Genomic DNA, 57,360 nt, shown 5'->3' with positions numbered 1-57,360 from the left:
TGTGGGACAGGCGGCTTCCATGGCGGCAGTGCTCCTCGCGGCCGGTGCAAAGGGAAAAAGGTACGCACTCCCGAACGCTCGAATAATGATACATCAGCCGCTCGGTGGTGCTGAGGGACCCGCCAAGGATGTGGAGATCATCACGAGGGAGCTTCTAAGAATAAAAGATCTTCTCAACAGAATTCTGAGTAAACACACGGGACAACCGATTGAAAAGATAGAAAAAGACACAGACAGAGATTTCTTCATGAGTGCAGAAGAAGCGAAAGAGTACGGGATAGTCGATAAAGTCGTCAGCACAAGAGAGTAAGGGCACCGGAAGGTGCCCTATTCTTCTGTCAATTTTTCGTTCAGAAGGTTTACGATCTTTTCTGCCCTTCCCGAGACTTCTCTTCTCAGTATTTCTTCAGGTTCGATTCTGTACACGTTGTAGTACTCCCTTGTGAGATCTAAGTCGACGTCTATCTTTGCCCCTTCTAAGGAAAAACCCGCGTAGAACCCACGTGCTATTGAATACGAATAGACGGAAGCGTCAAGATTGTAATCGGCGCTGAGTCTTCTTCCAAGAGGTCCCGCCGCGACGCTCAGTGATCCTCCCAGGGTGATGTTTCCTTCGGCGAAGGCATCGACATTTTCCATGATGACGGCTATGAGAGAAACTGATTGAAATCCTATCTGCGGACCGAAGCTCAATCCGTACATTTTCACAAACAGAGGGCCGTACCAGGTGTTCGTCTCTGGGTCTCTTTTCAAAAGCACTCCCTGGCCGTACTGCCCTCCCAGTACCCAGCCGAGTTTCAGGTATTTGGGCACGATGAATATGCCCCTGGCCCTCTCGAGAAGTGAGAGAAACGCACCGCTGTCCGGTTGATCGAGAAACTCTTTCAGTGCGAGGAACGATTCATCGATTATATCAAGCGCACTTGCGAAAGAAAACAGCGAAGATGTGAGGATCGTTAAAGCAACGAGGAATTGTTTCACCTCATCACCTCCTCAGATCATCTGGAAGTACTTCTGAAGCATTTCACTGAAGAAGTCGAGGATTTTCTGCGCCATCCAGCCGCTCAGAAACAGGATCGTGAGAAACAGCACAATTATTCTTGGAGCGAACATCAGCGTCTGCTCATGGATTTGAGTGACGGCCTGAAAGATGCTGATCACAAGCCCCACGATGAGACTCACAACGAGGGGTGGTACGATGATCTCCAGCAGAAGACTTATTCCGCTTTTCATTATATCCAGAAAGACCTCAATGGTCACGGCAAATCACCTCGCAAAACTCTTTATCAGCCCTTCTACAAGCAGATCCCAGCCGTTTGCCATGACGAAAATGAGAATTTTGAACGGCAGAGAAACGAAAACCGGAGGTATCATGATCATTCCCATCGCTAACAGTATGCTGGCCACTATCATGTCTATCACTATGAAAGGCACGTAAAGAACAACTCCCATTTTGAAGGCAACTTCCAGTTCTCCCAGAACAAAGGCTGGTATCAGAACGGCATTCGGTGCTTCTTCGATTTTTGCGATTTCAATGCCGGAGTTTTTCGCGAGCATGAAAACGTTATCCTCGTTGTGGTGATTCTTCAGTTCGTTGATCATGAACTCTCTTATACGGGTGTTTACCCGTTGAAACATCTCCTGATAGCCTGTTTCTTTGTTCAAATACGGCGTTATGGCATTGTTGTAGATATCGTTCCAGACGGGCTGCATGATGAGAAATGTGAGAAAAAGGGCAAGACCTATCATAACCTGGTTAGGAGGAGTTTGACGCGTTCCAAGAGCGTTTCTGAAGAGTGAAAAGACAACGATTATGCGTGTGAATGAGGTGAAGAGAACGAGGATGGAGGGTGCAAGTGCCAGAACGGTGAGTACGAGAAGGATCTCGAGAGTAACGACGAGGTCCTCTGGTTCTTCGGCAGGTCTTACACCTATGGATATCGAAGGAAAAGGTATTTCCTGAGAAAAATACAAAAGGGGAAGAAAGATCAAAAGAATCAGAAGAAGCTTTCTCATTTAATTTTTCTCCCCAGCTTTTTGAAGAACATACTGGAAAAAGATTTTTCTTCGTAGTCCTCCAGTTTCTTTATGACGGTGGCACCGGAATCTGTTACCAAAATGACGAGATATTCATCGATTACCCTGACAATGGCGATGAAAGTTTTCCTATCCAGGTAGTGTCTCTCCAGAACGGAAATGCTGGATCCCTTTTGAATGAAGGTTCCCCGCTTCACAAAATAGTAAACCAGAAGAAGAAAGAAGAGAACTATTCCGAAAGCCAGAAGAAACTGCAGAATCCCACTCATGGGATTTCACTTCGAAACCTTGTTGAGAGCCTCTACCACCCTGGAAGGCTGGAAGGGTTTCACAATGAAGTCTTTCGCTCCAGCTTTTATAGCTTCTATGACCATTGCCTGCTGTCCCATGGCACTGCAGACGATGATCTTTGCGTTGGGGTCGATCTTCATGATCTCTTTGATCGCATCGATACCGTTCATCTCCGGCATGGTGATGTCCATCGTGACGATGTCCGGTTTGAGTTCCTTGTATTTTTCAACGGCTTCACGACCGTTTGTTGCTTCCCCTGCAACTTCGTATCCCGCTTTTGTGATGATATCTTTCAACATCATCCTCATGAACGCTGCATCATCGACTATCAAAACTCTCTTTCCCATCTTTTACACACCCTCCTTAACGGTTATTTCTTCGATTATCTTGTCGATATCCAGATAGATGATGAGCCTTCCGTCGGTTTTTACAAGACCCTTTGATTTTTTACCGAATTTATCGGACACATTTGTCAAATCGAGCTGATTCTCGGTTATTCTCAGGACTCCCAGGACTCTATCAACAAGAAATCCCACTTCTACATCCTTCGTTCTGGCGACAATTATACTCTTCATCTTTTGCTCGTCGAATGAAATACCCAGAATCTTCGCAAGGTTCACCACAGGAATGATTCTTCCTCTTAGATTGATCACACCCTCTACGAAGTGTCTTGATTTTGGCACAGGTGTTATATCGGATTTCTCAATCACCATTTCTATGTTGTCGACATCAAAAGCCAGTGCCTGTTCATCTATTTCGAAAGATAGAACTTCGAACTCTTTCAAAGCATCCGCCAATGTTTTCACCCCCGTTATACAATGCCGGAGACGTTGATTATCAGCGCTATACTACCATCACCGAGAATAGCTGCTCCGCTGAATTCCTTCACCTCAGAGAACACCTTTCCAAGAGATTTTATCACGATATCGTCCTGACCGAGAAGATCGTCTACGACGATACCGTACTTCCTGTTTCCTACCCTCACAATAACCGCTTCCATCTCCTCCAGTTCTTCTTTGTGCTCTATTTGAAGCACTTCCCACAGACGGTAAACGGGTATCACTTCTCCTCTTATGACTATCACATCTCTGTCCTGAACTCTTTGAATATCCTCTTTTGAAATGCTGAGTATTGTGTCTATGTTCGCTATCGGAATCGCGTAGACGAGATTGTTGACTTTGACGAGGAGCGCCTGAATGATGGCCAGAGTGAGCGGTAGTCTTATCGTAACTTTTGTTCCTTTATCTTTCTCGCTTTCTATGCTTATGCTACCATTCAAAGATTCCACCACATTTTTCACGACATCCATCCCCACACCTCTTCCGGACACTTCGGAGACTTTTTCCTTTGTGGAAAATCCCGGAACGAAGAGGAAGTTCAGAATCTCCTGATCAGAAAGGGTAGCGGCCTTTGATTCATCTATGAGTCCCTTTTCTATGGCTTTTCTGATGATCTTTTCCTTGTCTATACCCCTTCCGTCATCTTCGACTTCTATTACCACGTTGTTTCCCTCGTGACGTGCCGAGAGAATGAGTGTTCCAATGGGGGGTTTTCCTTTGGCTATTCGTTCTTCTTTGGGTTCTATACCGTGGTCGATGGCGTTTCTCAGGAGATGGAGCAGGGGTTCGCCAATTTCTTCAACGAACGTTCTGTCGAGCTCTGTGTCTTCTCCTCTCATGATGAAATTCACTTCTTTGTTCATCTTTTTGGCAAGGTCTCTCACCATTCGAGGGAATCTGTTGAAAACAAAGGAGATGGGAACCATTCTGATCTTCATCACAACATTCTGAAGGTCTAAGGTGATCCTGCTGAGATGAGACAAACTCTCATCCAGTTCTTTTATGTTGTATTTTTTGAGCGTTTCCAGTATTCTACTTCTTGCGATGACCAGTTCTCCCATCAAGTCCATCAAATTGTCCAGTTTCTCTATATCTACCCTGACTGTTTGCGAAATAACCTTTTTTCTTTCGGCCTTTTCCTCAGTTTTTTCAGTTTTCTCTTCTTTCTCGGTTCTTTTCTCAGCCCCTGATTCTTCGGTAACGGCGGTTACTTCCTTTATTATTACCTTTTCTATATCGGCAATGCTCGACAGAGCTTCAGAGAGTTTCTCCAGATCCACAGGGGAGATTACGAAGAGCTCCACTTCGTTTTCGAATTTCTCTTCTTCTATCTCTTCAACTGAAGGAACCGTTCTCACAACCTCACACTTCAGTTCCTCGAGCTTGTGGAAAACAAGGTAAATCCTGGCGGATTTCAACTGCGTTCCTTCTTTGAGAATCACTTTAATATAGAACGTTTTAAAACCCTTGTTTCTCGCTTCCTGAAGAACGTGGGCAACTTCTTCAGGAAGAACTACGACTTCTTCATTGCTTGTTGATTCTCCTTTGTGTTCTTCCTCACCCTTTGTTTCCGTTTCATTTTTGATTTCTGAAGGCTTCTCTTTTCCCGATGATGCAAAGCTTTTTATGGTGTCGGAGAACACGTCTATGTTTTCTCCGATGTCGTCACTTCCCTCGGAGACGATCTTATCAACCATTCTGGTTATCAAATCGACCCCCGCGAAGATCTTATCGAGGAGATCGGAAGTTATCTTTATCTCGCTGTTTCTGGCTTTATCGAGGATGTTTTCTAAGGTATGGCAGAGCTTCGCCATACTGGAAAACCCCATTGTACCTGCCATTCCTTTCAGGGTATGAAGAGCCCTGAACGCTTCGTTTATGAGTTCCATATCTTCGGGATTTTTCTCCAATTCGAGGAGGGTATCGTTCAGATTTTGAAGGTATTCTTTTGTCTCATCGACAAACACTCCGAGATATTCTTCCATCATACTCTTTCACGCCCCTTCAAGTATTTTCTGAGGTTTTCCAGGGCCATCATAGCGGATCTGGTTCTTATCATGTTTCGATCGCCTGTAAAATTATACCTCATAGTAATGTGTTCATGTTCAAAGATATCTATGAAAACTGTACCTACGGGTTTCTCCGGAGTACCACCTGATGGGCCTGCTATTCCGGAGATAGAGACGCAGATATCTGCACCGGTGAGTTTTTTTAGCCCCTCCGTCATCTCCTGTACACATTCTTCGCTCACCGCACCGTGTTTTTTGAGAGTGTCCTCTCTAACACCGAGGATGTGTTTTTTCAGATCGTTGCTGTAGGCTACCACACCTCCTATGAAAACCTCTGAAGCCCCCGGCACGTTCACCACCAAAGATGAGAGCATGCCACCCGTGCAGGATTCTGCAACGGCGAGCGTTTTTTTCCTGTCTTTCAGGAGTCTAACCACGACTTCTTCCATCTTTTCGTCGTTTACACCGTAGAGGTGTTCGCCAGTCTTATCGAGAATCTTTTTCACCATCTCGTCCAGATATTCTTTGTTCTTCATATGGGTGGTCAATCTGAGTCGTACTCCTTCTACATGATCGGCCATGGTGGCTACTTCCACTATGTTCTGGGAGTAAAGAATATCTTTCAAAAGATCTTCGAGAACGGCTTCGGGAATGCTGTAGTATTTCAAAACAACCTGATACAGGGCATCTGGAGTTCTCAATCGATCTTTCAGTGCGTTGAACATGGGGATCAGCTCTCTGGGAGGTCCCGGCAGGAGAATCACGATTTTCCCATCCACAGTGAGGAGTTGTCCTGGAGCACTTCCCACAGGGTTGTCCAGAACTTCGGCACCGTCTATTACTAAAGCCTGTCTTTCAATGTTCTGCGGTATTTCAGAATGGTATTTTTTTATCTTCTCTTTTATCTTCGAGAGGAGTTCTTCATTGAGTTTGAGACTCCTGTTCAGCACTTTTGCGACTGCATCCCGGGTGAGATCGTCCTGTGTGGGGCCGAGTCCTCCTGTGAGGATGAGTAGATCGACCTTGAGAAGGAGGGTTTTCACTTCTTCTGAGATGGAGATCAAATCATCTCCTACCGTTGATACCTTGACAACTCTATATCCCAGATTCTTCAATTCCTGGCAGAGAAACTGTGCGTTTTTGTTGAGTATCAAACCTTCCAGCAGTTCACTTCCGATAGTGATGATCGCTGCTTTCTTCATACGATCCCTCCTCAGTGATATGATAACACACAGGGGGATGTTATGAGAGAAAAGCTCTTTTGGATTCTTAAAAAGTACGGTGTGAGCGATCACATCGCGAAGGCTTTTCTGGAAATACCCCGTGAGGAGTTCCTGACGAAGTCCTACCCACTCTCTTACGTTTACGAGGATATCGTTCTGGTTTCCTACGATGATGGAGAAGAATACAGCACTTCCAGTCAGCCCTCTTTGATGGCGCTGTTTATGGAGTGGGTGGGTCTGGACAAAGGAATGAGAGTCCTCGAAATAGGCGGAGGAACGGGTTACAACGCTGCCGTGATGAGCAGAGTTGTGGGTGAGAAAGGCCTTGTGGTCTCCGTGGAATATTCGAGGAAAATCTGCGAGATCGCGAAAAGGAACGTGGAACGCCTTGGAATAGAGAACGTTATTTTTGTCTGTGGCGATGGATACTACGGTGTTCCGGAGTTTTCCCCGTACGATGTTATTTTTGTAACAGTTGGTGTGGATGAAGTGCCGGAGACGTGGTTCACTCAGCTCAAGGAAGGTGGGAGGGTTATAGTACCTATCAATTTGAAACTTTCAAGAAGACAGCCCGCTTTCCTGTTCAAAAAAAAGGATCCGTATCTTGTGGGAAACTACAAACTGGAAACCAGGTTCATAACGGCAGGGGGCAATCTCGGAAATCTTCTCGAGAGGAACAGAAAGCTTTTGAGAGAATTTCCATTCAACAGAGAGATCTTACTCGTACGTTCTCATATCTTCGTGGAGCTGGTGGATCTCCTCACCAGGAGACTCACAGAGATTGATGGAACGTTCTACTACGCTGGGCCAAACGGCGTGGTAGAGTTTCTCGATGACAGGATGAGAATCTACGGGGACGCTCCAGAGATAGAGAACCTTTTAACTCAGTGGGAAAGCTGCGGCTACAGGAGCTTCGAGTATCTCATGCTTCATGTGGGTTACAACGCTTTTTCACATATATCCTGTTCTATTTGACCGTCTCTTATTCTTATAACCCGGTCCGCTTTCTCTGCTATTCTTTCATCGTGAGTCACGACCACCAGTGTGGAATTCTCCTTCATTTCCATCAGAAGATCTATGATCATTCTCCCCGTCTCGTTGTCCAGAGCACCGGTGGGTTCATCTGCCCATATGACTTTTGGATTGTGGACGATGGCCCTCGCGATGGCGACACGCTGTTTTTCCCCTCCGGAGAGTTCTTCGGGGAACCTGTCGCACTTGTGAGCCAGCCCCACTTTCCTCAAGATTTCGAAGGCTCGTTCTCTTGCCTCTTTTCTGTTCACACCCAGAATGAGCAGAGGTAGTTCCACATTTTCAATGGCGGTGAGGACAGGAACGAGATTGAAGAACTGGAACACAAACCCCATGTTTTCCGCTCTGAACCTCGTTCTTTCCTCTTCTGAGAGCGTGTACAGGTCTGTTCCATGGATTATCACAGTTCCCCTTGTAGGGCGATCCACACCAGAAAGACAATTCAGAAGCGTTGTCTTTCCAGAACCGGAGGGGCCCAGTATCACAACAAACTCTCCCGTGTTTATTCTTAGATTTATACCCTTCAAGGCTGTTACTTTCTCTTTCCCATTGTATTCCTTCCACAGATTGTGAACCTCGATCAAAGCCTTCACTCTCCTTCCTTCATGGCTTCGAGTGGTGAGAGTTTTGACATCATGAGGCTCGGTATCACCATAACGGCTGAAGCAAGGGCGATCACTGTGAGGAGCGAAAGAAGGATAGAAGCTGTTGGTACGGAAACCATGAAAGTTCCGAGGCTTTCAGACATCGCTTCTGAAACGAAATACCCCATGAGAACACCTGAGACGGTACCTATGAGTATTCCTCCGAAGAGGAAGAAAAGGTGTTCTATCAGGAAAGAAGCTACCAGCTGGTTTATTTTCATCCCCACGGCACGGAGTGTTCCCATTATCTTTATCCTGGAAAAATACGATTTCAGAACGAAGAGTAAGAGCCCGGAGGAGGCGGATAAGAATCCAAACAGGAAAATGAACTTTATCACGCTGACGAGCCCCTCTATTCCGCCGTAGAGTTTTTTGAATTCTTCATCCAAGAAGAAAGGATAGGCAAACTTTGAAAGGTAAAACTGCTTCACGCTGGAAGCACTGCTCTCTTCAACTCTTCCAAGAAGCAGCGATAAGGGTTTTACATCGCTGGGGGCGTTTGAGATTGGTGCAATCATGTCGATCGGAACCAGATAATCGTTTTTGTTGTAGATCCCCGCTACTTTAAACTTAACTTCTTTTCTTCCACCAAGTGGAAGGATGGACTTCAGAGTACCTGTTATTTCTTCAAGATCAACGGGATCTCCTATCAAGGCGGTATCAGAGGCTTCCAGAGATCTCGCAGATCCCCGGAGAAGCTTCAGCGTTGAGTTTCTAAAGAACGATTCATCGACGAAAGCGATCATTTTTTCTCCTCTTTCCGTTTTCAAAGTGCAGAGGTAAACTCTGGAAGGATCTTTCAGTTCCTCGTGGACGGGAAGAGATGTTTTCGCCAACAAGGACCTGAATGGATTTTCCAGAACCAGAAAGTTGTATCCAAAGAGTCCTCCTTTCACCTTTTCTTGAACGAATCGGTCCGCACTGGCCGATAGTATATTGAAGACAGTGACGGAGAAAATCAGGAAAGCGAAGGTCAGGGAAACTGTGATTCCTTTCTTTGGAAAGCGCTGGACGTAGGACAATCCTATCAGTAGGGAAAGATTTCCCCTGGACATGAGGTTGTTGAAAACGTTTTTTGAAAGAAGAACCATCGAAAAAACCAGAAGAGTCACACCAAAGAAAATGGCGGACCCTTTGTTCAGAGATGAAAAGATGAAGGCTTTCTCACTTTGAAGGTTCAAACTGGAAAAGAATCCCATACCGAGATTCAAAGTACCGAGAGCCATCATGATGAATGGATTTCTGAGTTTGATGGCGATGATCAGTGACAGAAAAACCACAGAAAACACCCGAAGTTCGGAGAAGAAAAGAACGAAGCTCAAAAGCACAGCAAAGATCACGAGTTTCCAGGAGACATCCAGCTGTTCTCCCATTTCTCTGTAAACGGGCGGTTTTCCAGTTATTTCTCTCGCTTTCAGAAAGAAAAGGAACATCGGGAAAAGAACCCCGAGTCCAAGGGAAAGAAGGAGCGTTCTGATCGAAAGGTGAAATCCTATTTTATCAATGTGGAAAAACGAAGATGAGATCACATCGACGACTTCCTGAAAACGGCTCAAAAGAAACTTTCCGACGAAAATTCCGATCAACACACCCGCTGATGCCGACATCAAAGAGTACATGAATCCTTCCAGAAGCAGTATTCCCCACTCTTCTTTTCTTCTGAGCCCTATCTTTCTCAGAGTCACGAGTGTGGAGCTCCTGTCTCTTATCACGTCCTCACAGAACATGTAAAAAACCAGGAAACCAACGAAGATCGAAATACCGGAAAAGGCGAGTGTTACGTAAGCAAGGGACTTGTTAATCGGAGATTTGAGAAAGCTGTACTTTATATTCCTCACCCTAAGATTTGTTTCTATGGTTGTTTCTTCGTGCTTTTCAACCGGAAGATCGTAGTGAAGGTAACACTTCGTGGGAAAAACTCCGTCAAAATCTTTCACGTTGATGAAAACAGTTCCCGAGAGGCTCGCCGATTCGCCTTTGAAATTCAAAAAACCTTTCTCACCGATTTTTACAACGGTGAATTCCTTACTCCCCGATGAAAAAAGCAGTGTGATTCTGTCTCCCACCTTCAGGTTCATCAGTTCTGCGATGGACTTTCCAACTATGGCCTCTCCTGGATTCAAAGTCAGTGACTCGCCAACGAAATCTGAGAGGTATTCCGGTTCTGTGGCTATCACGAGAACGTCCAGAGTGTTGTTCAACCTGGCACTACCTTCTGAGACTGGAAGAACACCTTTCACCTGTTTTTTCAGGTTTTCTATTTCAGAATCGTCGATTTTTGAGGTTGCGAAGGAGAAAAAGAGAAAGGAAGGGCTTTTTGGCTCCGCCACGGCATCTGCGTTGCCGAAGTTTTCTTCTATCCTTTCCCATTTCCACACGTTTATCGAATCCGAAAGAGAAAGCGCTCCCGTTACCAGCGACAGGCTGATTGCCAATCCTAAGATCACAACGAGGGAGATCTTCAAATTTTTTGTGAAGTTTCTCAGAGCGATTTTCAGAATCACAGATGTTCCCTCCACAAATGTTAGAATTTTCTTCGGAGGTGTCGCTTTTGGATTCAGTAAAAAACATTCTTCTCGAGTACGGACTGAGATTTCAAGAACCGCAGATAGAAAAGGTAGATAAGTACATCGAGGAACTCCTGAGAGTTCCCTACAATCTCACTGCTCACAGGGATTTAGACTCTGCTGTCCATAAAAATGTTGTAGAAATTCTACTTCCTTTGAAAGAAGAACTGAAAGGGACACTCCTGGACGTGGGATCAGGCAATGGTGTCCCAGGGCTTATTTTAGCGATCTTTTTTCCGAAACTCAAGGTGGTACTTCTGGATTCAAGAGAAAAGTCGGTGAATTTTCTCAGAGGAGTGATAGAAAAGCTGGATCTGGAAAATGTCTCTGTTGTCAAAGAAAGGGCAGAGAACTTCTCTAAAGAGAGGCGAGAGGAATTCGATTACGTCACAGCCAGAGCCGTGGCACGATTGAACATTCTGGTGGAGATCTGCGCTCCAGCACTGAAAACTGGTGGGAAACTTCTTTTCTACAAAGGGCCTTCGTACAGAGAGGAACTGAAAGAGGCGCAGAGAGCCATGAAGGAGCTGAAGGTGGAGCTCGAAGAGGTACGAGAGTATTCTCTAAAAACCGGTGAAAGAAGGGCGCTACTGATACTCAGAAAATACGAGAGTTCTCCTGAAAAATATCCAAGGAGGGTGGGTGTACCATTCAAGAGACCTTTGTTGTGATTGAAAAAGGTGTTTTCCCTGGTGCGTTGAACATGGCCATCGACAGTCTGATGACGGAGTGGTCCGCAAAGATGAACGCGGTGTTGTTCAGGCTCTACGGTTGGGAAAGGCCCACTGTTTCTCTGGGTCGTTTTCAAAAGAAAGACGGAATAAACGTTCCTGATTGGATAGATGTTGTGAGAAGACCTTCTGGAGGCAGGGCTCTGCTCCATCACCGCGAGATAACCTATTGTCTTGCGGTTCCCAGAAGAATGGATGCCGGTAAGCTTTCTGTTCTGGAATTTCACAGACTGGTACACAGTTTGATAAGGGACGCTCTAGTAAAAGTCGGGGTGCCCGCTGAGTTGTCAAGCGAAAGACGGGGGAACACGGCGCTTTGTTTTGATGCTCCGTCGAGGTACGAGATCGTTATCAACGGTGTCAAAGTGGTGGGAAGTGCCCAGTTCAGAACGGCCGAGTCCATCGTTGAACATGGATCCATAGTTTTGAAGCAGGATATCGATCTTCTGAAAACCATCTTTGGCGAGGACGTTCCTCCTTTGAAGGGCATCCTGGATCTCTACGATGTTGATGTGAAGGCTCTGGAAGAAAGAATCTTAGCGCAGTTTGAGAAGGTTTTCGGTACTTCGAGGAAGATACAGCTGGACGGCAGCATGTTGAAAGAAGCGAGGGAAAGAACCCCTCTTTATGAGGTGAGGAGGAGATAGTTTGGGGAAGCTGATCATAGTGGGAACACCTATAGGGAACCTCGAAGATATCACCATCAGGGCTTTGAAGACGCTCAGGGAGGTTGATCTGATACTCGCAGAGGATACCAGAAGGACCGTGGTTCTTCTCAACAAATACAGAATAAAAAAACCTCTTCTTTCGTTCAACGAGAGAAATTCGAAGAAAAGAATAAAAGAAGTTTTGCCGCTTCTCAAAGAGGAGAAGAAAATAGCCCTTGTCAGCGACGCGGGGATGCCGGTGATCTCCGATCCAGGATACAATCTTGTAGAAAGGTGCTGGAAAGAGGGTATAGAGGTGGATATCGTTCCGGGACCTAGTGCTCTGACGAGTGCCGTCGCGGTGAGCGGATTTCCAGGTTCGAAATTCATCTTCGAGGGTTTTCTGCCGCGTGGAAAAAATAGAAGAAGACTCCTCAAATCCTTGAAGAAAGAAAACAGAGTGATTGTGTTCTTCGAGTCACCGGAAAGGTTACTCTCAACTCTGAGAGATATTCTGGAGATAATTGGGGATCGAGAAGTGTTCATCGCAAGAGAAATGACGAAGCTTCATCAGGAATTCTTCAGAGGAAAGGTGAGCGAGGCCATTTCTCACTTTGAAAAGAAGAAACCTCTCGGTGAGATTACAGTGGTGCTATCTGGGAAGGAGTGAGAACGTGAAGCAACCTTTTGAAAGAATTCTCAGAGAGATCTGTTTCATGGTGAAGGTGGAAGGCAGAAAGGTGTTGAGAGACTTCGGCATAACACCGGCTCAGTTCGACATTCTTCAGAAGATCTATTTCGAAGGTCCCAAACGTCCAGGAGAACTCAGTATTCTGCTGGGAGTTGCGAAGAGCACGGTGACCGGTCTGGTGAAAAGACTTGAGGCGGACGGTTATCTGACGCGCACTCCAGACCCCGCGGACCGGAGAGCCTACTTTCTGGTTATAACGAGAAAAGGAGAGGAGGTCATAGAAAAGGTCATCGAACGAAGGGAGAATTTCATCGAGAAGATCACAAGCGATCTTGGTAAAGAAAAATCCTCAAAGATACTCGACTATCTGAAGGAGTTGAAGGGCGTTATGGAGAGAAATTTTTCCAAACAATAAACCGGCCGTTCACGGGGTGTTTTCAAGGATGTTTTAAGGTTGAAGAGGGAGGTGAAGTCTTTGAGAAAGATCCTTGTTCTTGGGTTGGTAGTGATAAGCATTCTCCTGCTTTCACAGAATATAAAGGATTTAGAACCAGACTCTCCGTTTTTCGAAGCCGTGAACTACGTGGTGAAAGCAGGCATCATGGAGCTCGATGACAAGGGGAACTTCAGGGGAGCGCTCCTCGTGACTCGATACGACGTGGCGCAGTACATCTACAGACTGGTCATGAGATTCGAACTTGAAAAACTCAAAGAAAAGCTCCCGCTGCTCGATGAGCTCGATATTGTAAAAGCAGCCACAATCGCTCTCGATGAACGAACTTCCAATCTGGAAAAGAACTACAATTCTTTGAACTCTCGTGTCGATTCTGCTGTACTCGAAATTACCTCCGCGGCGAGTGAAGTTTCAGAGTTGAAGACAAAGATCGATTCTCTGGAAGAAGCGTTCAACAATTTATCGCTGGCTTTCACCAGCTTCAAGCAGGAAACAGCTGGAATAGATTCGGAGATACTGAGGAGAATAGACGTTGTGGAAAAAAACCTCAAGAAGCTTGAAGAGAGTTCACAACAGAATACCTCGAGACTGACTCTTCTGGAAAAGAATCTGGAAAACGTGTCAAAAGAGATGACCTCTCTTGAAGGAGCAATCACTCAGCTCAGTTCAGACACGCGCAACCTTCTCACCTGGAAACAGGACGCGGGCGAGGATATCCTCATGCTGAAGGGAAGAACAGGAAGTCTTTCAGAAGAGTTGAACCAGCTTCGCAAAGAATTGGACTCACTCTCCTCGGATGTGGTGAATCTGAAAAACGAAATGAACCAGAAGGTTTCTGCCGTTTCCAGCAGAGTCTCCGCTCAGGAGGAAAAGGTCTCTGATCTGGAAAAGAGTATCCTTCAGATAACAGCAAAATTTCAGATGCTGGAGTCCAGCGTGGAAAACCTGAAAAGCGATCTGGAAAACCTGAATAAACGTTTCTCCGGACTGGAAGAATCCGTCGCTGAAGATCAGCAAAACAGAACGACAATGGAGAGTGAAATCCAGGATCTGAAAAAGCAGGTAAGCGACCTTTCAAAGAAGATCGAAAGGCTCTCTTCGGACTTGACAGCACTTTCCCAGAGGGTGGAAGAAAAAGAGAAATCTTCGCTCCAGATGGATACCAGTACGCTGATGGTGATCGGTGCCGGTGCTCTTGCCCTTCTTCTGGGAATCATTCTTCTTGCGGGGCGATGAGCGTGACAAAGGGAATAGCGTTCGCAGCGGGAGGAGTCAAAGGGGCGGCTCACGTTGCTTTACTGGAAAGATCTGGAGACGTGTTCGATGTGGTCACCGGATCATCGATAGGAGCCGTTGTAGGAGGTCTGTACGCGCTCTACGGAGAGCCCGCTTTGGTGAAAGACATCACCTTTTCTCTCATGAAGAAACACTTCGAAGACCTGAAAAAGACGGAATCGGAGAACACCTGGAGAGGATTGTTTCAGCGCTCTCTTTTCAAGGCGGACCTGCTGTTTTCTGTTCTCAAAGAGGCTTTTGGTAGAAAGAAATTTTCTGACTGCAAGAAGACGCTCGGTGTTGTGGTCTTCGATACAGAAAACATGGATTCTCTCCTTGTGACAGAAGGATTTCTAATAGATGCCGTCGTGGCGAGCAGTTCTGTGCCGGGATATTTCGAGCCGATCTGGATAGGAGGGACTCCCTCTCTGGATGGTGGGGTTCTTGCACCCACACCGGTTTCTCAGGCGCGGGAACTCGGAGCAGACTTCGTCGTAGCTTCCGCTTTCAACAGAGAGAGAAAAGACGGATTTAAGAATCATTTCGAGATGTTCTTTGTGATGGACAGGTGGAAGGAGATACTCCTGGAAAGGGAAGAACTTTCAAAAGCGGATTTTGTGGTGATGCACGATGTGAACGAGCCCTGGAACGCCTTTGATAAGTACGAAGAAATCTACAGAAAAGCACTTAAAAATCTAAGGGGAGTGATTTTACCCTGGTAATTTCGTTCGGTGGAGACAGCGGTGCTTATCTGGGAGTCATAGGGGTGCTGAAATTTTTAAAAGATTCGAAAGTCGATTTCACGGTGAGGTGCTGTGGAATTTCCTCCATTCCCTGCGCTCTTTTTTTCCTTACAAGATCTACTAACAGGACGTACTCGATTCTGGTGAAGGAATGGAAGAACATTGAAAAGCTTCTCGATCCTTTCTTCACGAAAGGCATAGATCAGCTTTCAATGGTGGATGCTCTTCGAATACTGATGAGAATCGGTGACACGCTGAACGGTGTTCGAAATCACGAGCGCCTGTACAGGTACATAGATTCGCTGTTCCCCGCACAGAAAATCCCAGGGGGTCTTGAAATCTGGGCTTTCGATCTTTTTGAAGGAAAGGAAGTGGTTTTCAAAGAGGGAGACGATCTGAGAAGAGCGCTCAAGATTTCTCTTTCCTTTCCGATACTCTACCGCCCGTACGAAGACAGGTACGTTCCCATCACCTGGATCACGGGAGTTCCCGAAGGAGAACTGACGGTCCTTTTCGATGTGGAGAAAGAAAAGAATCCCCCCAGAAACGCGCTCGAGTACCTGTTTTTGTCGACAACAGCCAGAACAAAGCATCTGGAGAAAGAAAGAATAAAAAAGGCTAAGAGCTTGAGAATAGCGTGTTCTTCCCTTTCTCCAGTTTCTACAACGCGACGCGCTTACGAAGAGTTCTCCAGATTTTTCGAGGAGGTGGTTCTGTGAAAAAGTCGTTGATCGCGTTCTTCATCCTTGTGAGTCTTTTCGCATTCTCGAAGACAATTCACATAAAGGCGGATTTTGTGAAGCCTTCCGATGAGAGGATAGAGTATTCCGGAAGCGTTGTTCTCAAGATCGAAGAAGAGAACTTTACGCTGAACGCTGACAATTTAATCGTGAAAAAACTGAGTGGAAAGTGGAGAATAACAGAAGCGAGTTCATCTGTAACTGTGACCCTTGAAGACGGGGAGCTGAAAGGAGACACTCTCATTTACGATGTGGAGACCAGAGTAGGAACTATCACAGGAAATGTGAAAGGTGAGTTCATCGATAAAACCAGTACAGAAACGATCTATATGGAGTGCGAACAAATCACCTTCGATCTTGAAGAGGACGTTTTCCAGGGAGCTGGAAAGGTGAAGATTCAAAAGGGTTCAGTTGTGGCAAATTCCGAAGAGGTGGTTTACAAAAGAAAAGACGGCATCATAGAACTCCTCCGCAGTGTGAGGTTGAAGGATAAAGAAAAAGATCTGGAGATGAAAGCAGAGAGAGTGATCATGGATCTTGAAGAAGATACGATGGAAGCGAGTTCCGTGACCGTCACCTTAGAGGTGGAGTGAATGAGAGTCATTACCACACACAGGTCACCCGATTTCGATGCCTTCGCTTCCTGTGTCGCGGCAAAGAAGCTGTTTGATGACCACATCATAGTTCTGCCTTCCAATCCAGCGAGGAATCTCTCCGATTTCCTCAAGGTTTACTCGGATCGGTTTGAATTCGTCTGGGATCATGAGTTTGAAGGTGAGATCACAGAACTTGTGATCGTCGACGCACCTTCTCTGGATCGAATACCGGAGAGCATCAGAAAGAAAGCTCAGGGGGCGAAAATAACAGTCTACGATCACCATGTAGATGAAAGCCCTTACGATGGAATAGTATCGAAGGTAGGAGCCACGATCACGATACTCGTTGAGCTCATTCGAGAGAAAAATATACCACTGGATCCCACCGAAGCCACTCTCTTCATGATCGCTCTCTACGACGACACGGGAAATCTCCTTTTCTCTTCAACCACACCGCGGGATCTGGAGATAGCGAAATTCCTTCTGGAAAATGGAGCAAATCTCGATGAGGTAGCGCTTTACACAAGAGAAGAACTCACTCCTAGGCAGATGGAACTGCTGGACGATTTGATAGAGAACGCACGTGATTATGAAGTGAACGGTGTTCCGATAACCATCTCGATGATAGAGTGCGAGGATTTCGTTGGAGGACTGGGGCTGATCGTGAGTAAAGCCTGGGAAATGATGGGAAAGGAAACCTTCATAGCGATCGTGAAGATGGGAAAGAAGATCTACGTTATTGGAAGAACCAGTTCACCCGATGTGGATCTCGGCTCTCTCATGAAAGACCTCGGGGGAGGCGGACACACGAGGGCAGCCTCCGCAACTATCACCGGGAAAGAGATCGACGAGGTTTTGAAAGAAGTTTTGAATAGACTCCATGATCACGTGGTGCCACTCCTCCGCGCAAGAGATATCATGTCCTCTCCCGTGAAGGTGGTCCTATCTAACATGACGATAAAAGAAGTGGATAGGTTGATGAAGCAAACCGGACACAGTGGATTTCCGGTCGTTGAGGGGAACAGGCTGGTAGGTATTGTTACGAAGAAAGCGGTCGAAAAGGCGATGAACCATGGTCTGGGAGACAGGCCTGTGAAATCCATCATGTCGACGAACCTGGTGGTGGCGACCCCTGATACTTCTGTAACCAGGTTAAGAGAACTCATGGTGGAGCACGCCATAGGACGAATCCCCATACTGGAAAACGGTATTCTCGTGGGCATCGTGACAAGAAGTGACGTTCTGAGGGCGATATTCGGAAAACCCTTCAAAAAATACGTAATGCCGGTGTTTCAGGCGAACGGACAGATATTCAGAGACGTTTCAAAGCTCCTCGTGGAACGGGTGGATCCGAAGATTTTGAATCTTTTCAGACTCCTCGGGAAGTTCGGTGATGAGGTGAACATGCCCGTTTACGTTGTGGGAGGTTTCGTCCGCGATCTTCTACTCGGTATAAAGAATCTCGATGTAGACATCGTTGTTGAAGGCAACGCGCTGGAATTTGCCGAGTACGCTAAACGTTTTCTACCGGGAAAACTGGTGAAACACGACAAATTCATGACCGCCTCTCTTTTTCTGAAGGGAGGCCTCAGAATAGACATCGCAACAGCAAGACTGGAGTACTACGAATCACCCGCCAAACTCCCCGATGTGGAAATGAGTACGATAAAGAAAGATCTCTACAGGAGAGATTTCACGATAAACGCGATGGCTATAAAGCTGAATCCGAAAGATTTCGGATTGCTGATCGATTTCTTTGGGGGATACAGAGATCTGAAGGAAGGAGTAATACGGGTTCTTCACACCCTGAGTTTTGTAGACGATCCCACAAGGATTCTACGTGCCATTCGGTTTGAGCAACGTTTTGACTTCAGAATAGAAGAAACAACAGAGAGACTCCTGAAACAGGCTGTTGAAGAAGGCTACCTTGAGAGAACAACTGGACCACGTCTCAGACAAGAACTGGAGAAAATACTCGAAGAGAAAAACCCTCTGAAGTCGATCAGAAGGATGGCACAGTTCGATGTGATAAAACATCTGTTTCCAAAAACCTATTACACACCTTCCATGGACGAGAAGATGGAAAATCTCTTCAGAAACATTCCGTGGGTGGAGGAGAACTTCGGAGAGGTTGACAAATTCTACGCGGTGCTCCACGTGTTCCTCGAGTTCTACGACGACGAGAGCTGGAAAGAAGTGAGGGATAGATATTCTCTTCGCAGGAATTTGATAAATGAGATCAGGCATGTAGAAAAGAGTGCGCCCGCTCTTTTAGAAATGCTTTCAGAAAGGGTTCCTGCTTCCTTTGTTTATCCTCTTGTGAAGGGTGTTTCGAACGAAACGATCTGTCACTTCTTAGCGTATCTCAGCGGTGAGAAAGAAGAGCTGTTCAAATCTTATCTTTTGAAGATAAAGAACACGAAGCTCGAAAAGATAAACGGAGAGTATCTCATCAGAAAAGGAATAACATCCGGTAAAATAATTGGAGAGGTTCTCGAGAAGATTCTCATGAAAAAACTCGATGGAGACACAAGAGATGAAGAGGAGATACTGGAGGAAGTCCTGGCATCATTAGAAACGGAGGGATAAGATGAGTCTGAGGGATAAGATCGAAGAATTGAAGAAACTCGAGAAAGAGATTGAACAGGGTGGCGGTCCTGAGAAAGTAGAAAAACAGCATAGAGCTGGAAAACTCACCGCCTGGGAAAGGTTAGAACTGCTTCTCGATCCAGGAACGTTCGTGGAGATCGACAAGTTCGTGAAACACAGAAACACGTACTTTGGGCTCGACAAGGTGAAACTTCCAAGGGATGGAGTCATTACAGGTGTGGGAGAGATAAACGGAAGAAAAGTCGCCGTTTTCTCCCAGGACTTCACGGTGATGGGCGGTTCACTGGGAGAAATGCACGCGAAGAAGATTGTAAAGCTCCTCGATCTGGCTCTCAAGATGGGAATACCGGTGATCGGTATAAACGATTCTGGAGGCGCACGAATTCAGGAAGGTGTGGATGCACTCGCCGGTTACGGCGAAATATTTTTGAGGAACACCCTCGCTTCCGGTGTGGTACCACAGATCACCGTGATAGCTGGTCCCTGTGCTGGTGGGGCTGTCTATTCTCCCGCCCTCACCGATTTCATCGTGATGGTAGACCAGACCGCCAGGATGTTTATAACGGGGCCGAACGTGATAAAGGCGGTGACGGGTGAAGAGATCTCCCAGGAGGATCTGGGAGGTGCCATGGTTCACAATCAGAAGAGTGGAAACGCTCACTTTCTGGCAGACAACGATGAAAAAGCCATGTCTCTGGTGAGAACACTTCTTTCGTACCTTCCCTCCAACAACGCCGAAGAACCACCCGTTGAGGATCCCGATACCAGTCTGGAAACTCCAGAGGACATTCTCGATATCCTTCCGGACAATCCGAACAAGGGATACGATGTGAGAGATGTCATCAAAAGAGTAGTGGATCACGGGGAGTTCTTCGAGGTTCAGCCTTACTTTGCAAAGAACATCGTCATAGGCTTTGCCAGAATCCAGGGAAAGACAGTGGGAATAGTGGCGAATCAGCCTTCCGTACTCGCCGGTGTTCTGGATATTGATTCCTCCGACAAAGCGGCGCGTTTCATCAGGTTCCTCGACGCCTTCAACATTCCTATTCTGACCTTCGTGGACACCCCCGGTTATCTCCCCGGTGTCGCTCAGGAACACGGCGGCATCATAAGACACGGAGCGAAGCTGCTCTACGCGTACAGCGAGGCAACGGTCCCGAAGATCACGGTCATTCTCCGAAAGGCTTATGGAGGAGCGTACATCGCCATGGGGAGCAAACATCTGGGGGCGGATATGGTGCTTGCCTGGCCGTCCGCCGAGATCGCAGTCATGGGGCCTGAAGGCGCAGCGAATATTATCTTCAAAAGGGAAATAGAGGCTTCTTCCAATCCAGAAGAAACGAGAAGAAAGCTCATCGAAGAATACAAACAGCAGTTCGCGAATCCGTACATAGCGGCGAGCAGAGGATACGTAGACATGGTGATAGATCCGAGAGAGACAAGAAAATACATAATGAGGGCACTTGAAGTCTGCGAAACTAAGGTTGAGTACAGACCGAAGAAAAAGCATGGAAACATCCCTCTGTGAGGTGAGGTAATGATCACCATCTTTCTGTTCGGAATAGTGACAGTGTTCTTTGTATTTCTTATTCTGTATTTGTTCTCCATTGTTTTGAAGTTTTTCTCGGGAAAAGAGAAACCCGCTGTTGTTGAAGAAAAGAAGACCAGGTATTCAGAAGAGAACGAAGAGGTGATAGCAGTTATCTCAGCGGTGCTTTCGCAGGTAATCGAAGGTGAATACAGAATAGTTTCTGTGAAAAAAAGCAGAGAAAAACGAGGATACGAGGCGTGGAAAAAAACCGGCTGGAGGAGGAGAAGATGGTCAGAAAGTTCAGAGTGGTGGTGAACGGAAAGGAATACATTGTGGAAGTGGAAGAAATAGGAAACGTTCGTAAAAAGGAACCAGCTGAGAAACCAGCAAAAGAAGTGTCTCAGAAAACGGTTCAGGAAATTCCCAAGGAAGAACCAAAACCAGTTGTGATGGAAAGAGAAGAGTCTCCGGATCAGGAAGAAAAACTGGTTAAGGCTCCCATGGCGGGTATCGTGTTGAAGGTGCTTGTAAAAGAGGGTCAAAAGGTGAACGTGGGAGATAAACTTCTTGTTTTTGAAGCCATGAAGATGGAAAACGAGCTTCAGTCCGAGTTTTCTGGAACAGTAAAGGAGATCCTCGTGAAAGAAGGAGACAACATAGAAACAGGTCAGATACTCATGAAGATCGTGTGAGGGGGGATGAAGATGGAACTGAAAGTGGTGACGTTCAAGCTGGGAAATCAGGTGTTCGGTGTGGACATCATGAAAGTGGAGAGCATCGTCGAAGTGGAAAAGATCGTTCCCGTTCCAGAGACAGCAGAGTACATAGAGGGGGTCATGAACCTCAGAGGGAAGATCATCCCGGTGGTGAATCTCAGGAAGAAGTTCAAGATGCCGGACATGGAGGACAAGAAGAGGGCGAAGATCATTGTTTCGATGGTGAAAGACACACTGATAGGTTTCCTGGTGGACGATGTGAGCGAGGTTCTGACGCTCACAGAGAGTGACATCGAACAGCCTCCCCAGAATCTTTCGGGAAAAGGAAAGAACTACATTCTCGGGCTTGCTAAAGTTCGTGACGATATCGTGATTATTCTGAACATAGAAGAGGTTCTCACTTCGGAGGAACTGGTGGAGATCAGCAACATCAACGTGTGAAAACTGGAGGTGCATCGATGAGAATAACCAACACCCTGACAGGAAAAAAAGAAGAATTTGTGCCTATTCAACCCGGTGTTGTGAGGATGTACGTGTGCGGACCCACCGTGTACGATCTCATCCACGTGGGGAACGCGAGACCCGCGTTGGTATTCGATGTGTTCAGGAGGTACCTCGAGTACAGGGGTTACAGGGTCATAATGGTTCAGAATTTCACGGATATAGACGACAAGATCATAAACAAGGCGAATCAGCTCGGTGTCGATTACAAGACCGTGGCAGATACCTTCATAGCCGAGTACTGGAGAGACGCACATGCGCTTGGTATAAGACCGGCGAATTTTCATCCAAGAACCACCGATTTCGTTGAAGACATTGTTGAGATAATAGAAAAACTCGTAGAAAAAGGGTTCGCGTATCAAACGGAAACGGGTGTCTATTTCGATGTGAGAAAGTTCGAAAAGTACGGTGAACTCTCCAAAAAGAAGATAGAGGATCTCATCGCGGGTGCCAGAGTCGAGGTGGACGAAACGAAGAAGTCTCCTCTCGATTTCTCGCTCTGGAAAAAGGCCAAACCCGGTGAACCCTGCTGGAAGTCCCCCTGGGGAGAGGGAAGACCAGGTTGGCACATAGAGTGTACGGTTATGTCCGTGAAAATCCTGGGAGAGAGTTTCGATATACACGCGGGTGGAGAAGATCTCGTGTTTCCGCACCACGAGAACGAGAAGGCTCAGGCCGAAGCCCTGACCGGTAAGGTTTTTGCGAGATACTGGATGCACAACGGCATGGTCAGGTTCCTCGGTGATAAGATGAGTAAATCGACGGGAAACATCTTCACCGTCCGTGAAGCCGTGAAAAGATACGGCAGAGACGGTCTGAGATACATGATTCTCTCAAAGCACTACAGGTCGCCGATGGACTTCTCTGAAGAACTCCTTCAGGATTACTCCAGGGCGGTCAAACGTGTTTGGGAGATTCTGGGACGATACGAAAAATCTGGAGATATCGGGATACCTAAGAGAAACGCTGTTTACGAAGAGTACGTTAATCGTTTTGTGGAAGCTCTCGACGACGATTTCAACACACCAGTAGCGGTGTCCTTGATTTTTGAGCTCGCAAGAAACCTCAGCAAAGCGATGGATGACAACGACCGTGAGGATGCCCTTCTCTACTATCACCTGATCAGAAGGGAGTTCGGCCCCGTTCTGGGACTTTTCGATCTCAACGAAGAGAAGAAAGAAGTTTCCTCTGAAGAACTGCTCAAACTGCTGATAGAAGTGAGAGATGTCTTGAGGAAGGAAAAAAGATACGATCTTTCTGATCGAATAAGGGATCGCCTCAGGGAGATTGGAATCATTTTGAAGGATACCCCTTCGGGGACAGAATACACTGTCGAGTGAGGTGATTTTTCGTGTGGAAGCATGTAAAACAGGTTGATCCCGAAATATACGAAGTTCTTGTGAACGAGTTGAAGCGTCAGGAGTACGGCCTGGAGCTGATCGCCTCTGAGAACTTCGCGTCACTCGCTGTCATAGAAACCATGGGAAGCATGCTCACCAACAAGTATGCGGAGGGATACCCGAAGAAGAGATACTACGGTGGCTGCGAGTGGGTGGATCGAGCAGAAGAACTCGCTATAGAGAGAGCGAAGAGGTTGTTTGGAGCCAAATTTGCGAACGTTCAGCCGCACTCCGGTTCTCAGGCGAACATGGCGGTTTATCTGGCACTCGCCCAGCCCGGAGACACGATCATGGGAATGTCCCTGTCACACGGGGGACATCTCACCCATGGAGCACCGGTGAATTTCTCAGGGAAGATCTTCAAGGTGGTACCCTACGGAGTCAATCTGGAAACGGAAACGATAGATTACGATGAGGTCAGAAGACTCGCTCTGGAACACAAGCCGAAGATAATCGTTGCGGGTGGAAGTGCTTACGCCAGGATCATCGATTTCAAAAGATTCAGAGAGATAGCCGATGAGGTGGGAGCATATTTGATGGTGGATATGGCTCACTTTGCCGGACTCGTCGCTGCTGGAATTCATCCAAATCCCTTGGAATACGCCCACGTGGTGACTTCCACCACACACAAGACTCTCAGGGGCCCCAGAGGTGGTTTGATACTCACGAACGATCCGGAGATCGCCAAAGCCGTGGATAAAACTATCTTCCCCGGTATCCAGGGTGGTCCTCTCATGCACGTCATAGCGGCGAAAGCTGTCTGTTTCAAAGAAGCCATGACGGAGGAGTTCAAAGAGTACCAGAAGCAGGTGGTCAAAAATGCTAAAAAGATGGCTGAAGAGTTCCAGAAACGAGGTTACAGGATCGTTTCTGGAGGAACTGATACACACCTGTTCCTGGTGGATCTCACACCAAAAGACATAACGGGTAAAGCGGCGGAAAAGGCCCTGGAAAGCTGTGGTATCACAGTGAACAAAAACACCATTCCCAACGAAAAGAGATCTCCGTTCGTGGCGAGCGGTATCAGAATAGGAACACCCGCTGTTACAACCCGCGGAATGAAGGAAGAAGAGATGGAAGAGATCGCCGAGATGATAGATCTGGTTCTTTCGAACGTGATCGATGAAAACGGAACGGTGAAACCAGAGGTGAGGGAAGAGGTTTCAAAGAAGGTAAGGGAGCTCTGCGAAAGGTTTCCTCTGTACCGTGACAAGATCGAAGGGGTGGAAATATGAAGAATCTCGTTGTGGTGGATCATCCCCTCATAAAGCACAAACTCACGATCATGAGAGACAAGAACACCGGTCCGAAGGAGTTCAGAGAGCTGCTCAGAGAGATAACACTCCTCCTCGCGTACGAAGCCACGAGACATTTGAAGTGCGAGGAAGTAGAGGTGGAAACTCCCATAACGAAAACGATCGGATACCGTATAAACGATAAGGATATCGTGGTGGTTCCTATTCTCAGAGCCGGTCTTGTGATGGCGGATGGTATTCTTGAACTGCTTCCAAACGCATCGGTGGGCCACATAGGAATATACAGAGATCCGGAGACACTTCAAGCGGTGGAATACTACGCCAAGCTGCCTCCTCTCAACGACGACAAAGAGGTCTTTTTGCTGGATCCCATGCTGGCGACGGGTGTTTCTTCGATAAAGGCCATCGAGATTTTGAAGGAGAACGGGGCGAAGAAGATCACGCTGGTGGCTCTGATCGCGGCTCCAGAGGGAGTGGAAGCGGTGGAGAAAAAATACGAAGATGTTAAAATCTACGTTGCAGCACTGGACGAGCGTCTCAACGATCACGGTTACATCATTCCTGGTCTTGGAGATGCGGGTGACAGACTCTTCAGGACAAAATAGAAGAAGGTGAGTACATGAGTTCGATAAGGAAGAAAGATGTGGAAAGGTTCATTCTCTCAGACGATTACAAACCCATGGTGTTGAAAGAACTCTACAAGAAGTTCAGGGCAAAGACGAGAGAACAGAGAAAAAAAGTGAGAGAAGTTGTGAAAAAACTGGAAAAAGAAGGAAGGATCTTCAGGGACAGCAGGGGAAGGTACAGAAAACTCGGCGAAGATCTCAAAGTAGGAACGATCGAATTCACACGAAGTGGTTACGTGGCCTTTGTCATAACGGACGATTTCGAAGAAATCGCTGTTCCTGTTGAAGACACGAAGTACGCCATGCACAAAGACAGAGTCGTTGTTGAAATAACAGGAACCTGGAGGGGTCTTCCAAGGGGACGAGTCGTAAGGGTTCTCGAACGTGGTCTCAAGAGAGTTGTCGGTGTTTTTGACCACAAAGGAACCTTTGGATTTGTTGTGCCGGATGACCCGAAGATTGCGTACGATTTTTACGTGGCACCCGAGAACATCGACGGCGCGAAACCCAACCAAAAGGTGATAGCGGAGATTCTGAAATATCCCTCTCCCGGCAAGAACCCTGAGGCGAAGGTTGTGAAAGTACTCGGTGATCTCGATGACCCTTCCATCGACCTTCCAAGTGTCATAGTGAAGCACGATCTTCCAGAACCGGGTGAATTTCCAGAAGAGGTCATAAGAGAAGCGAACGCGATACCTGCCAGAGTGAGGAAAAAAGACCTTGTCGGAAGAAAAGATTTGAGAGACAAAGTTATCGTCACGATAGACGGTGAGGACGCAAAGGACTTCGACGATGCCATCTCTGTGGAAAAGCTTCCGAACGGAAATTATCTTCTTGGTGTTCACATAGCGGACGTTTCACATTACGTGAAAGAAGGTTCCGCGCTGGACCAGGAGGCCTTCAAAAGGGGAACGAGTGTGTACCTCATTGATACCGTGATTCCAATGCTTCCCTTCAGATTGTCCAACGGTATCTGCAGTCTCGTTGAAGGGAAAGACAGGCTCACCATGAGTGTGGAGATGGAGATAGACAGAGACGGACGGGTCGTGAGATACGATGTCTACCCGAGTGTGATAAAGAGCAAAAAGAGGATGATCTACGAAAGGGTGAACGAATTCCTGGAAGATCCTTCTTCGATGAAGGAGTACGAACCGTTCAAGGATCTCATATACAACGCGGTGGAACTCGCAGAGATATTGAGAGAAGCACGAAGAAAGCGCGGAGCCATTCTCGATATAGAAAGTGACGAAGTGAAGGTCATACTGGACGAGAACGGACAGGTGGTGGATATCGTTCCAAGAAAAAGAGGAATTGCAGAGAAGTTGATAGAAGAATTCATGATCAGAGCGAACGAGACGGTGGCTGAAATATTCGATCACGCCGGACTTCCATTCATGTATCGTGTACATGAGGAGCCCGATCCCGAGACCATCTTTCAGTTGAAGAACTATCTGGAGGCGATGGGGATACGGGCGAAATTCTCCCACAAAATACACCCGGGAATGCTTCAGAAACTTCTGGAAAAGGTCAAAGACCATCCTTTGAGGAGCAGTGTAGAAAGACTTCTCGTCAGATCCATGAAAAGAGCGATGTACTCTGCCGTGAACATCGGTCATTTTGGGCTCGCTTCTTACGCTTACACACATTTCACTTCACCCATAAGAAGATATCCCGATCTTGTCGTTCACAGGCTTTTGAAACTCTACCTTGAGCAGAATGGGTATTTCACTCCCGAACAGATCGAAAAATTCTCCAAGGTGCTTCCAAAGATCGCGAAACACTGCAGTCGAAGGGAAAGAGTTGCGGACGAAGCGGAGTGGGACCTTGTAGCTATGAAAAAGGTAGAATACATAGCTCGCCACATAGGTGAGGTATTCAACGTTGTGGTAACGAACATCACAAAATTTGGACTGTTCGTGGAGATTCCTGAAAAGAGCATTTCCGGTCTTGTTCACATATCGACGCTGGATGACTATTATTACTACGACGAAACAAGGAACATGCTCATCGGAAAGCGAAAGGGAAAAGTCTTCAGACTGGGAGATGTTCTCAAAGCGAAAGTAGTGAGGGCGGACAAGATCAGAGGTGAGATAGATTTCGTACTGGTGGAGGAGGATGAAGAATGAAGAGCTACAGAAAAGAACTCTGGTTTCACACGAAGAGGAGAAGGGAGTTCATCAACATAACTCCCCTTTTGGAGGAGTGTGTTAGAGAAAGCGGTATAAAAGAAGGGCTTCTTCTCTGCAACGCCATGCACATAACCGCGAGTGTCTTCATAAACGACGATGAGCCGGGACTTCACCACGATTTCGAGGTGTGGCTCGAAAAACTCGCTCCGGAAAAGCCGTACTCCCAGTACAAACACAACGACACCGGGGAAGACAACGCGGACGCTCATCTCAAGCGCACGATCATGGGAAGAGAAGTGGTCATAGCCATCACCGATAGAAAGATGGATCTGGGACCGTGGGAACAGGTTTTCTACGGTGAGTTCGACGGTATGAGGCCAAAGAGAGTCCTCGTCAAGATCATAGGAGAGTGATCAGGCTGTGGCTTTTCTTCTGACTGCCCTGGGAATAGCGATTCTGGTGATCGGCGCAAACTGGCTCGTCACGGGAGCGTCGTCGCTGGCGCTGACATTGGGGATCTCCAAGTTGATCGTTGGACTTTCTGTTGTTGCTTTTGGAACGTCCCTTCCTGAACTCGTTTCTTCTCTCGTTTCCGCCAATAAGGGATATTCCAGTATAGCGATTTCCAACGTGGTTGGAAGCAACATAGCAAACGTTGGACTCTGCCTCGGGCTCGCTGCCGTTCTTCGGGCTGTGCCGGTGAAAAGAAGCACTGTGAGATCTGAGATCCCGTTCATGATCCTTGCGACCATCTCTTTCATCAGTTTGTTTCTGAAAAATTATTATCTTTCCTGGCACGATGGGGTGGTGTTCCTTTCTTTCATGGTCATCTTCATGTATTACCTGATCACATCAGCGAAGGAAGTGGTGGAAGAGGAACTGGAGGAGATAAAACCACAGAAGAATGTTGCGGTCAGTCTTTTGATGATCGTGGGAGGAATCCTTGCTCTCTGGTTCGGAGGGGACCTTGCCATAGAAAACGCGGTGAAAATAGCCGAAACTTTCGGTCTTTCTCAAGCGTTTATAGGTTTGACTGTGATAGCCGTTGGGACTTCTCTGCCGGAGCTTGTGGTGAGCATCGTTTCGACGGCGAAAAAAGAGAGTGACATCCTCGTTGGAAACATCGTGGGAAGCAATGTCTTCAACATTCTTCTCATACTGGGAGTGAGTTCGTTCTTTGGAAGATTGACTGTGGATGTCAACTACTCTGTGGATCTCTGGTTTCTTTTCATAACGTCGGCCCTTCTCCTTGTTTTTGCTGTCTCCAGGAGGAGAATTTCTCGCTTTGAAGGGGCAGTTTTCCTAATCATCTACTCTGTGTACGTTTATTTTGTAGTACTCAGAGGTTAGTGAACGAGGATCAGGAGAACTGCCAGGGCGAGGACCGAACCGATGAACAGTTCTTTGAAGTAGGTGTACTCGCTTCTGTCCACGATCACTTCTTTTTCTACAGACTGCATCTCATCGTCGGTTGAGGCAGTTACTCTCACCCTGTATCTTCCGTCTGATGCGCCTTTTCCGTCCCAGATCACCTTGTTCGTTCCCTCGGAGCCTTTCAGCTGTCTGAACCAGATGGTTTCTCCTCTGTCGTTCAGAACTTCCACACTCAGGTCTGCGGGTTTGGAGAGGTAAATATAGAATGTAGTTTTGTCGTTGTACCAGTCACCGTTCGGTGAGAATCTCTCGGGTTCCACTTTCAAGTCGAGTACGAGCGCTTTCTCTTCCAGATAGATGTTGATTGTGTTCTCGCTCCTTGGTTTTACCTGGACGGTCACCGCTTCTTCCTTGTACCCCGGAGCTTTGAATGTGAGCGTCACCGTACCGGCCGGCACGTAGAGTACATCCTTGACGCTGCGAATCTTTCCCAAGTACATGCCTTCAGCGAAGACCTCAACGGGGTACACGTTCGAGAAGACTCTCAGAACTCCTGCTTCTTTCAAGTTCGCGAATATAACGAATTCTCCTGGAGATGAAACGATGATTTCGCTTTCAAAAGGAATGTACCAGCTCTTTCTCACCGTTATGGTGAATTTCCCGGAAGAATTCAACGTAAGTATCATCTGACCGGTCACATCGACCGTTCCCACGTAGTTTCCGTTTATGAAAACCTGAGAAAGGGGCTCTGAATAAACGATCAGGACGTAATCACCAGCCAGTACGATTCCTGCAATCAGCAGAAAAAGAATCGGTAAAAATCTTCTCATGTTATCCACCTCCCATCGATCTTATTCTACACCAGTTGAAGGTGCTGAAATAGTTAGCACCCCGAACTTGGGAAGTAGTATAATGGTTAAAAAGAAAGGAGGGATCTCGGTGCTCAACGAAAGCGTTATCAGAGACGTTCTTTCAGCTGTTTTGAAGAACGGAGGGGATTTCGCCGAGCTTTTCTTTGAGAGAAAATTCGAGAATCGATACGAGCTGAAGGATGGGAAGATCGAGCAGGCAACGAGCGGTGAGATCGTTGGAGTGGGAATAAGAGGTTTTCTCGGCACAAAAGCCGTTTACGCCTACACGAACGATCTTTCGAGAGAAAATCTGACAAACGTCGCAAAGAAGGTGGGAGAAGCGCTCGGGGAAACGAAAGTTGAGGATCTCACGTTCAATTTCAACAGAATGAAAAGGAAGGAAAGACACGTGGTACTCATTCCACCGGCTCAGGTGGAAAAAACAGACAAAGTGTCTGTCATGAAAAAAGCCTATTACGCGGCGAAAAATTACTCCGAACTCATAAAGCAGGTGGTGGTCTGGTACTGGGACTACGATCAGGAGATTCTGGTTGCAAATTCAGAAGGAACCTGGGCTGAAGACAGACGGGTGAGAACTCGTTTGATGATAAACGCGGTGGCGGAAAAGGACGGAGTGCTCGAAAGGGGTTTCTACGGTCCCGGAGCAGGAATGGGTTTTGAATTCTTCGACAGAATAGATGTGGAGGAAGCGGCAAAGAAGGCGGCGAGGATAGCGGCCAGGATGGTCGAGGCAGAACCCGCTCCAGCTGGAAAGATGACGGTTGTGATTGCCAACGGCTTCGGAGGAGTTATCTTCCACGAAGCGGTTGGGCATGGTCTTGAAGCAACGTCTGTGGCGAAGGGGGCTTCCGTTTTTGCGGGAAAGCTCGGGCAGAAAGTGGCTGCGGAATGTGTTTCCGCGGTGGACGACGCCACCATTCCGAACGGCTGGGGTTCCGCTAACGTGGACGACGAAGGGACTCCCACACAGAGAACTCTGCTCATAGACAAAGGGGTTCTCGTTGGCTACCTTGTGGACAAGCTCGGTGCGAGAAGAATGGGGATGAAAAGCACAGGAAGCGGCAGAAGACAGGATTACACTTTCCCACCCACTTCGAGGATGAGCAACACTTTCATTCTCCCTGGCGACTACCACCCGGAAGAAATCATCGCGGCTACTGAGTACGGTCTCTACGCAAAGACCATGGGAGGTGGATCGGTTAATCCAGCCACTGGAGAGTTCAACTTCGCGGTTTCTGAAGCGTATCTCATAGAAAAAGGAAGGATCACGAAGCCGGTGAGGGGCGCCACACTGATAGGTAAGGGACACGAGATCATTCAGAAGATCGACATGGTGGGAAACGATCTGGCGCGCGATCAGGGAATGTGTGGTTCGTTCTCTGGATCCGTTCCGGCCGATGTGGGACAGCCCACTATAAGAGTTAAGGAGATCGTAGTAGGGGGGCGAAACAAATGACTTTCGAAGAATTCAAAGATAGATTGTTCGCTCTTGCAAAGAAAAATGGAGTGGAAGTTCAGATAAGTTTTCTGGAAACCAGAGAATTTTCTCTTCGCCTCGCAAACGGTGACCTCGATCAGTACACGGACGCAGGAAAGTTCAACGTGGAGATAAAGGTACTGAAGGATGGAAAAACAGGAACGTTCAGAACACAGGTTCTGGAAAATCCAGAAAAGTGTTTCGAAGAGGCACTGAGCAATTTGCAGGTCAAAGACAGCGAAGAGAAAGAATACTTCTTCGAGGGTGGGAAAGAGTACAGAGAAATGGAAACGTACGTTGGGAGATTCGAAAAGCTCTCCGTCAAAGAGAAAATGGATATGGCCAAAAAGGCTCACGAGAGCGCTGCGAAAGACGAACGCGTCGTCATGGTACCAACGGTCATGTACAGGGACATGGTAATAAAGAAGATCATCACCAACACACTGGGTTTGGACGTTGAGAGTCAGATGGATGGCGGTTTCCTTTTCGCCATGGCAATCGCGAGAGACACCAATCCGCGATCTGGTTCCTGGTATGAACTGGCGCGGACACCGGAAGATCTGAATCCCGAGGAAATAGGGAAAAGAGCCGCAGAGGAGGCAATTTCTCTCATCGGCTCAAAAACAATACCCTCCGGGAAGTATCCTGTGTTGATGAGAAATACAGCGCTGCTTGATCTCATGGAGATGTTCATACCCATGATATCGGCTGAAAACGTGCAGAAGAATCTTTCTCCACTGAAGGGAAAGCTTGGAGAGCAGGTGGGAAATCCTGCTGTTTCGATAAAGGATCTGCCTTACCATCCCAAGGGACTTTCCAGCACTCCCTTCGACGATGAAGGAGTGCCAACAACCGAGAAATTTGTGCTGGAGAACGGTGTGCTGAAAACGTTCCTTCACAACCTGAAAACGGCCAGAAAAGAAGGAGTAGAACCAACGGGAAATGGATTCGTAGGAGGAATACGTCCGGTCAATCTCATGCTGATGCCGGGTGAGAAATCTTTTGAAGAACTTTTGAAGGAGATGGACAGAGGGGTCGTTATCACGGAAGTTGAGGGGATGCACGCGGGAGCGAATTCTATATCTGGGGAATTTTCACTGTTTGCGAAGGGATACTGGGTGGAGAACGGAGAGATCGCGCATGGTGTGGAAGACATCACCATATCGGGTAACTTCCTCGATCTTCTGAGAAAGATAGTTCTCGTTGGAAACGATGTGAAGGTGTCTCAACACACGATAGCACCAAGTGTTCTGGTGGAGGTTCTGGATGTGGCGGGAAAATAAAGCCCTTGCGTTTCTCGTTCTAACGGCGGTTCTTCAAGGTTCGACTTTTCCGCTTCAGAAACTCGTTCTGGGAGGCGTTTCTCCCTTCGTTTACAACACTGTGAGGTTTGGAAGTGCGGCCTTACTTTCGCTTTTTGTGTTCGGACCCGGCAGGTTTGTGAAAGGTTTCCTGCTGGGGCTTGTTCTCTGTGGAGCGTACATATTTCAGCTCTGGGGATTGAAATTCACAAGTGCTGTAAAAAGCGGTTTCATCGTTTCGAGCTTTGTGTTTCTTGTGCCCTTGTTTGCTTTTCTTCTTGAAAGGGAGAAATTGAGAAAAATTCACTTTATCTCTTTCACTTCAGGGTTTTTGGGGCTCTATCTGCTCACAGGTGGCGTGTCGCAAATTACACTGGGAAATCTTTTTCAGTTTTTCTGCGCGGTTCTGTTTGCACTGCACGTGGTTCTCATAACCAGATTTTCCAGATCCGAAGAGGAAAAGAACATGCTTTTCTGGCAATTCGTGACCGTTGGAGCCGTTAATTTCCTTTTTGGATTGGGCGAAAGGTGGCACCTGAATCTCGAAGCGATTTCTGTGGGGATCTACAGCGGAGTGTTCGCCACGACCCTCGGTATCCTCTGGCAGATGAGGTATCAGAAGGAAGTGGGAAACAACGCGACTGCGCTCGTTTACATGACTCAACCTTTTGTTTCTCTTGTGCTTTCGTTTCTCCTTCTTGGAGAGCGTATGTCTTTCCTTCAACTTTTGGGAGGAATACTCGTTCTGGTAGCGCTTTTTACCGGAACGACATTGAGACCGAGAGAGTCTAATTAAACCGGGGAGAGGAGCAGGCGGTCGCGGGGGCGCACACCTGCGCTTCCCGAGGAAAGTCCGGACTCTGGAGCGGGGTGCCGGGTAACGCCCGGGAGGGGTGACCCTCGGACAGGGCCATAGAGAAGAAGACCGCCCGTTGAGGGCAAGGGTGGAACGGTGGGGTAAGAGCCCACCAGCGTCGGGGCAACCCGGCGGCTTGGCAACCCCCACCTGGAGCAAGGCCAAGCAGGGGGTTGGGTCGCTCCCCCTATTCCCCCGGGTTGGCCGCTTGAGGTGTGCGGTAACGCACACCCCAGATTGATGACCGCCCACGACAGAATCCGGCTTATGCTCCTCTCCCGTGTTATAATTTTCTCCACAGAAGGTGAATTCGGTGGTGAAATTGTGATCAATCGAACAGAGATCGAAACGGAAGCGAAAGTGGTAATCAGAGAGCTGGAAAGTCTCAAAAAAAAGAGCTTCACAAGAGAGGAGAAGAAACTCCTCATAAAGGCTTATGAGTTTGCTCGAATCGTGCATGAAGGTCAAAAGAGATTCTCCGGAGAGCCATTCATAACTCATCCCGTCGAAGTCACGAAAATCCTTGCAGGTCTGGGTGTTGATGTAACGACTCTGGTCGCAGCCCTTCTGCACGATGTCGTTGAAGACGGCGAAAATGTCAGTCTTGATCAAATAAAGAAAGAATTTGGGCCTGAGGTGGCCAGGATCGTGGATGGTGTCACCAAGGTCAGCAACATAAACGCACCGATCGGTCGTGATCAAGACTCTCGCAAGAAGATAGAGACCATACAAAAAATGTTCTTTGCGATGGCAGAAGACATGAGAGTTATATTCGTAAAACTCGCTGACCGTCTTCACAACATGCGCACTATTCACTACGTTCAGGATCAGGAAAAGAAGAGGTACAAGGCTTACGAAACCCTCGAGATCTACGCACCTCTGGCTCATAAGCTTGGAATCTACTCGATAAAGTCTGAACTCGAAGACCTGGCTTTCAAAGTGCTGTATCCGGAGGAATATTACAAGATAAAGGAACTCGTCGCTGAAAAGAGAAAAGAGAGAGAAAAGAGAACCAATGAATACATCTCCCTTCTCAAAAGTGCTTTGGAAGAGCACAAAATAAAAGCGATTGTGGAGGGAAGGTACAAGCATTATTACAGCATATGGAGGAAAATGAGGGAAAAAGGGAAAAAATTCGAAGAAATCTACGATTTGATCGCCCTGAGGGTGATAGTGAAGGACGTGACCACCTGTTACACAGTTCTGGGGATCGTTCACAACATCTGGAAACCACTTCCGGGAAGGTTCAAAGATTACATCGCTGCGCCGAAGTCGAACGGTTACCGCTCGCTCCACACAACTGTGATAACAGGTTACGGCGAACCCCTTGAGATACAAATAAGAGATGAGGAGATGCACAGAGAAGCCGAGTACGGTTTGATCGCTCACTGGATATACAAAGAAAGGCCAGACGTGAAAACGGCAAAAGAATGGATAGAGAGGCTTCTCGATTGGAGAAAAGAACTCGCCCAGGGATTCACCGAGTTTGAAGATATCAAGAAAGAACTTCAGATGGACGAGGTGTTTGTCTTCACCCCAAAGGGAGATATTCTGCATCTTCCCAAAGGTTCCACACCAATTGATTTCGCGTATGCGATACACACAGAGATAGGGCATCACTACAGTGGAGCGAAAGTGAACGGAAAGATCGTTCCCATCGACTATCAATTGAAAAACGGAGATGTTGTTGAAATAATTGTCAACAAGAACTCTCCGGGTCCCAGTGTCGACTGGCTGAAGTACGCCAAGACCCACAGCGCACGAGCAAAAATCAGAAGATTTCTGAAGGAAAAACTCGCGCCGGAACTTGTAGAAAGAGGGAAGGAAGTTCTCAGAAAGATCTGTCGAAAGCTCGGAAAATCTTTCGAAGAAGTGATGCAAACGGAAGGAATCAAAAGGTATTTGAACACGTATCAGGAAAAAGATTTCTTCATGAGAATCGGAGAAGGTAGCATCACCACACAGGACCTCATAGAAGCTATTCTGGGGAAAAAGATCGTTGTGAAAAAGCGATCCACGAAGAAGAAGACGAGGATACAGAATCTTGTGAAGGTAGATGGGATAGATAGTATAGAGTTCCACATCGCGAAGTGCTGTCATCCGATCATGGGCGATCCCATAGTGGCTGTAGTGAGCAGAAGAGGCATGACTATACACAGGAGAGATTGTAGGAACCTGAAGAACATGTCACAGGACAGGATATTCCCAGCTGAGTGGAACCTTGAAACCTCAGAGATGTTCGATGCGCACATAAGGGTGGTCCTCGACTCGGAAAAAAACCTTCCGAGTTTGATAGATCGAATAACGAACCTCGGTGCGGAATTCGTGGCCATGAAAACTTTGAAGTCAGAAGAACCGCTCGTCGTACAAATTCACATAAAAATATCTAACACTGTCGAACTCACCGGCCTTCTCGACAGACTCAGATCTTACAGGTACGTTCTGGACGCGGAAAGGGTGGTGCAATGAGGGCAGTTGTACAGAGAGTCAGCGAAGCAAAAGTGGTTGTCGAGGAAGAAACGGTGGGAGCCATAAAAAAAGGGCTTCTCGTCTTTGTTGGAGTGGGAAAGAACGATACAGAAGAGGACTGCGAGTGGCTGGCCGATAAGGTTTCTGGTCTTAGAATCTTCGAGGATGAAGATGGAAAAATGAATCTTTCCGTTAAAGACATAAACGGTGAAGTCCTTGTTGTTTCACAGTTCACCCTCTATGGAGATTGCAGAAGAGGGAAGCGGCCTTCTTTCACAGAAGCTGCACCTCCAGATAAGGGGAAAGCGCTTTACGAGAAATTCGTGGAACTTCTCAGAAAAAAGGGTTTGAAAGTGGAAACGGGGAAGTTCAGAGCCCACATGCACGTTCATCTGGTGAACGATGGACCGGTAACTATCCTTCTCGATTCCAGTAAACTCTTCTGAGGTGGGCACTGTGCTGATTCATGTTTGCTGTGCGCCGGATCTTCTCACAACGATATTCCATGTGAGGGATGCCGAGTTCTTCTTTTACAATCCGAACATCCAGCCTCCTTCAGAGTACGAGAAAAGAAGGGAGGCCGTGGACAAAGTTGCTAATCACTTTTCGCTGAATGTTCGCTACGGTGAGTATTCAACAGAAGAGGTAAGAAAGTGGTACACGGCGGTCAAAGACTACAAAGATCTCGGTGAAGGCAGCAAGCGATGTGAGAGATGCATCAGTTTTCTTCTTGAAAGAACGGCTCAAGAAGCGAGGAAAAGAGGTCACGAGTCTTTTTCCACAACCCTTCTTGCGAGTCCCCGGAAGAATCTTCCGATGATAGAAAATATTGGAAAAACCATTGAAGAAAAATACGGGGTGAAATTCTTCTTCAAGAACTTCAGAAAGGGAGGAGCCTACCAGGAGGGCGTGAGGCTTTCAAAGGAGCTCGGGATATACAGACAAAACTACTGTGGTTGTGTTTTCAGTCTTCTGGAAAGAAGGGAGAAACATGCTGAGATTTCCAGAAAACGTGGTCATATGTGACGGAAAGAGAATACTCTGGAACGGACTGGGTTTACCGGAGAACTTAGTTTTCGAAATGGCCAGGACTGTTCTGGAGTCGAACGTTCCGCTGAAGGGGAAAATTTTCTGTTTTCCGGCACAGACCGTCCTCGGAAAGATGGCGATTTTCACCGACGAGAAAACACAAGGACGCGACGTTCTCGTTGAACTTTTGAATCACGAACTTCTTCGAATGAGGCTGTACAGCGAAGAAGTGGAAAACCTCGTGGAAGTTCTGTTCAACGACTGGCGACCCGGAAAGAGGGTCTTCATCGTTCGATCGAAGAACTTCGAAACCAGACTTTCTCTGAGGGAGAAACTCTCAAGTTTTGCGGACGTGATTTACAACGCCGGAGAAATAGACGTGGGTATTGCACCTGCTGGAACATTGCTGCAGATCAACGAAGAGAAGGTCTCTTTTTCCGATCCAGAGAGGGATATCAAAGAAGCCGTGAGGAAGGCTCTGTTGATGGACAGATATGTGAACGAACCTTTTTCTTTCTACGAAAAACTGCCCTCGTACAACTTCTCTTTGAACATACAGATTCCTGAATTGGTAAAGATTTTCCTGAGAACGGGTGATATACAGAAGACATCAGAGTTGACCGAAAAGAGTGTGGAAGTTGTTTTCAGGGAGATTTTGGAGTTCGAGAAGAAAACCCTTCTGTCACCAAGAATACCCGTTGAAGCGTTTTTGATTTTAAAGGGGGGCCTGGATTGATCGACACCGTGAGCGTTGTGCTGTTCTCCAAAAAGTCTCATATAAAGATCGCTCGTTCTGTCCTGCGAGATTTTCTTCAAATGCATGAATCATCAGACAGTTTGATCGTTGACATGGAGATAGTTTTGGGAGAAATCTTCGCGAACGTGATCAAACACACTTACAAGAACGATGAAACGAAGCGAATCATCGTGAGTTACACGTTAAAAGACGAGGTTTTTCACATGTTGGTGAGAGACTTCGGCCCTCCTGTGGATCCCACCAGATTGAAGCCCATTCCGCCTGATTTGGAGAATCCGCGAGAGGGTGGGTATGGCCTCTACATAATTTCTCGCGTCACCGACGAATTCAGGGTTCGTCCTCTTAGAAATGGAAACCTCACCGTTGTCAAGAAAAAATTGAGGTGAAAGAATGATAGTGAATGTCATCGGAGCAGGACTCGCGGGTTCAGAGGTGGCTTACAACCTTGGAAAAAGGGGAATAAGGGTTCGTCTTTTTGAAATGAGACCGAAGAAGATGACGGAAGTGCACAAAACAGGATATTTCGCGGAACTTGTTTGCAGCAACTCTCTCAAATCGGAAGACATAACAAACGCCGAAGGACTCCTGAAGGCTGAGATGAGGCTGATGGGTTCCATAACACTCGAAGCCGCGGAGAAAGCACGTGTTCCATCTGGAAAGGCCCTCGCGGTGGACCGTAACATCTTCGCGAAAGAAGTAACAGAGGTCATAGAAAGGCTTGAGAGTGTGGAGATCATCAGAGAGGAAGTAACCGAGTTCGATCCAGAAGAAGGGATATGGGTTGTAGCGACGGGGCCAGCCACATCGGATGGTTTGCTTCCTTTTTTGAAGAAGCTCCTCGGTGATGATCTTCTTTTCTTTTTCGATGCCGTATCTCCGATCGTGACCTTCGAGTCGATAGACATGGAGTGCGCTTTCTGGGGAGACCGATTTGGGAAGGGAAAGGATTACATAAACTGTCCTCTCACCAAGGAAGAGTATGAGGAATTCTGGAAGGCACTCGTCGAAGCTGAAGTGATAGAAATGGAGGATTTCGATCGGAAGCTCCTCTTCGAGCGCTGCCAGCCCATAGAAGAAATAGCCAGAAGTGGGAAAGACGCGCTGAGATACGGTCCTTTGAGACCAACAGGTCTGGTGGACCCAAGAACGGGTAAAGAGCCCTACGCTGTCGTTCAGCTTAGAAGGGAGGACAAAGAAGGCAGATTTTACAGTCTCGTTGGATTTCAGACCAGGCTGAAATGGAGTGAACAGAAGAGAGTTCTGAGAAAGATCCCCTGTCTCAGAAACGCCGAGATCGTAAGGTATGGAGTTATGCACAGGAATGTTTACATAAACTCTCCAAAATTGCTCGATATCTTTTTCCGTCTGAAAAAGCACCCTAACATCTTCTTCGCTGGTCAGATCACAGGTGTGGAGGGATACATGGAATCTGCCGCGTCGGGAATCTACGTGGCCTACAATGTTCATCGTATCCTGAAGGGACTCTCTCCGTTAAAACTTCCCGAGGAGACCATGATGGGAGCGCTCTTCAGTTATATAATAGAGAAGGTCGAAGGAGATCTGAAGCCGATGTACGCAAACTTTGGACTCCTTCCTCCGCTGAAGGTCCGTGTGAAGGATAAGTTCGAAAAGAGAAAAAAACTCGCCGAAAGGGCCATTGAAACAATGAAAAAGTTCCTGGAAGAGAATCCCTGGTGATTCGGAGGGATAGGGGTGAGGGTAGAGATCACAGTTTCTGAAGACAGAATGCAGGCTTATGTGACTCTGCGAAAAGAGGGATCCAGCGAACTTCCTCTCACAAAGGAAGAGCTTTTGAATGCACTACGCTCCGCCGGAATAAATCACGGTATAAAGGAAGAAATCATAGAGGACCTGGCAAGATCACCTGTGTACAACACACCTGTTCTCGTAGCGGAGGGCACTCCTCCGGTAGATGGGGAAGATGGGAGAGTGGAACTTCTAAAAAAGATAGAATCTTCTTCTCATGAGGGAGAAAAAATAGATCTGAGAGAAATTCCTGCCAAGCAGAGAGTGATCGTGCGGAAAGGAGAAACAATTGCCCGCATTATACCACCGACTCCTGGAAAGGAAGGGATGGATGTTTTTGGAAACCCCGTGAAACCAAGACCTGGAAGAGTACCGGAGTACCATTTGGGATACAACGTTGCTACGAAGGACAACGAAATCATCGCGACGAAGAGTGGAATTCTGGTCATAGAACCAAACGGTACGATACACGTGTATGACACTCTGGAAGTTGACAACGTGGACTACTCCACCGGGAATATAGATTTTCCCGGCAAGGTGGTTGTGAAAGGTGATGTGAAACCAGATTTCATCGTAAAAGCTCAGGAAGACATCACGGTGAAAGGTGTTATAGAAGCGGCAACGGTGATTTCCTTCAATGGAAGTATCACAGCTGGAGGAATAAAAGGAAGAGGGAAGGCGTTCGTAAAGGCGAAGAAAACCGTCAAAGTCGTTTTTATAGAGAACGCAGAAGTGGAGGCCGAGGAAGTTCAGGTGGAGAAGAACATAGAGAACTCCACGGTTAAAGCCATCAATGTCGCTGTTTCTGGTAAAGGAGGAAGTATAAGAGGTGGTATAACCATAGCTCAGGTGAAGGTAGAAACCTATTTTTTGGGTTCTCCTATAGGTGTTAAGACAAGGGTAGAAGTTGGAGTCGATCCTGAGATCAACGAGAAAATAAAGCTCCTCTCCGCTCAGATCTCTCTTGATAGAGAAAACCTTCAAAAATTGACGAAACTGCTCGTTGAGCTCAGAAAGCTTCAGGGAATGTTGAAAGACAAATTTCCACCTGACAAAGAAGCGCTTCTGAACAAAGTGAACAACACTTTGATAAATCTCAGAGATTCCATTCAGAAAAACGAGGGAGAACTGAAAAGGCTCAAAGAAATAGCCGAAGAAATGGCTAAAAACGCCTCCGTTGTTGTGAAAGAGGTTGTTTATCCCGGTGTTGAAATTGTCATGTTCGAGAGAGTGTTTCGTGTGGAAAAAGAACTCACAAAAGCGGTTTTCTACTACAGAGACGGTGAAATAAGAGTAGGGGGGTATTCAGCGTGACGATAAAAGTCTTTCCAAAACTGAGAAAGCAGATATGGGGCAGTTATCGCCTTGGTGAGATGTTCGGTTCAAACGAGAAAATAGGAGAAGTATGGCTTTTATCCGGGCATCCACTCTTCATTACAGAGACGGAAAGAGGTCTCGATCTCAACGAAGATATGGAGAAGCTCATTGGAAAGAAGTTGCCGCGTTTTCCACTCCTTGTGAAGCTCATTTCTGCCGAGGATTGGCTTTCCGTTCAGGTTCATCCCAACGACGATGAGGCCCAGGAGCTGGAAAACGAACCGTGGGGCAAGACTGAAGCGTGGTACTTCGTAGAAAAAGGTCAGATTGCCATAGGGGAAGACCCGGAGAAGGTCAAGAGAGCACTTGAAGACAACAGCTGGGATGAAGCTTTGAAAAAGGTGGAAATAGAACCTGGAACTTTTGTTTTTCTACCCGCTGGAACGGTCCACGCCCTCGGGCCTGGTGGTCTTCTCGTGGAGGTTCAGCAGGCGTCCGACCTCACCTACAGGGTTTACGATTGGGGACGCGGCAGAGAGCTCCACATAGAAAAGGCTTTCAAAGTGATGAAAGAAAGGAAAGTCGAAGACTTGATAGTGGAGAACTTTGAAAACTTCGAATGTGAGTACTTCAGGATAGAAAAACTGGAAAGAGGAAAATTGGAAGGATTCTGCGCGATTGTGATTCTAGAAAACGGTGTACTGGACAACAGACAGGTTTCCCCCTTTGAAACGTTCATCGTACCAAAAGGTGAGAAAGCAGAACTTCGAGCAACCGCTTTGGTTATGAGAATCGGAAATTTTTTCGAACAATGGGGTGATAAAAAATAAAGAGGGTGTTCATCAGCGATCTTCACATAGGAGACGGTTCTGCGAAAGACGACTTTTTTTTCGATAAAGAGCTTGTGAATTTCATCGAAGACATGTCTCAAACTGAAGATGTTGAACTCTTCGTCGTTGGTGATGGATTTGAAATACTCGAAAGTCGCGTTGTGAAAGAAATCGGGCTTGTCTCTTTCGAGGAGGTTGTAGAAACACTCGATGAGACGGTGATCGACGAAATCGAGAAAAAACACTCCGAAGTCTTTGAGACTCTCAAGAAGTTTTCCAGACGACACAGAGTATATTACGTGGTGGGAAACCACGATTACCATATTCTCAAAAACAAAAAACTTCAGAATGCCTTGAAGAATCGCTTTGAAAAGTTCGAGATACTTCCGTACTACTACGATCCTCACAGCAAACTCCTTGTGCTCCATGGAAACCAGTTCGATGTTATAAACCGCTTCACCGTGGACAGGAAAACCAAAAAGGTAATACCGCCTCTTGGAGACTACATAGCCAGATACATGATGATAAATTTCGACAGTCAGGTGGTTAACTTCGCTCCTGAGGATGTCATTCGAGATTACGACAACGTGAGGCCTCTGCTCGACGTCTTTCACTGGTTCGACTACGTGACGGAAATCTACGATCTCAGCGTTGATCTGGTTGAACTGTGGCTGAAAAGTTTTCTCAGTATGTTGAAGACGAGAGAAGCCAGGAAATGGATGAGAAACAATTTTCCGAGAACGCACTGGCTTTCCAAGGTGTTTGTGAACAGGTTCGGCGGTGTGGAGCTGGGTAAAGTACTCGTAAGGAGTATATACACACTCAGAAAATTGAGAAGAGTTGACTATCTTCAGAAATGGGCGAAATCCATCTTGAAGGGGAATCTTCGCTGGAAAGAGTTCATGACGGGTTATTCCGGAGATTTACATAAAGTGGAAGAAGTTGATATACTTGTGATGGGGCATGTTCATCACTTCGCTTACCGAATAGTTCCAACGACTCAGGGTAAAAAGCTGTACGTGAACTGTGGTAGCTGGAGACCCGTTCTCGAAAAGATTGGACTCAGAAAGAAGCACGGTTTCCACAGGAAAGCGGAACTTCCAAAGATCATAATGGATTTCTCAGGGAAGAACGTCGAAGTGAAGGCATCTATCACGAATGTCCTCGGGAAAATTCAGGGGGGAGATTTATGATCTCAAACCCCGTTCTTGGATACAAACTCGATCCTGGAGAACCCGGTATTCCACATTCCGCTCCCGCGAGCCGCAGTATAATAAGGGTCCTGTCTCAGGAGATATCCAACTTGATCTACTTCAAAAAAGAAGCCCTCAGAGAGGGCGGGACGATCATCTACAGCAACATAGCACTCGATCTCAGGAAGAGAGGCTCGTTCCTTGCGGCCGTTGCGGGAAGAACCCAAGTTTTCATCTATACACCAGGAACTAAAAGCAGTGAAAGAACTCACTCCCTCGGATCGGAACTTCAAGACAAACAGCAGGAGATCGAAAGAAAAATACTCGAGCTCGAAAGACAGCTGAAAACAGAAACAGATCCGCTCGAAAGAGAAAGACTCAGAGAAGATCTGGAGAGATTGAAACTCGCCCTCAACATCCTCAAAGCGAGTCTCAGAGCCCCCGAACTCCTCGTTGGTGTCTTACTCGACAGCCTCGTCTGAGAAGATTTCAAGAAAAGCTTCCACCACTTTTGGGTCGAATTTTTTCCCAGCCTCTTTCTTTATGATTTCCAGTGCCTCTTCGTGTGTTTTGGTTCTCCCTTCCCATTCTGACGAAACGAAATTTGTGAGAACGTCGTAGTAATCACACACGCTTATTATTCGCGCTTCAAGTGGAATCTCTTCACCTTTGAGCCCATCGGGATATCCCGTGCCGTCCCAGTTTTCGTGGTGGTGTCTCACGATCGGAACGACATCCCACAAGACCTCTAAAGACGCGAGAAAAACAGACCCCATGATGGTGTGATCTTGGGGATATTGCTCGAAAATTCTAATCCGGGTTGGAGTGTAAAGCATGAGTTGCTCTATTCCGATCTTTCCCACATCGTGTAGCATGGCGTATTCTCTCAACAGAGAGAGCTTTTCTTCCGATAAGCCCAGTTTCTTTCCCACACGTTCTGCGAGTCTTGCAACTCTCTGAGAGTGACTCCAGCCGTTTTCGTCTTCTATCTCCATGAGAACAATCATCGCCTGAAGAAGACCGCTGACCATTCTTCTCACCCAGCTCTCAGAGAGTAACTTTTCCCCCGCCAGGACGTACGCTATCGATGCGGCTTTTTCCGGATCTTCGAGTTCTATGAGTTTTTTTCCAGCCTTGTGAACGGTGTACGTTTCTTCTTTCACCACAGCCACTCCCTGAAAGGGCTTCTTCTCTTTCAAAAAAGCTATTTCAGCCTCTTCCATTGAATCGACTTTTTCGTAGAGGCGATCTATTTTTTCCACAGCTTTCTCGAATTCCTCGCTATCGAAGAAGCATTTCATACCTATCCCTCCAACGAAAGTTCGAGTTTTCTACTAAGGACTTCGTTTTTTAAAGTTTCAACGAAGCGTTCCAGATCCACGTCTTTTATCTCTCTCCCCGTTCTTGTTCTCACGGAGATCTTTCCGCTCTCCAGTTCTTTGTCGCCTACTATTACCATGTACGGTATTTTCTGGGTCTGAGCCTGTCTGATGCGGTATCCAAGAGTCTCACGGCGGTTGTCGAAGAAGATCCTGATTCCTTCCTGGGAGATTCTCTTCGCAACCTTTTCAGCACCGTCGTTGTGTTTTTCTGATATGGGAATAACTGCCACCTGGATCGGTGCAAGCCAGGTTGGAAATGCTCCGGCGAAGTGTTCTATCAGGATACCGAAGAACCTTTCGAGCGAGCCGTATATCGCCCTGTGTATCATCACGGCTTTGTGTTCTTTGTTGTCCGGACCTATGTAGGTGACGTTGAACTTTTCGGGCATCATGAAGTCCAGCTGAATCGTAGCGCATTGCCATTCCCTTCCTATCGAATCTCTTATGTGAAAGTCTATCTTTGGACCATAAAATGCCCCTTCGCCCTCGTTCACTTTGTACGAAAGTCCGGCCCTCTCCAGGGCATTCTTCAAAGCGGTTGTTGCCTTATCCCAAATCGCTTCGTCGCCCATGTGGTCTTCGGGCATCGTGCTGAGTTCCACTCTGTAAGTGAAACCGAACTGACCGTAGATGGTGTTTATGAGATCAAGAACACCGAGTATTTCTTCTTCGATCTGATCGGGAGTGCAGAATATATGTGCGTCATCTTGTGTGAAGGATCTCACCCTCATGAGACCGTGGAGAACTCCACTTCTCTCGTATCTGTGAACCCGGCCGAACTCGAAGAATCTCAACGGAAGGTCCCTGTAGGAAACCGTCCTGCTCTTGTACACAAGAATGTGACCGGGACAGTTCATGGGTTTCACCGCGTACTTTTCCTCGTCTTTTTCTATGAAGTACATATTCTCGGCGTAGTGGTCCCAGTGGCCGGAGATCTTCCAGAGCTGCTCGTTCATTATGAGTGGCGTGAAGATCTCCTGATATCCCCTCTCACGATGGAGTTCTCTGGAGAATCTCATCAATTCGTTGAGCACGACGACTCCTTTTGGAAGGAAGAACGGCATACCGGGGGCGTATTCGGTGTTCAGCATGAAGAGTTCAAGCTGTGGCCCCAATTTTCTATGATCCCTTCGCTGGGCTTCTTCAAGGAACTTCAGGTAATTCTCGAGATCTTCCTTTTTAGCGAAGGCCGTTCCGTAGACTCTTGTGAGCATGGGATTCTTCTCACTGCCTCGCCAGTACGCACCTGAAACGGAAAGGAGTTTGAAGTGCTTCACTACTCCAGTCGAAGGAAGATGAGGGCCTCTGCAGAGATCCACGAACTCTCCCTGACGGTAGATCGTTACTCTGTCACCTTCGATCTCCTCTATGAGTTCGAGTTTGTAAGGCTGATCGCTGAAAAGCTCTTTTGCTTCTTCTTTGCTGATCTCTTTTCTTTCTATAGGAAGATCTTCCTTAATTATTTTCTTCATCTCCTGTTCTATCTTTGGGAGATCTTCCTCTGTGAGTTTCCCGTTTTTTATGTCGAAGTCGTAGTAAAAACCGTTCTCTATGGTGGGACCGATTCCCAGTTTCACGTTTTCTTTCCCATAGAGTCTCATCACAGCCTGCGCGAGGATGTGTGCCATGGTGTGTCTGTAGAACTCGGGTGACTCAGGATCTTCCAGTGTAACAATTCGGAGATCACAGTCCTTTTCGATGGGTCTTTTCAGGTCCCAGAGTTCGCCGTTGACGACTGCTCCGATCGCCTTTTTTATATCCAGTTCCTTTGCGATCTCCGCCGGTGTGATGCCTCTGTCGTACTCTTTTTCTTTTCCGTCTGGAAGCTTCACCTTTATCTTCATCGCTTTCCCTCCTTCAACTTTTCGTTCAGGGCTCTGGCTACCTCGGGTGGTACCCATTCGGTCACATCACCGCCGTACAGGGCCACTTCCTTCACAAGACTGGAGGATATGAAAGAAAATTTTTCGCTTGCGATCAGAAACACTGTTTCCAGATCGCTGTACAATTTTTTGTTTGCAAGCGCCATCTGCAGCTCGTACTCGTAGTCGGTCACAGCCCTGAGTCCTCTCACCAAGACTTTTATACCATGTTTTTTCAAATAATCCACGAGTAAGCCATGATGAACATCCACCTTCACTCCATCTAGGTCGCTGAGAACCTCTTCTATCAGCTTTTTCCTTTCCTCCAAGGTGAACATACACTTTTTTCTCGGATTCTCCGTGACGAGGACCACAAGCTCGTCGAAAATAGAAAGCGCTCTTTTGATGATGTCCACATGTCCGAGAGTGATGGGATCAAAAGATCCTGGATAGACCGCTTTCACTCTACCATCTCCTGTTTGCACATTCTACCTGAAAGAATTTTCTATCTTCAACCCTAAGAGCGGTGAGTCTTCCTCCGTAGACACATCCCGTATCGATTCCAATTTTATCGCGAGAAACGAACGGCTCTTCAAAGGGAGTGTGTCCGAACACCACGATCTTTCCTGGAAGAGGATTTTCACTGTAGATGAACTCGTCCCTTATCCAGACAAGATCGAAAGGATCCTGATCCTCGAGGGAGACACCCGGTCTTACCCCTCCATGAACGAAAACGTAGTTTTCCTTCTCGTAGTAGTAGATGGTGTTTTCGAAAAAAGTAAGAAATTTCCTGATCTCTTCGACTCCACCGAAACTTTCCACCGTGCTTCTTGCACCATTGAAGAACCACAGATCACAATCAGAGCCATTTTTCACACAGTTCAGAAGCATTTCTTCGTGATTTCCTCTCAAGAAAACACATCTGTGGTGTTTCGAAAGTTCTATCAAGAATTCGATCACTTCACGAGAATTCGGTCCCCTGTCAACGTAGTCCCCCATGAAGATCAGCTCGTCTTCTTCAGAGAGTGGAAGTTTTTCCAAAAGACTCTTCAGAGCGTAAAAGCACCCATGAATGTCCCCCACCGCGTAAGTCATCAGAAGATCCTCCCGTACATCATCCAGTTCCAGAGAACGGAGATCAGAACTCCAAAAACTGGACTCATCCACCACCTCACATCGGGCTTTCTGAACTTCCAAAGCCGGTATAGAAAACCAAGGGCGAGGGAAAGGAAAGCGAAGAGATCCTTACCAGCGAGGAGGAACACAAAGAAAGCCAGTCTTTCAGAGATCCCTTCGATATCGGATATCTTTGGATCTCCCGGGACGAAGTTCCTGAAGACGTACGTCACAGCAACGGATACCGCGTTCATCCCAAGCAGATAGAAAACAAACTCCGCTGTCAGGTACGATCCTTTGAAGAGATCTTTCACCGCGGCGTTCAGTACAAGAAAAATCACAAGAAGGGCGACTTCCAGAAGATTTATCAAACGCTTCTTTCCCTTCCGGTGAAGATAGACTCTCAGGAGATCTCCCGTGAGATGCACCACCACAGAGACCAAGAAGACAACCACACCAGTGGTGGACTGAAAGATAACATCGAATGTGAAGGCAAGGATGGCAAAGACCGACCAGATCATGTGCCCGATCAGCTTCCAGCCCCTGTACTCTCTTATCTTTGCGTTGTTCGTGAAACCGTGGTCTGCTACAACGTGCCCGAGAAACAGGTGAAATGGAAACAAGAAGATCACCTCCAGATTCTGTCTTCGATCTTTGAGAAGAACTCTTTCAATTTTTCGAACTTGACGAATTCCTTTATCATGAGAGATGTGTTTATTTCAACAGGACCTTCTTCTATTGCTCTCGTGTATATCTCTTCAAGCCTTTGAACGAATCGATCAACGGACCATTCCTTTCTGACGAATTCTCTCCCCTTTGTTGAGAGCTCTTCTCTGAGTCGATCGTTTTTCAGAATGTGTTTTATCTTTTCGGCGAAGAGTCTTTCATTTTCTTCTTCTATGAGAACCGCTGCTTCGCAATTTTTCAAAACATCCTTAACTCCTTTCCACTTCAGAGCCACCACGGGAAGGCCGGAAGCCAAGGCCTCCAGGAGTACCAGTCCCTGTGTTTCCGTTTTCGAAGCAAAAACAAAGACATCTCCGAGTTTGTAATAGAGGGGAATTTCGTCATGAGGTACGAACCCTGTGATCTTCAAATCGAGTCCTTTTTCCTTCGCGAATTCCTCCACTTCCTCTCTTTCAGGACCATCTCCTACCATAATAAAGGCGATGTCCGGTGCGTTCAAACTCTCGAAAACTCTCAGAAGAAAATCCAGATTCTTCTCTTTAGCTATTCTTCCGGCGTAGAGAACCACTTTCTTTCCCTCAGGATTCCATTTTCTTTTCAATTCTTCAGGTGCTTCTACTTCGAATTTCTCCACTTCTATACCGGTGGGTAACACTTCGATGGGTCTTTTCACGCCGTAGCTTTCGAGTTCTCTTTTTATGTCTTCCGTGGGAGCGATCACCACGTTTGTCATATTGCAGAACCACGCGCTGAAGTGTTCCACCAATCTTTTGGGAGGAGTGAAGGGTTTTGGGATGTAGTGTCTGTATTCGGGCAGCAGTGTGTGATACGTGTGAACGTGTGGTATCCTCATCTCTTCTTGAACTCTCAACGCTTTAAAACCTATGAAAAAGGGAGAGTGACTGTGTATTATCTGAACATTGTTTTTCCTCATGAACTCCAGAATGTTTTTTGTGGAGGCGATGGAGATTCTGTGTTGTGACTCGAAGGGGAAGGGAATGCTCCTCACGACGAATACATCTCTTTCATCTTCAGGGGCGGAAGGAGCAACCACCACAACCTTGTGGCCCCGTTCCATCAGTTTCCTTTTGTACACCCTTATTGATGTTGCCACACCGTTTATTTGAGGAGCGTAGGTATCACTGAACATCGCTATGTTCATCTTCTTTCACCTCATCCATGAGGAGATCTTCCATATGAAAAGGCAAAGCGCAGATGCTCTCACAAGTGAAATGAAAAGCAGATTTCTCAGCTCCAGCTTCCTAAAAAGGAACAAAGAAGTGAAAAAGAGGATCAAAAGAGAAACTCGAACATCCAGAAACACAGAAAGAAGGGGCAAGAAAACGTATGAAGAAAGTGCCCACATCATCTCTGTTGGTGCTCTGCCCGTTATCGTTTTGTAGAGCCCGGATATCGAGAGAGAATAGAGAAAAAACAAAAAGAAATCCTCGAGAACCTTCAGGAAAATCCTGAGCGAGTTGTACACCATCGCTATATCGTTCCAAAAACCGACAGTGTTCACAAAGAACACCAGAATCGGCACCAGAAAAGAGTACCTCTTCCCTGAATCGTCCAGATTTATCAGGTTCAGCATCATTTCACCTTCAAAATGAAGTACATCCCGCTGGAAAAGAAGTATTCTAAACCATCTTCTGTGGTCTTGATGGATAACCTCTCACCTGTCTCTCTTCTCACCACGTTGATCGCCTTTTCAAAGTCTGCTCTGTCTCTGAAAACAAAAGCCTTCCACTCCGGGTAGTATTCGGCTTTCTCCACTTCTTTCAAAACTTCGCTCACCAGGATCGATCGGTTGAGTTCTATCTTCATCTCTTCAACGGTTTCTTTGAAGGGTGTTTCAACGACAACATCAAAGGAAGGAAGTCTCTCGATTCTCTTCCTTTCGTTCTTGAAAGATACGTCCACAATCAGTAAAACCAGCGTCACCACAAACAGGATGAAGAGAAATCCGTTTCTCGTCATTTTATCTTCTCGAGCAGCACCTCAAGACCTTTTTTCACGAATGGATCCTTCTCTGGATCTACTTCTATCTGCTCTCTGGTCTCTGCGTGGAGTTCTTCTTCAACGTTTTCTTCTACCAGGACATCGGGCTCTATTCCGATCTTGTGAATGTCCTTTCCAGATGGTGTCAGGTAGTGAGCCGTTGTGAGAAAGAGAACCCCACCATTGCTCAGTGGGAAGCCCGTCTGTACTGAGCCCTTACCGAAGGTTTTTCTCCCAACAACGGTTGCAATGCCAAGGTCTTTGAGTGCTCCCGTCAATATCTCGGATGCCGAGGCCGATCCTTCGTTCACCAGAACTACTATCGGTACGTTCGGATAGTTGTTTCCATAGGATTCGTAGACGTCTTCTTCTCCGAAACCGTTTCTGACCTTCAGAATCACGCCTTTGTCGACGAACATGCTGACGATCTTGAGAGCGGCATCGAGGTATCCACCGGGGTTGTCCCTCACATCGATTATCAATCCCTTCACACCCTTTTCGAAGATCTTGTCCAGGGCGTTTTTCATGTCGGAATCCGCTTTTTCTCCGAAGCGTGTGATCCTGACGTACCCGATTCTTCCCTTCTCCGTTTCTATGAAGGAGTAAAGCACCATCTTTATCTCGATCTTCTCCCTCACGATGGTGAAGGTGAGTTTTTCACCGTCTCTGAGAACCTCGATCGTGACAGAGGTTCCGGGTTCTCCTCTCAGGTTGTTCACGGCTTCCATGTAGGTCATCTTAGACACGGGTGTGCCGTCTATGGTTATGATGAGATCACCCGCTTTGAGTCCTGCCCTCCAGGCGGGAGTGCCATACATAGGAGCCACTACCTTTATAGCGCCATGTTCCGCATCGTAGGTCACTTCTATTCCAAGCCCACCGTACTCTCCCTTCATTTCTATCTGGTTTTCACGGTAGGTTTCTGGGTCCTGGTAGTAGGAAAAATCGTCTCCCGTTCCCTTCACAAGGCCGTCTATCGCGTGGTCTATGAGCTTGTTGATGTCAAGCTTGTCCGCTTCGTAGTAATAATTCAGGATGTAAGAAAGCGAATCAAAGAACGGCTCCAATGCCTTGTTCACTTCTTCTACGGTGAGATTCGTTTTAGCAGAACCCCCGAGAAGAAGCGCAAGAACGAGTACTACTACACTGACGATAGCAAACTTTGAAATCTGGTTCAGTCTCATTCTGTTTCCTCCCTTCTGCACACTTTGGTGGCGAATATCATGTACGCAGTATGGGCAACCATTCTATCCACCGGTCTCAGTCTTTCCGGAACTGGTTTGTACGGTCTGAAAAGACTTTCCCACACTTCTATCCTTATGAACGGAAGCTCCTGGAGTTTTTTCAGGGTTTCCTGGACTTGGTTTGTTGTTGGACATACGGTTGCGAACCTACCTCCGCCTTTCAGAGCTTCCCAGCACTTATCGATGTAGTTCCACGGATCCGGAACATCCAGGAACAGAGCGTCCACATCTTTTTCATCGAAGCCTTCGGAGATGTCCCTTACCTTTATTGTAACTCTTTCTATCAACCCCCACTTCGTTAGATTACTTTCGGCGAGCTTTGCGAACTCTTCTCTTCTCTCGTAGGCGAAGACTTTCCCTGAACTTCCAACGGCCCGCGCGAGCACAGCGCACATGGCTCCGCTTCCCACACCTGTGTCGATGACCCTGTCTCCCTCTTTCACATCGAGCATCATCGCGATGAAAGATGAATCCTTTGGATAGACTATCTGGGTCCTTCTTTTCATGTTCATGATCTCGTCGATCAGGCTGGGTATCAAAATGTATCCCTTCTTTCCTGCGGACGTTCGTATGATTTCTCCAGGACCTTTCTCGAACACCTCGTTCAAATCGATGATACCGAGATGAGTGTGAAGTTTTTTATCTTTCTCGAGATCGACCAGAAACTCGCTTTCATCTTCGAAAGAAAGCAATACTCTGTCTCCAGGTTTCAGCGTATCGGCCACTTTTCCCACACCTCTCTTGGAAAGCTGAATCTGATGTCCACGTGCTTCGCGAGAACATCTCGTTTCTTTCCATCTATTATGATGTACACGTTGTTCACACCCTTCACGTTCAGAAAGATCGTGTAGAGTACCTGGTGGATGAAGTACCTCTCCGAGTCGAAGTCCATTCCTTTCAATTTTTCTCCATAGAGATCGAGAATGAGGAAATCTCCCACGAAGAAATACGCTCTCAGAACGCCTTTTGGAACGAAGGTTTTCAATCCCTCGGGTGGAGAAGAAAGCGCTTCGAAAATTTCAAGAACAGGATTGTCCCTTCCCTCCGCAACTTTAACGATCGGAAGAAGGTTCTCGTTCAGATAACAGATCTTCAGTTCAACGGAGAAAAGAACGGATGCCGTTAGAAGAACAACAAAGATGCTCTTTTTCATTCTGTCATCAGCCTCTCAACGGTACCCAGAAAAGCGGGCATTTCATCTTTTTCTTTCAAGAGAACGATCATCCCAACAACACCGACGGGTATATCGTACACGGGGCATTCTTCGAGTTTGTAGCCCAACTCATTTGCTATCTTTCTTGCGAGCTTCAAAGATTCTGAATACGCGGGAAGGTCCAACCCGTTCAGGTCTTTTGAAAAACTCCTCACGATTATCCTTCCATCACCGTAACCTACAAGGAAAACCACATCTTTCTCGTACGGATCGACCCTTTCACCGAGGGGTTTCACAACGTATCTTCCCGTTGACTCGGCGGACAACAGAATCCTGAACTGTCCTTCACTTTCGGCTGTTCTTTCTATTCTGACATTCTTTTTTTCGTAGAGAACCTCTTCGGGCATCTTAAGAATGCCTCTGAACAAAAGCCAGTCCTTTGCCGTGATTCTCACAGAGTCCTGAGTTTGTTCAACGTCGAAGTTCTTCTCACCCTCGAAGTTCACAACGACGGTTCTTCCTATCTCTTCGATCGAGTTCACACGGCACGTTATGATCTTCACACCTTCACTGGTTTGAACGTAATCCACTCCGAAGAGTTTCAAGGTTTCCACCGGGACCCCAGAAGACGGCAGTTTGTTGTTGTCGAGTATGTAGAGGTCTTCAACGTTTGCAAGAACGTGGCCGTTGTACTCGAGGTACCTCATGCTTCCCACGGTTCCTGTAGAAGGTGGGGTAACATCGAACACTCTGGAGTGGGTCTCCAGAAGATTTAATAAATCATCGAAACTCAAAATGGTCGCATCGAGCGTTATCGTTTCTGCGAGCAGACTCACAGAAAAGATGGCAAGGAACAATATCAACCTTCTCATCAATATTTGAAGATACTCCTTCCTATGAACTCTCTGAGAATCGATTTATCAGGAATATCTTCTATGTTCGTAATGGGAAGGAAGAAATCCAAAAGTTTCAGAAGTCTGAGTGCTTCTGAGTATTCTGGTACATCTTCCGGAACCTGAACGAGAAGTGGTTCGGCGAATATTCTGAGCACCGGTATTTCGTAAACCAGGGCCGAGTTGAACATCATATCTGCTTCTTCCTGGAACGGGAAGATGTTTCTTTCTTCACCCTTTCTGACGTTTGGCCACATCTTCAACGTGTCGTACGCAGTGTGTCCCCGGAACTTGTAGTCCCTCACGATTCTTCTGATGAGCCGCGTGTCCGTTGTTGTGACTCTGTTGTGGTCATCTATGTTCAGCTGAGTCAGTGCACTCACATATATCTTGAACTTTTGCTCTTTCGATATTGAGGCCGTCAGACGTTCATTCAGACCGTGTATTCCTTCGACAATGACGATATTGTCTTTCTCCAATTTAAGAGTGGGACCTCTCATCCTCTTTCCGGTCTTGAAGTTGAACTTCGGCAGGACCACCTCTTTTCCAGCCAAAAGATCCTGAAGGTTCCTGTTGAAGAGTTCTATGTCGAGAGCCTCTATCGAGTCGAAATCGTAGTTTCCGTTTTCGTCACGCGGTGTTTTCTCTCTGTCCACGAAGTAGTCGTCGAGAGAAATGGCAACCGGTTTTAGACCGTTCACCCTGAGCTGGAGTGAGAGTCTCTTGGCGAAGGTGGTCTTTCCCGAAGAGGAAGGACCCGCAATCAGAATGAGCCGTTTTCTTTTGTCTTTTGCGATTTCATCTGCTATGTCTGAGATCTTCTTTTCATGAAGTGCTTCGGAAAGAAGCATCAGGTCGGCCACGTGTCTTTCCCCACGGGCTATGATATCGTTGAGATCGGATACGTACTCGAGTTCCAGAACGTTCAGCCATCGGGCGTATTCGAGGAACACCTGGGAGAGTTTGGGCATGTGGATGACGGGAAGCTCTCCTGTTTTTGGATCCGGATGGACAAGAACAAGCCCCTGATTGTAGGGCTGAACATCGAAAACGTCGATCCTGCCGGTGCTCGGTGGAAGATACCCGTAGAAGTACGCCCAGAAACCATCGCAGTGGTAAAGCTTCACGGTTCTTTTCTTCCTGTACTTGAAGAGCTTGACCGTTTTTACGAGCCCTTCATTCATCAAAATTTCTCTTGCTTCGTCTTTGTAAAACGTTCTCTTCTCAATAGGTAAATCCTTCTCGACAAGCTCTCTCATCATATCTTTTATGGTGAGCACCTGATTCTCGTCGGGAACGATTAACTCATTCCCCTTATAGATCTCGCAGTATATCCCTTTTCCGAGGGAGTGAAGAACCTTCAATCGCCATTCTGGATTCAGTTTCCTCACCGCAAGACTCGCGAGGAAGACGAGTCCCCTCTGGTATATTCTGAGTCCGTCGGGATCTGTGAGGTCTAAAAATTCGAGTTCTCCGCTTCTATCGGGTGTTCTGAAGAGTTCTATTATCCTGTTGTTCACCTTTGCAGCCAGTATTTTGTGTCTGTAGTACTTCTGGTACTCTCTGGCTATATCGAAAAGATTCTGATTTTCCTCGAGAACGATCTCTCTCCCGTCCAGTTTTGAACGAAGTGTGATCTTTCGCATGCTGTCTTCCTCCCTTGAAGGAGCTTTCCTACAGTGGTAAAATTATAGCATGGAAAGGGTTGGGGCGTGGCCAAGCGGTAAGGCGGCGGACTTTGGATCCGCGATCGGTGGTTCGAATCCACCCGCCCCAGCCAAAAGAAAAGCCCCCGATCAGGGGGCTTCACTCGTTTCCGATATATGGTTTTGTTTCTCCTGTTTCATCTCGTACATCCTCTGATCGGCTTCCTTCAGAACATCATCCACAGCTTCGTGAGGGAACCATCTTTTGAATCCGTAGGAGATACTTTTGAAGTTCTTCTTCGATCCTTTTCATCACTCTCTTTGCATCGTTTTCATCTGCGTGCAAAACCAGGAGAAACTCATCGCCACCATATCTTACGACCACGTCATTTTTTCGAACAGAAGATTTCAAAATCTCAGCAACTTCCCTGAGTCTTTTGTCCCCTTCGAGGTGTCCATAAGTGTCATTGAACCGCTTGAACCCATCTATATCCAACATTACCACAGTAATCGGCTGGTTATTATTCACCTTCTTACTTACTTCCAGGAATTTTCCATCGAAAAAATAGTGACGATTAGGGACACCAGTAAGGGAATCTCTGACTGCTAATCTTTTCATTCCTTTGATGGGCATTCCCATAGAAAAAAGTCCAAGAAATGCCGAAACGACAAAGAGCCAGTAACTTCCTGTGGCTATCGTAACACCTGTTATGACAAAAACAGATCCCAGAAGGACTTTATGAGACCTCCCAATCCACTTTCCTCTTGTTACATGGAAGGCGTGTATAGCTATTATCGTTAGAACCAGCAAAATGGAGAATCTCATCATCCACATCGTTTACAATTAAACATTTGGTTGAAAACTCTAAGAATTTTCGTAAAATTCTCTCAACTCTTCGTTGAAGGGCAGGTTGAAGATCTCGTCGAGCACTTTCACAACCTGCTCGTAGGATTTTGTCCTTGGGTCTCTGATGAGAATCTCTTCGAGCACCTTTCTGTCCCTTGAGATGTACGCTTCCAGATTCCACTCCATTCTCAGAATCCTGGGCCACAGATAGAAGATCTTGATCCTGTGAGTGAGATCCGGTTCCACTTTCTCTCTGTGGATTCCACTGCCGTCCACCCAGACGGGAAGTTCCATCACAAGATCATCGGGAAAGTCCTTGAGCGTTCCCTGGTTCTCTACGTTCAGGAAGAGTCTCACACGTTTGTTGTTCGCTATCGCGTTTATGAAAGGAATGTGCTGTTCTCCACTGAGTTTTCCTTTCGGGAAGATCTCGGGATGTTCTTCTGTGAGTTTCATGCCTGGATGGACCTCTTCTGCGAGTTTTATGAGGCGCTCTCTTGCTCTTCTGAGCTGTTCGTGGAATTTTGGCCTTTCCACTTCGTTGTCTATGCCACCGAACTTTCCAAACCACTTCTTCTTCGTCTCCAGGTTGTAATGGTATTTCCAGGTACCGTTCCTCACGGTGTCACCTATCGGAAGCATACCGTAGAATCTGTACATGTCCATCGCGGCAGGAGACATCTGTGTGTCCCACGGATTCTTCGGCTCCCACTTTGGTAGCTCTTTCTCTATCCACTCATCAAGGAGAGGATAGGCATCTTCTCCTCTGTATCTGAACCTGTTCAACCAGATACCGTGGTTCACACCTGCCACCTGCCAGTCCACTTCCTTCGGATCGAGACCGAGTCTTTCGAAGACTTCGTAGACCCCGGCAACTCCGTGGCAGAACCCCACTATGTTCGCACCGGTCCACCTTCTCACCGCCTGTGTGATCTCGAAGACGGGATTTGCCGTCTGCATCAAGTACGCTCTGGGTGCCATCTTCTTCATCTTCTCTGCGATTTCGAGGGCGAGCTTCATGTCGGGATAAGAAGAAAGAACGTAGGTGTAGGTGGAAACCATGTTCAGTTCCTGACTGTCGATGCCTCTGTAGTAGCCGTGTCTTTCACCGACATCTGTGACCTCGTCCCATCTCTGAGAGCCGCTGTCGTGGTACCTCGGATCGTAAGGATAGGCGGTGTTTATGATGAAGTCCGCCCCATCTATGGCTTCATCCAGACTGGATGTTTTCACGATCTGCACAGGAGAGTTCAGCTCTTCCACGTACTTTTTTGCGAGAGTGTAAGAAGCATTCAGTCTTTTTTCGTGAACGTCCATGAGGTAGACATGGGTGTCTCCTTTTGAGAGCTCTTCGGTCTGAGCGATATCTCCCACAAGCTGAAGTGCGAACCTCACACTCCCTGCTCCGATGATGGAGATCTTCATAGTCTTGCCTCCTCGTGTTAAATTCGTTTCTGAGATGAATTAATTGCCTGAGGAAATTCTATCAATTTTTGGTGGTGATTCCAAATGTCTCATCAGATCAAATCGCCAATGAAAATTCCCGCTACAGAGAAGAAAAGAGGTTCAAAACTCGCCTTGAAGCCTTCCTCTTTCATCATCTCCACTATTTGATCGGGTCTCAGAAAATTGAGAACGGAGGTGGAGAGATACCTGTAGGCGTGAAAATCCCCGCTGAGAAGACCCCCAACGAATGGAACCCAGGTTTTCAGATAAAAAGAGTAGATCTTTCCCGTGAATCTTTTGGTGTTAGGTGGAAGGAGTTCAAGGATCACCAGTCTTCCACCTTTTTTGAGGACTCTTCGACATTCTCTCAAGACTTTTCTTCTGTCTGAAAAATTTCTGAAACCAAACGCCACGGTGATGGCGTCGAAACTTTCATCGTCGAAAGGAAGATCGTGAGCGTCTCCTGTGATGAACTCTCCGTCTTTCAATCTCTTTTTTGCTGTTTCCAGCATCTTCGATGAAGAATCCAGGCCTGTGATTTCGAGATGCGGTG

At 46.9% G+C, this 57,360-nt stretch carries 61 protein-coding genes, 1 tRNA gene and 1 other RNA gene (2 of these 63 only partly in view); 36 read left to right on the top strand and 27 right to left on the bottom strand.

All coding sequences use genetic code 11. The features are described from left to right. A protein-coding gene (gene clpP, locus T2812B_RS01205; protein WP_029683460.1) for an ATP-dependent Clp endopeptidase proteolytic subunit ClpP crosses the window boundary here: on the top strand, positions 1 to 310 show its 3' portion. 302 nt of this gene lie to the left of the window's left edge; 310 of the gene's 612 nt are visible here — the last part of the coding sequence; the start codon falls outside the window, past its left edge; it ends in the stop codon at positions 308 to 310. A gap of 17 nt (positions 311 to 327) precedes the next feature. Here clpP and T2812B_RS01200 read toward each other — a convergent pair whose 3' ends face one another. The 8 genes from T2812B_RS01200 to T2812B_RS01165 are packed head-to-tail and all read right to left on the bottom strand — an operon-like array spanning position 328 to position 6,378. Then, complete coding sequence (locus T2812B_RS01200) at positions 328 to 981, bottom strand: YSC84-related protein (protein ID WP_004081057.1); 654 nt, start codon at positions 979 to 981, stop codon at positions 328 to 330. Between the two features lie 12 nt (positions 982 to 993). Then, complete coding sequence (gene fliQ / locus T2812B_RS01195) at positions 994 to 1,260, bottom strand: flagellar biosynthesis protein FliQ (RefSeq protein WP_004081052.1); 267 nt, start codon at positions 1,258 to 1,260, stop codon at positions 994 to 996. Positions 1,261 to 1,266: 6 nt separating this feature from the next. Then, the gene (gene fliP / locus T2812B_RS01190; protein ID WP_004081051.1) at positions 1,267 to 2,016 is read right to left on the bottom strand and encodes a flagellar type III secretion system pore protein FliP; all 750 of its coding nucleotides are present in this window, start codon (positions 2,014 to 2,016) and stop codon (positions 1,267 to 1,269) included. Continuing rightward, on the bottom strand, positions 2,013 to 2,306 hold the full coding sequence (locus T2812B_RS01185; protein WP_004081050.1) for a flagellar biosynthetic protein FliO: 294 nt from the start codon (positions 2,304 to 2,306) through the stop codon (positions 2,013 to 2,015). Before T2812B_RS01185 ends, fliP begins: the two co-directional genes overlap by 4 nt. A gap of 6 nt (positions 2,307 to 2,312) precedes the next feature. Then, a complete protein-coding gene (gene cheY, locus T2812B_RS01180) occupies positions 2,313 to 2,675 on the bottom strand; it encodes a chemotaxis protein CheY (RefSeq protein WP_004081049.1) in 363 nt (120 codons plus the stop codon). Between the two features lie 3 nt (positions 2,676 to 2,678). Continuing rightward, on the bottom strand, positions 2,679 to 3,134 hold the full coding sequence (gene cheW / locus T2812B_RS01175; RefSeq protein ID WP_010865187.1) for a chemotaxis protein CheW: 456 nt from the start codon (positions 3,132 to 3,134) through the stop codon (positions 2,679 to 2,681). 5 nt (positions 3,135 to 3,139) lie between these two features. After that, positions 3,140 to 5,155, bottom strand: a complete 2,016-nt coding sequence (gene cheA / locus T2812B_RS01170; protein ID WP_008192691.1) for a chemotaxis protein CheA — start codon at positions 5,153 to 5,155, stop codon at positions 3,140 to 3,142. Continuing rightward, on the bottom strand, positions 5,152 to 6,378 hold the full coding sequence (locus T2812B_RS01165) for a competence/damage-inducible protein A (protein ID WP_004081038.1): 1,227 nt from the start codon (positions 6,376 to 6,378) through the stop codon (positions 5,152 to 5,154). The genes cheA and T2812B_RS01165 overlap by 4 nt, the downstream gene beginning before the upstream one ends. 42 nt (positions 6,379 to 6,420) lie before the next feature. On the opposite strand from T2812B_RS01165, the gene T2812B_RS01160 reads away from it, so the two are divergent. Further along, entirely contained in the window at positions 6,421 to 7,374 is a 954-nt protein-coding gene (locus T2812B_RS01160; protein WP_004081036.1) for a protein-L-isoaspartate O-methyltransferase, read from the top strand. Here the strand turns inward: T2812B_RS01160 and T2812B_RS01155 are convergent. Together T2812B_RS01155 and T2812B_RS01150 are read right to left on the bottom strand one after the other, a co-directional pair. Then, complete coding sequence (locus T2812B_RS01155) at positions 7,338 to 8,015, bottom strand: ABC transporter ATP-binding protein (protein WP_004081034.1); 678 nt, start codon at positions 8,013 to 8,015, stop codon at positions 7,338 to 7,340. The two genes, T2812B_RS01160 and T2812B_RS01155, sit on opposite strands and share 37 nt — an antisense overlap. Before the next feature lie 5 nt (positions 8,016 to 8,020). Further along, positions 8,021 to 10,579, bottom strand: coding sequence for an FtsX-like permease family protein (locus tag T2812B_RS01150; protein WP_008192697.1), 2,559 nt, complete (start codon positions 10,577 to 10,579; stop codon positions 8,021 to 8,023). A gap of 47 nt (positions 10,580 to 10,626) precedes the next feature. Here T2812B_RS01150 and rsmG point away from each other — a divergent pair, with 47 nt between their 5' ends. Genes rsmG through T2812B_RS01055 form a run of 19 tightly spaced genes read left to right on the top strand, consistent with a single transcriptional unit; the run spans position 10,627 to position 28,638 of the window. Beyond that, complete coding sequence (gene rsmG / locus T2812B_RS01145; RefSeq protein WP_008192699.1) at positions 10,627 to 11,313, top strand: 16S rRNA (guanine(527)-N(7))-methyltransferase RsmG; 687 nt, start codon at positions 10,627 to 10,629, stop codon at positions 11,311 to 11,313. After that, a complete protein-coding gene (locus tag T2812B_RS01140) occupies positions 11,310 to 12,020 on the top strand; it encodes a biotin/lipoate A/B protein ligase family protein (RefSeq protein WP_008192701.1) in 711 nt (236 codons plus the stop codon). The genes rsmG and T2812B_RS01140 overlap by 4 nt, the downstream gene beginning before the upstream one ends. Position 12,021: 1 nt before the next feature. Continuing rightward, positions 12,022 to 12,690, top strand: coding sequence for a 16S rRNA (cytidine(1402)-2'-O)-methyltransferase (rsmI, locus tag T2812B_RS01135; protein ID WP_008192703.1), 669 nt, complete (start codon positions 12,022 to 12,024; stop codon positions 12,688 to 12,690). 4 nt (positions 12,691 to 12,694) lie between these two features. Next, entirely contained in the window at positions 12,695 to 13,126 is a 432-nt protein-coding gene (locus tag T2812B_RS01130; protein ID WP_008192705.1) for a MarR family winged helix-turn-helix transcriptional regulator, read from the top strand. Positions 13,127 to 13,186: 60 nt separating this feature from the next. Continuing rightward, positions 13,187 to 14,401: an S-layer homology domain-containing protein gene (locus T2812B_RS01125; RefSeq protein ID WP_008192707.1), complete on the top strand. Its 1,215-nt coding sequence runs from the start codon at positions 13,187 to 13,189 to the stop codon at positions 14,399 to 14,401. Next, positions 14,398 to 15,162 carry a patatin-like phospholipase family protein gene (locus T2812B_RS01120; protein ID WP_038050739.1) on the top strand — a complete coding sequence of 255 codons (765 nt, stop codon included), beginning with the start codon at positions 14,398 to 14,400 and terminating at the stop codon, positions 15,160 to 15,162. Before T2812B_RS01125 ends, T2812B_RS01120 begins: the two co-directional genes overlap by 4 nt. A 44-nt stretch (positions 15,163 to 15,206) precedes the next feature. Then, positions 15,207 to 15,902, top strand: coding sequence for a hypothetical protein (locus T2812B_RS01115; RefSeq protein ID WP_008192711.1), 696 nt, complete (start codon positions 15,207 to 15,209; stop codon positions 15,900 to 15,902). Then, complete coding sequence (locus tag T2812B_RS01110) at positions 15,899 to 16,516, top strand: LptA/OstA family protein (RefSeq protein ID WP_008192712.1); 618 nt, start codon at positions 15,899 to 15,901, stop codon at positions 16,514 to 16,516. Before T2812B_RS01115 ends, T2812B_RS01110 begins: the two co-directional genes overlap by 4 nt. Further along, entirely contained in the window at positions 16,517 to 19,108 is a 2,592-nt protein-coding gene (locus T2812B_RS01105; protein WP_008192714.1) for a CBS domain-containing protein, read from the top strand. A gap of 1 nt (position 19,109) precedes the next feature. Next, positions 19,110 to 20,657: an acyl-CoA carboxylase subunit beta gene (locus tag T2812B_RS01100; RefSeq protein ID WP_008192716.1), complete on the top strand. Its 1,548-nt coding sequence runs from the start codon at positions 19,110 to 19,112 to the stop codon at positions 20,655 to 20,657. A 9-nt stretch (positions 20,658 to 20,666) separates the two neighbouring features. Further along, entirely contained in the window at positions 20,667 to 20,975 is a 309-nt protein-coding gene (locus T2812B_RS01095; RefSeq protein WP_008192719.1) for an OadG family protein, read from the top strand. After that, positions 20,948 to 21,352, top strand: coding sequence for a biotin/lipoyl-containing protein (locus T2812B_RS01090; RefSeq protein WP_008192721.1), 405 nt, complete (start codon positions 20,948 to 20,950; stop codon positions 21,350 to 21,352). The genes T2812B_RS01095 and T2812B_RS01090 overlap by 28 nt, the downstream gene beginning before the upstream one ends. A 12-nt stretch (positions 21,353 to 21,364) precedes the next feature. Continuing rightward, positions 21,365 to 21,817, top strand: coding sequence for a chemotaxis protein CheW (locus T2812B_RS01085; RefSeq protein ID WP_008192723.1), 453 nt, complete (start codon positions 21,365 to 21,367; stop codon positions 21,815 to 21,817). 17 nt (positions 21,818 to 21,834) lie between these two features. After that, entirely contained in the window at positions 21,835 to 23,217 is a 1,383-nt protein-coding gene (cysS, locus tag T2812B_RS01080; protein ID WP_004081016.1) for a cysteine--tRNA ligase, read from the top strand. Between the two features lie 11 nt (positions 23,218 to 23,228). Then, entirely contained in the window at positions 23,229 to 24,512 is a 1,284-nt protein-coding gene (glyA, locus tag T2812B_RS01075) for a serine hydroxymethyltransferase (protein WP_008192729.1), read from the top strand. Next, positions 24,509 to 25,138, top strand: a complete 630-nt coding sequence (gene upp, locus T2812B_RS01070) for a uracil phosphoribosyltransferase (RefSeq protein ID WP_004081012.1) — start codon at positions 24,509 to 24,511, stop codon at positions 25,136 to 25,138. Before glyA ends, upp begins: the two co-directional genes overlap by 4 nt. Positions 25,139 to 25,152: 14 nt before the next feature. Continuing rightward, positions 25,153 to 27,285 carry a ribonuclease R gene (gene rnr, locus T2812B_RS01065; RefSeq protein ID WP_004081010.1) on the top strand — a complete coding sequence of 711 codons (2,133 nt, stop codon included), beginning with the start codon at positions 25,153 to 25,155 and terminating at the stop codon, positions 27,283 to 27,285. After that, positions 27,282 to 27,701 carry a secondary thiamine-phosphate synthase enzyme YjbQ gene (locus T2812B_RS01060; RefSeq protein WP_004081009.1) on the top strand — a complete coding sequence of 140 codons (420 nt, stop codon included), beginning with the start codon at positions 27,282 to 27,284 and terminating at the stop codon, positions 27,699 to 27,701. Before rnr ends, T2812B_RS01060 begins: the two co-directional genes overlap by 4 nt. 7 nt (positions 27,702 to 27,708) lie before the next feature. Then, positions 27,709 to 28,638, top strand: coding sequence for a calcium/sodium antiporter (locus tag T2812B_RS01055; protein ID WP_008192733.1), 930 nt, complete (start codon positions 27,709 to 27,711; stop codon positions 28,636 to 28,638). Here the strand turns inward: T2812B_RS01055 and T2812B_RS01050 are convergent. Next, positions 28,635 to 29,492 carry a FlgD immunoglobulin-like domain containing protein gene (locus tag T2812B_RS01050; RefSeq protein ID WP_008192735.1) on the bottom strand — a complete coding sequence of 286 codons (858 nt, stop codon included), beginning with the start codon at positions 29,490 to 29,492 and terminating at the stop codon, positions 28,635 to 28,637. The genes T2812B_RS01055 and T2812B_RS01050 overlap by 4 nt on opposite strands. A gap of 109 nt (positions 29,493 to 29,601) precedes the next feature. Here T2812B_RS01050 and T2812B_RS01045 point away from each other — a divergent pair, with 109 nt between their 5' ends. From T2812B_RS01045 to T2812B_RS00980, 14 genes are all read left to right on the top strand, one after another. Next, positions 29,602 to 30,990 carry a TldD/PmbA family protein gene (locus T2812B_RS01045; protein WP_008192736.1) on the top strand — a complete coding sequence of 463 codons (1,389 nt, stop codon included), beginning with the start codon at positions 29,602 to 29,604 and terminating at the stop codon, positions 30,988 to 30,990. Next, positions 30,987 to 32,294, top strand: coding sequence for a TldD/PmbA family protein (locus T2812B_RS01040; RefSeq protein ID WP_008192739.1), 1,308 nt, complete (start codon positions 30,987 to 30,989; stop codon positions 32,292 to 32,294). The genes T2812B_RS01045 and T2812B_RS01040 overlap by 4 nt, the downstream gene beginning before the upstream one ends. After that, a complete protein-coding gene (locus T2812B_RS01035) occupies positions 32,278 to 33,108 on the top strand; it encodes a DMT family transporter (protein ID WP_008192741.1) in 831 nt (276 codons plus the stop codon). The genes T2812B_RS01040 and T2812B_RS01035 overlap by 17 nt, the downstream gene beginning before the upstream one ends. A 5-nt stretch (positions 33,109 to 33,113) precedes the next feature. After that, an RNA gene (gene rnpB, locus T2812B_RS09490) (RNase P RNA component class A) lies at positions 33,114 to 33,451 on the top strand. A gap of 41 nt (positions 33,452 to 33,492) precedes the next feature. Continuing rightward, complete coding sequence (locus tag T2812B_RS01025; protein ID WP_038050763.1) at positions 33,493 to 35,637, top strand: bifunctional (p)ppGpp synthetase/guanosine-3',5'-bis(diphosphate) 3'-pyrophosphohydrolase; 2,145 nt, start codon at positions 33,493 to 33,495, stop codon at positions 35,635 to 35,637. Continuing rightward, on the top strand, positions 35,634 to 36,083 hold the full coding sequence (dtd, locus tag T2812B_RS01020) for a D-aminoacyl-tRNA deacylase (protein WP_008192744.1): 450 nt from the start codon (positions 35,634 to 35,636) through the stop codon (positions 36,081 to 36,083). The genes T2812B_RS01025 and dtd overlap by 4 nt, the downstream gene beginning before the upstream one ends. Positions 36,084 to 36,093: 10 nt before the next feature. Continuing rightward, a complete protein-coding gene (locus T2812B_RS01015; protein WP_008192747.1) occupies positions 36,094 to 36,663 on the top strand; it encodes an epoxyqueuosine reductase QueH in 570 nt (189 codons plus the stop codon). Then, positions 36,629 to 37,402 carry a DUF4940 domain-containing protein gene (locus T2812B_RS01010; protein WP_038050742.1) on the top strand — a complete coding sequence of 258 codons (774 nt, stop codon included), beginning with the start codon at positions 36,629 to 36,631 and terminating at the stop codon, positions 37,400 to 37,402. Before T2812B_RS01015 ends, T2812B_RS01010 begins: the two co-directional genes overlap by 35 nt. Further along, the gene (locus T2812B_RS01005; protein WP_008192751.1) at positions 37,399 to 37,809 is read left to right on the top strand and encodes an anti-sigma regulatory factor; all 411 of its coding nucleotides are present in this window, start codon (positions 37,399 to 37,401) and stop codon (positions 37,807 to 37,809) included. Before T2812B_RS01010 ends, T2812B_RS01005 begins: the two co-directional genes overlap by 4 nt. Positions 37,810 to 37,813: 4 nt before the next feature. Then, complete coding sequence (gene trmFO / locus T2812B_RS01000) at positions 37,814 to 39,121, top strand: methylenetetrahydrofolate--tRNA-(uracil(54)-C(5))-methyltransferase (FADH(2)-oxidizing) TrmFO (RefSeq protein WP_004080992.1); 1,308 nt, start codon at positions 37,814 to 37,816, stop codon at positions 39,119 to 39,121. 15 nt (positions 39,122 to 39,136) lie between these two features. Continuing rightward, a complete protein-coding gene (locus tag T2812B_RS00995) occupies positions 39,137 to 40,504 on the top strand; it encodes a DUF342 domain-containing protein (RefSeq protein ID WP_008192754.1) in 1,368 nt (455 codons plus the stop codon). Next, complete coding sequence (locus T2812B_RS00990) at positions 40,501 to 41,337, top strand: type I phosphomannose isomerase catalytic subunit (protein ID WP_008192756.1); 837 nt, start codon at positions 40,501 to 40,503, stop codon at positions 41,335 to 41,337. Before T2812B_RS00995 ends, T2812B_RS00990 begins: the two co-directional genes overlap by 4 nt. A 5-nt stretch (positions 41,338 to 41,342) precedes the next feature. Next, positions 41,343 to 42,530 carry a UDP-2,3-diacylglucosamine diphosphatase gene (locus T2812B_RS00985; protein WP_008192758.1) on the top strand — a complete coding sequence of 396 codons (1,188 nt, stop codon included), beginning with the start codon at positions 41,343 to 41,345 and terminating at the stop codon, positions 42,528 to 42,530. Continuing rightward, positions 42,527 to 43,012, top strand: coding sequence for a hypothetical protein (locus T2812B_RS00980; protein ID WP_008192760.1), 486 nt, complete (start codon positions 42,527 to 42,529; stop codon positions 43,010 to 43,012). Before T2812B_RS00985 ends, T2812B_RS00980 begins: the two co-directional genes overlap by 4 nt. Here the strand turns inward: T2812B_RS00980 and T2812B_RS00975 are convergent. The 13 genes from T2812B_RS00975 to T2812B_RS00915 are packed head-to-tail and all read right to left on the bottom strand — an operon-like array spanning position 42,992 to position 54,514. After that, positions 42,992 to 43,831, bottom strand: a complete 840-nt coding sequence (locus T2812B_RS00975; protein ID WP_008192762.1) for an HD-GYP domain-containing protein — start codon at positions 43,829 to 43,831, stop codon at positions 42,992 to 42,994. The genes T2812B_RS00980 and T2812B_RS00975 overlap by 21 nt on opposite strands. 2 nt (positions 43,832 to 43,833) lie before the next feature. Beyond that, positions 43,834 to 45,756, bottom strand: a complete 1,923-nt coding sequence (thrS, locus tag T2812B_RS00970; protein WP_008192764.1) for a threonine--tRNA ligase — start codon at positions 45,754 to 45,756, stop codon at positions 43,834 to 43,836. Continuing rightward, complete coding sequence (gene coaD / locus T2812B_RS00965; RefSeq protein WP_004080981.1) at positions 45,753 to 46,238, bottom strand: pantetheine-phosphate adenylyltransferase; 486 nt, start codon at positions 46,236 to 46,238, stop codon at positions 45,753 to 45,755. Before coaD ends, thrS begins: the two co-directional genes overlap by 4 nt. Before the next feature lies 1 nt (position 46,239). Continuing rightward, positions 46,240 to 46,869, bottom strand: coding sequence for a metallophosphoesterase family protein (locus T2812B_RS00960; protein WP_008192769.1), 630 nt, complete (start codon positions 46,867 to 46,869; stop codon positions 46,240 to 46,242). Continuing rightward, a complete protein-coding gene (locus T2812B_RS00955; protein ID WP_004080977.1) occupies positions 46,869 to 47,513 on the bottom strand; it encodes a hypothetical protein in 645 nt (214 codons plus the stop codon). Before T2812B_RS00955 ends, T2812B_RS00960 begins: the two co-directional genes overlap by 1 nt. Before the next feature lie 5 nt (positions 47,514 to 47,518). Further along, positions 47,519 to 48,739 carry a glycosyltransferase family 4 protein gene (locus tag T2812B_RS00950; protein ID WP_008192772.1) on the bottom strand — a complete coding sequence of 407 codons (1,221 nt, stop codon included), beginning with the start codon at positions 48,737 to 48,739 and terminating at the stop codon, positions 47,519 to 47,521. A 6-nt stretch (positions 48,740 to 48,745) separates the two neighbouring features. Continuing rightward, the gene (locus T2812B_RS00945; RefSeq protein ID WP_008192775.1) at positions 48,746 to 49,171 is read right to left on the bottom strand and encodes a hypothetical protein; all 426 of its coding nucleotides are present in this window, start codon (positions 49,169 to 49,171) and stop codon (positions 48,746 to 48,748) included. After that, positions 49,171 to 49,557: a hypothetical protein gene (locus T2812B_RS00940; RefSeq protein WP_008192777.1), complete on the bottom strand. Its 387-nt coding sequence runs from the start codon at positions 49,555 to 49,557 to the stop codon at positions 49,171 to 49,173. The genes T2812B_RS00945 and T2812B_RS00940 overlap by 1 nt, the downstream gene beginning before the upstream one ends. After that, entirely contained in the window at positions 49,554 to 50,762 is a 1,209-nt protein-coding gene (locus T2812B_RS00935) for a S41 family peptidase (RefSeq protein WP_008192779.1), read from the bottom strand. Before T2812B_RS00935 ends, T2812B_RS00940 begins: the two co-directional genes overlap by 4 nt. Continuing rightward, the gene (locus T2812B_RS00930) at positions 50,759 to 51,547 is read right to left on the bottom strand and encodes a tRNA (adenine-N1)-methyltransferase (RefSeq protein ID WP_008192781.1); all 789 of its coding nucleotides are present in this window, start codon (positions 51,545 to 51,547) and stop codon (positions 50,759 to 50,761) included. Before T2812B_RS00930 ends, T2812B_RS00935 begins: the two co-directional genes overlap by 4 nt. Continuing rightward, a complete protein-coding gene (locus tag T2812B_RS00925) occupies positions 51,532 to 51,975 on the bottom strand; it encodes a GerMN domain-containing protein (protein ID WP_008192783.1) in 444 nt (147 codons plus the stop codon). Before T2812B_RS00925 ends, T2812B_RS00930 begins: the two co-directional genes overlap by 16 nt. Beyond that, the gene (locus T2812B_RS00920) at positions 51,972 to 52,850 is read right to left on the bottom strand and encodes a DUF4941 domain-containing protein (RefSeq protein WP_008192785.1); all 879 of its coding nucleotides are present in this window, start codon (positions 52,848 to 52,850) and stop codon (positions 51,972 to 51,974) included. Before T2812B_RS00920 ends, T2812B_RS00925 begins: the two co-directional genes overlap by 4 nt. Further along, positions 52,847 to 54,514, bottom strand: coding sequence for a nucleoside kinase (locus T2812B_RS00915; protein ID WP_008192787.1), 1,668 nt, complete (start codon positions 54,512 to 54,514; stop codon positions 52,847 to 52,849). The genes T2812B_RS00920 and T2812B_RS00915 overlap by 4 nt, the downstream gene beginning before the upstream one ends. Before the next feature lie 60 nt (positions 54,515 to 54,574). Here T2812B_RS00915 and T2812B_RS00910 point away from each other — a divergent pair. After that, positions 54,575 to 54,648: transfer RNA gene (locus T2812B_RS00910), tRNA-Gln, on the top strand. Positions 54,649 to 54,749: 101 nt separating this feature from the next. Here the strand turns inward: T2812B_RS00910 and T2812B_RS00905 are convergent. The 3 genes from T2812B_RS00905 to ubiE all read right to left on the bottom strand — a co-directional run. Continuing rightward, positions 54,750 to 55,325, bottom strand: a complete 576-nt coding sequence (locus T2812B_RS00905; protein ID WP_008192790.1) for a GGDEF domain-containing protein — start codon at positions 55,323 to 55,325, stop codon at positions 54,750 to 54,752. A 54-nt stretch (positions 55,326 to 55,379) separates the two neighbouring features. Then, the gene (gene aglA, locus T2812B_RS00900) at positions 55,380 to 56,786 is read right to left on the bottom strand and encodes an alpha-glucosidase AglA (protein ID WP_008192792.1); all 1,407 of its coding nucleotides are present in this window, start codon (positions 56,784 to 56,786) and stop codon (positions 55,380 to 55,382) included. A 92-nt stretch (positions 56,787 to 56,878) separates the two neighbouring features. Beyond that, positions 56,879 to 57,360, bottom strand: partial view of a bifunctional demethylmenaquinone methyltransferase/2-methoxy-6-polyprenyl-1,4-benzoquinol methylase UbiE gene (ubiE, locus tag T2812B_RS00895; protein ID WP_008192795.1) — the 3' portion only. Its footprint extends 178 nt past the window's final position; the window shows 482 of its 660 coding nt (coding positions 179-660); its start codon lies beyond the right edge, outside the window; its stop codon occupies positions 56,879 to 56,881.

The organism is Thermotoga sp. 2812B, from assembly GCF_000789335.1.
Lineage (GTDB): Bacteria > Thermotogota > Thermotogae > Thermotogales > Thermotogaceae > Thermotoga > Thermotoga maritima.
The sequence above is the reverse complement of the archived record's forward strand: the minus strand, read 5'-3'. Positions and strand labels throughout refer to the sequence as shown.

What these genes read in the sequence shown, in the direction of transcription:
- cysS (WP_004081016.1), top strand. Translation starts at nt 21,835, where the DNA reads ATGAGAATAACCAACACCCTGACAGGAAAAAAAGAAGAATTTGTGCCT.
- T2812B_RS01100 (WP_008192716.1), top strand. Translation starts at nt 19,110, where the DNA reads ATGAGTCTGAGGGATAAGATCGAAGAATTGAAGAAACTCGAGAAAGAG.
- T2812B_RS01165 (WP_004081038.1), bottom strand. Translation starts at nt 6,378, where the DNA reads ATGAAGAAAGCAGCGATCATCACTATCGGAAGTGAACTGCTGGAAGGT.
- aglA (WP_008192792.1), bottom strand. Translation starts at nt 56,786, where the DNA reads ATGAAGATCTCCATCATCGGAGCAGGGAGTGTGAGGTTCGCACTTCAG.
- cheY (WP_004081049.1), bottom strand. Translation starts at nt 2,675, where the DNA reads ATGGGAAAGAGAGTTTTGATAGTCGATGATGCAGCGTTCATGAGGATG.
- dtd (WP_008192744.1), top strand. Translation starts at nt 35,634, where the DNA reads ATGAGGGCAGTTGTACAGAGAGTCAGCGAAGCAAAAGTGGTTGTCGAG.
- cheA (WP_008192691.1), bottom strand. Translation starts at nt 5,155, where the DNA reads ATGATGGAAGAATATCTCGGAGTGTTTGTCGATGAGACAAAAGAATAC.
- T2812B_RS01010 (WP_038050742.1), top strand. Translation starts at nt 36,629, where the DNA reads ATGCTGAGATTTCCAGAAAACGTGGTCATATGTGACGGAAAGAGAATA.
- trmFO (WP_004080992.1), top strand. Translation starts at nt 37,814, where the DNA reads ATGATAGTGAATGTCATCGGAGCAGGACTCGCGGGTTCAGAGGTGGCT.
- T2812B_RS00950 (WP_008192772.1), bottom strand. Translation starts at nt 48,739, where the DNA reads ATGAACATAGCGATGTTCAGTGATACCTACGCTCCTCAAATAAACGGT.
- T2812B_RS00940 (WP_008192777.1), bottom strand. Translation starts at nt 49,557, where the DNA reads ATGACGAGAAACGGATTTCTCTTCATCCTGTTTGTGGTGACGCTGGTT.
- upp (WP_004081012.1), top strand. Translation starts at nt 24,509, where the DNA reads ATGAAGAATCTCGTTGTGGTGGATCATCCCCTCATAAAGCACAAACTC.
- T2812B_RS01105 (WP_008192714.1), top strand. Translation starts at nt 16,517, where the DNA reads ATGAGAGTCATTACCACACACAGGTCACCCGATTTCGATGCCTTCGCT.
- T2812B_RS00960 (WP_008192769.1), bottom strand. Translation starts at nt 46,869, where the DNA reads ATGACTTACGCGGTGGGGGACATTCATGGGTGCTTTTACGCTCTGAAG.
- T2812B_RS01060 (WP_004081009.1), top strand. Translation starts at nt 27,282, where the DNA reads ATGAAGAGCTACAGAAAAGAACTCTGGTTTCACACGAAGAGGAGAAGG.
- T2812B_RS00980 (WP_008192760.1), top strand. Translation starts at nt 42,527, where the DNA reads ATGATCTCAAACCCCGTTCTTGGATACAAACTCGATCCTGGAGAACCC.
- fliP (WP_004081051.1), bottom strand. Translation starts at nt 2,016, where the DNA reads ATGAGAAAGCTTCTTCTGATTCTTTTGATCTTTCTTCCCCTTTTGTAT.
- T2812B_RS00935 (WP_008192779.1), bottom strand. Translation starts at nt 50,762, where the DNA reads ATGAGACTGAACCAGATTTCAAAGTTTGCTATCGTCAGTGTAGTAGTA.
- T2812B_RS00915 (WP_008192787.1), bottom strand. Translation starts at nt 54,514, where the DNA reads ATGCGAAAGATCACACTTCGTTCAAAACTGGACGGGAGAGAGATCGTT.
- T2812B_RS01090 (WP_008192721.1), top strand. Translation starts at nt 20,948, where the DNA reads ATGGTCAGAAAGTTCAGAGTGGTGGTGAACGGAAAGGAATACATTGTG.
- T2812B_RS01035 (WP_008192741.1), top strand. Translation starts at nt 32,278, where the DNA reads ATGTGGCGGGAAAATAAAGCCCTTGCGTTTCTCGTTCTAACGGCGGTT.
- T2812B_RS01120 (WP_038050739.1), top strand. Translation starts at nt 14,398, where the DNA reads ATGAGCGTGACAAAGGGAATAGCGTTCGCAGCGGGAGGAGTCAAAGGG.
- rnr (WP_004081010.1), top strand. Translation starts at nt 25,153, where the DNA reads ATGAGTTCGATAAGGAAGAAAGATGTGGAAAGGTTCATTCTCTCAGAC.
- T2812B_RS00925 (WP_008192783.1), bottom strand. Translation starts at nt 51,975, where the DNA reads ATGAAAAAGAGCATCTTTGTTGTTCTTCTAACGGCATCCGTTCTTTTC.
- T2812B_RS01160 (WP_004081036.1), top strand. Translation starts at nt 6,421, where the DNA reads ATGAGAGAAAAGCTCTTTTGGATTCTTAAAAAGTACGGTGTGAGCGAT.
- T2812B_RS00945 (WP_008192775.1), bottom strand. Translation starts at nt 49,171, where the DNA reads ATGCTGAACCTGATAAATCTGGACGATTCAGGGAAGAGGTACTCTTTT.
- T2812B_RS01185 (WP_004081050.1), bottom strand. Translation starts at nt 2,306, where the DNA reads ATGAGTGGGATTCTGCAGTTTCTTCTGGCTTTCGGAATAGTTCTCTTC.
- T2812B_RS01050 (WP_008192735.1), bottom strand. Translation starts at nt 29,492, where the DNA reads ATGAGAAGATTTTTACCGATTCTTTTTCTGCTGATTGCAGGAATCGTA.
- T2812B_RS01040 (WP_008192739.1), top strand. Translation starts at nt 30,987, where the DNA reads ATGACTTTCGAAGAATTCAAAGATAGATTGTTCGCTCTTGCAAAGAAA.
- T2812B_RS01085 (WP_008192723.1), top strand. Translation starts at nt 21,365, where the DNA reads ATGGAACTGAAAGTGGTGACGTTCAAGCTGGGAAATCAGGTGTTCGGT.
- T2812B_RS00975 (WP_008192762.1), bottom strand. Translation starts at nt 43,831, where the DNA reads ATGAAATGCTTCTTCGATAGCGAGGAATTCGAGAAAGCTGTGGAAAAA.
- thrS (WP_008192764.1), bottom strand. Translation starts at nt 45,756, where the DNA reads ATGAAGATAAAGGTGAAGCTTCCAGACGGAAAAGAAAAAGAGTACGAC.
- T2812B_RS01095 (WP_008192719.1), top strand. Translation starts at nt 20,667, where the DNA reads ATGATCACCATCTTTCTGTTCGGAATAGTGACAGTGTTCTTTGTATTT.